Origin of the sequence: Streptomyces rapamycinicus NRRL 5491 (assembly GCF_024298965.1) — a bacterium.
Taxonomy (GTDB): Bacteria; Actinomycetota; Actinomycetes; order Streptomycetales; family Streptomycetaceae; genus Streptomyces; species Streptomyces rapamycinicus.
Window position 1 is genome coordinate 4235844 of record NZ_CP085193.1, and the last position, 57343, is coordinate 4293186.

At 69.4% G+C, this 57343-nt stretch carries 53 protein-coding genes, 1 tRNA gene and 2 pseudogenes (1 of these 56 running past the window's edge); 14 read left to right on the plus strand and 42 right to left on the minus strand.

The window, feature by feature from the left end; all coding sequences use genetic code 11:
• The first annotated feature begins 191 nt into the window (after positions 1-191).
• The 4 genes from LIV37_RS17125 to LIV37_RS17140 all read left to right on the plus strand — a co-directional run bounded on the left by LIV37_RS17125 (position 192) and on the right by LIV37_RS17140 (position 4726).
• A complete protein-coding gene (locus LIV37_RS17125) occupies positions 192-1130 on the plus strand; it encodes a coiled-coil domain-containing protein (RefSeq protein ID WP_020868384.1) in 939 nt (312 codons plus the stop codon).
• 402 nt (positions 1131-1532) lie between these two features.
• Entirely contained in the window at positions 1533-2468 is a 936-nt protein-coding gene (locus LIV37_RS17130; protein ID WP_020868385.1) for a hypothetical protein, read from the plus strand.
• Positions 2469-2549: 81 nt separating this feature from the next.
• On the plus strand, positions 2550-3785 hold the full coding sequence (locus LIV37_RS17135) for an ABC transporter ATP-binding protein (RefSeq protein WP_020868386.1): 1236 nt from the start codon (positions 2550-2552) through the stop codon (positions 3783-3785).
• Positions 3782-4726 (plus strand): ABC transporter permease, encoded by a 945-nt coding sequence (locus tag LIV37_RS17140; RefSeq protein ID WP_020868387.1) that lies wholly within the window; start codon positions 3782-3784, stop codon positions 4724-4726. The genes LIV37_RS17135 and LIV37_RS17140 overlap by 4 nt, the downstream gene beginning before the upstream one ends.
• A gap of 38 nt (positions 4727-4764) precedes the next feature.
• On the opposite strand, the gene LIV37_RS17145 is transcribed toward LIV37_RS17140, so the two are convergent.
• Positions 4765-5082, minus strand: coding sequence for an ATP/GTP-binding protein (locus tag LIV37_RS17145; protein ID WP_121824842.1), 318 nt, complete (start codon positions 5080-5082; stop codon positions 4765-4767).
• Between the two features lie 209 nt (positions 5083-5291).
• Between LIV37_RS17145 and LIV37_RS17150 the strand changes: the two genes are divergently transcribed.
• Positions 5292-6332: an LLM class flavin-dependent oxidoreductase gene (locus tag LIV37_RS17150; RefSeq protein ID WP_020868389.1), complete on the plus strand. Its 1041-nt coding sequence runs from the start codon at positions 5292-5294 to the stop codon at positions 6330-6332.
• 37 nt (positions 6333-6369) lie between these two features.
• Here LIV37_RS17150 and LIV37_RS17155 read toward each other — a convergent pair whose 3' ends face one another.
• Positions 6370-6762, minus strand: a complete 393-nt coding sequence (locus LIV37_RS17155) for an SCO5389 family protein (protein WP_020868390.1) — start codon at positions 6760-6762, stop codon at positions 6370-6372.
• Positions 6763-6973: 211 nt separating this feature from the next.
• Between LIV37_RS17155 and nucS the strand changes: the two genes are divergently transcribed.
• The gene (nucS, locus tag LIV37_RS17160; protein WP_185057973.1) at positions 6974-7636 is read left to right on the plus strand and encodes an endonuclease NucS; all 663 of its coding nucleotides are present in this window, start codon (positions 6974-6976) and stop codon (positions 7634-7636) included.
• A 511-nt stretch (positions 7637-8147) separates the two neighbouring features.
• Here the strand turns inward: nucS and LIV37_RS17165 are convergent.
• The 4 genes from LIV37_RS17165 to LIV37_RS17180 all read right to left on the minus strand — a co-directional run bounded on the left by LIV37_RS17165 (position 8148) and on the right by LIV37_RS17180 (position 13094).
• The gene (locus LIV37_RS17165; RefSeq protein ID WP_158634903.1) at positions 8148-10817 is read right to left on the minus strand and encodes an ATP-binding protein; all 2670 of its coding nucleotides are present in this window, start codon (positions 10815-10817) and stop codon (positions 8148-8150) included.
• Between the two features lie 211 nt (positions 10818-11028).
• Complete coding sequence (locus LIV37_RS17170) at positions 11029-11352, minus strand: STAS domain-containing protein (protein WP_014054940.1); 324 nt, start codon at positions 11350-11352, stop codon at positions 11029-11031.
• A 155-nt stretch (positions 11353-11507) separates the two neighbouring features.
• A complete protein-coding gene (locus LIV37_RS17175) occupies positions 11508-12356 on the minus strand; it encodes a 3-hydroxyacyl-CoA dehydrogenase family protein (protein WP_020868393.1) in 849 nt (282 codons plus the stop codon).
• 96 nt (positions 12357-12452) lie between these two features.
• A complete protein-coding gene (locus LIV37_RS17180; RefSeq protein WP_020868394.1) occupies positions 12453-13094 on the minus strand; it encodes a TetR/AcrR family transcriptional regulator in 642 nt (213 codons plus the stop codon).
• Positions 13095-13174: 80 nt separating this feature from the next.
• On the opposite strand from LIV37_RS17180, the gene LIV37_RS17185 reads away from it, so the two are divergent.
• The 3 genes from LIV37_RS17185 to LIV37_RS17195 are packed head-to-tail and all read left to right on the plus strand — an operon-like array spanning position 13175 to position 15363.
• Complete coding sequence (locus tag LIV37_RS17185; RefSeq protein WP_020868395.1) at positions 13175-13957, plus strand: ABC transporter ATP-binding protein; 783 nt, start codon at positions 13175-13177, stop codon at positions 13955-13957.
• A 54-nt stretch (positions 13958-14011) separates the two neighbouring features.
• Entirely contained in the window at positions 14012-14767 is a 756-nt protein-coding gene (locus LIV37_RS17190) for an ABC transporter permease (RefSeq protein ID WP_020868396.1), read from the plus strand.
• Positions 14768-14790: 23 nt separating this feature from the next.
• On the plus strand, positions 14791-15363 hold the full coding sequence (locus tag LIV37_RS17195; RefSeq protein ID WP_020868397.1) for a cob(I)yrinic acid a,c-diamide adenosyltransferase: 573 nt from the start codon (positions 14791-14793) through the stop codon (positions 15361-15363).
• 96 nt (positions 15364-15459) lie between these two features.
• On the opposite strand, the gene LIV37_RS17200 is transcribed toward LIV37_RS17195, so the two are convergent.
• Positions 15460-16011 (minus strand): hypothetical protein, encoded by a 552-nt coding sequence (locus tag LIV37_RS17200; RefSeq protein WP_020868398.1) that lies wholly within the window; start codon positions 16009-16011, stop codon positions 15460-15462.
• A gap of 172 nt (positions 16012-16183) precedes the next feature.
• On the opposite strand from LIV37_RS17200, the gene LIV37_RS17205 reads away from it, so the two are divergent.
• The gene (locus tag LIV37_RS17205) at positions 16184-17413 is read left to right on the plus strand and encodes a sensor histidine kinase (RefSeq protein WP_121825404.1); all 1230 of its coding nucleotides are present in this window, start codon (positions 16184-16186) and stop codon (positions 17411-17413) included.
• Between the two features lie 23 nt (positions 17414-17436).
• Positions 17437-18126: a response regulator gene (locus LIV37_RS17210; protein WP_020868400.1), complete on the plus strand. Its 690-nt coding sequence runs from the start codon at positions 17437-17439 to the stop codon at positions 18124-18126.
• A 112-nt stretch (positions 18127-18238) separates the two neighbouring features.
• On the opposite strand, the gene LIV37_RS17215 is transcribed toward LIV37_RS17210, so the two are convergent.
• The 25 genes and pseudogenes from LIV37_RS17215 to LIV37_RS17335 all read right to left on the minus strand — a co-directional run bounded on the left by LIV37_RS17215 (position 18239) and on the right by LIV37_RS17335 (position 45381).
• On the minus strand, positions 18239-18688 hold the full coding sequence (locus LIV37_RS17215) for a DUF2550 domain-containing protein (RefSeq protein WP_121825403.1): 450 nt from the start codon (positions 18686-18688) through the stop codon (positions 18239-18241).
• Positions 18689-18808: 120 nt separating this feature from the next.
• Entirely contained in the window at positions 18809-19186 is a 378-nt protein-coding gene (locus LIV37_RS17220; protein WP_020868402.1) for a F0F1 ATP synthase subunit epsilon, read from the minus strand.
• A gap of 111 nt (positions 19187-19297) precedes the next feature.
• Entirely contained in the window at positions 19298-20743 is a 1446-nt protein-coding gene (gene atpD, locus LIV37_RS17225) for a F0F1 ATP synthase subunit beta (protein WP_121824841.1), read from the minus strand.
• A 4-nt stretch (positions 20744-20747) separates the two neighbouring features.
• Positions 20748-21662, minus strand: coding sequence for a F0F1 ATP synthase subunit gamma (locus LIV37_RS17230; RefSeq protein WP_020868404.1), 915 nt, complete (start codon positions 21660-21662; stop codon positions 20748-20750).
• A gap of 2 nt (positions 21663-21664) precedes the next feature.
• Positions 21665-23236, minus strand: coding sequence for a F0F1 ATP synthase subunit alpha (atpA, locus tag LIV37_RS17235; RefSeq protein WP_020868405.1), 1572 nt, complete (start codon positions 23234-23236; stop codon positions 21665-21667).
• Between the two features lie 90 nt (positions 23237-23326).
• A complete protein-coding gene (locus tag LIV37_RS17240) occupies positions 23327-24142 on the minus strand; it encodes a F0F1 ATP synthase subunit delta (RefSeq protein ID WP_020868406.1) in 816 nt (271 codons plus the stop codon).
• A complete protein-coding gene (locus LIV37_RS17245; protein WP_020868407.1) occupies positions 24139-24702 on the minus strand; it encodes a F0F1 ATP synthase subunit B in 564 nt (187 codons plus the stop codon). Before LIV37_RS17245 ends, LIV37_RS17240 begins: the two co-directional genes overlap by 4 nt.
• A 38-nt stretch (positions 24703-24740) precedes the next feature.
• Positions 24741-24983 (minus strand): ATP synthase F0 subunit C, encoded by a 243-nt coding sequence (gene atpE, locus LIV37_RS17250; protein ID WP_020868408.1) that lies wholly within the window; start codon positions 24981-24983, stop codon positions 24741-24743.
• Positions 24984-25060: 77 nt separating this feature from the next.
• Complete coding sequence (atpB, locus tag LIV37_RS17255) at positions 25061-25870, minus strand: F0F1 ATP synthase subunit A (protein ID WP_020868409.1); 810 nt, start codon at positions 25868-25870, stop codon at positions 25061-25063.
• A 264-nt stretch (positions 25871-26134) separates the two neighbouring features.
• On the minus strand, positions 26135-26590 hold the full coding sequence (locus tag LIV37_RS17260; RefSeq protein ID WP_020868410.1) for a Cg1360 family ATP-synthase-associated protein: 456 nt from the start codon (positions 26588-26590) through the stop codon (positions 26135-26137).
• A gap of 302 nt (positions 26591-26892) precedes the next feature.
• Entirely contained in the window at positions 26893-28299 is a 1407-nt protein-coding gene (locus tag LIV37_RS17265) for an MraY family glycosyltransferase (protein ID WP_020868411.1), read from the minus strand.
• Positions 28300-28374: 75 nt separating this feature from the next.
• A complete protein-coding gene (locus tag LIV37_RS17270) occupies positions 28375-29664 on the minus strand; it encodes a serine hydroxymethyltransferase (RefSeq protein ID WP_020868412.1) in 1290 nt (429 codons plus the stop codon).
• Between the two features lie 432 nt (positions 29665-30096).
• Positions 30097-30756: an arsenate reductase/protein-tyrosine-phosphatase family protein gene (locus LIV37_RS17275; protein ID WP_020868413.1), complete on the minus strand. Its 660-nt coding sequence runs from the start codon at positions 30754-30756 to the stop codon at positions 30097-30099.
• A complete protein-coding gene (locus LIV37_RS17280; RefSeq protein ID WP_014054918.1) occupies positions 30753-31400 on the minus strand; it encodes an L-threonylcarbamoyladenylate synthase in 648 nt (215 codons plus the stop codon). The genes LIV37_RS17275 and LIV37_RS17280 overlap by 4 nt, the downstream gene beginning before the upstream one ends.
• 46 nt (positions 31401-31446) lie before the next feature.
• Positions 31447-32292, minus strand: a complete 846-nt coding sequence (gene prmC / locus LIV37_RS17285) for a peptide chain release factor N(5)-glutamine methyltransferase (protein WP_020868414.1) — start codon at positions 32290-32292, stop codon at positions 31447-31449.
• Between the two features lie 54 nt (positions 32293-32346).
• Positions 32347-33417 carry a peptide chain release factor 1 gene (prfA, locus tag LIV37_RS17290; RefSeq protein WP_020868415.1) on the minus strand — a complete coding sequence of 357 codons (1071 nt, stop codon included), beginning with the start codon at positions 33415-33417 and terminating at the stop codon, positions 32347-32349.
• A gap of 129 nt (positions 33418-33546) precedes the next feature.
• The gene (gene rpmE / locus LIV37_RS17295; protein ID WP_020868416.1) at positions 33547-33771 is read right to left on the minus strand and encodes a 50S ribosomal protein L31; all 225 of its coding nucleotides are present in this window, start codon (positions 33769-33771) and stop codon (positions 33547-33549) included.
• Between the two features lie 166 nt (positions 33772-33937).
• Positions 33938-35062, minus strand: coding sequence for an LCP family protein (locus LIV37_RS17300; protein ID WP_020868417.1), 1125 nt, complete (start codon positions 35060-35062; stop codon positions 33938-33940).
• A gap of 355 nt (positions 35063-35417) precedes the next feature.
• On the minus strand, positions 35418-37559 hold the full coding sequence (gene rho, locus LIV37_RS17305) for a transcription termination factor Rho (protein ID WP_020868418.1): 2142 nt from the start codon (positions 37557-37559) through the stop codon (positions 35418-35420).
• Between the two features lie 401 nt (positions 37560-37960).
• Positions 37961-38875 carry a homoserine kinase gene (gene thrB / locus LIV37_RS17310; protein WP_020868419.1) on the minus strand — a complete coding sequence of 305 codons (915 nt, stop codon included), beginning with the start codon at positions 38873-38875 and terminating at the stop codon, positions 37961-37963.
• A gap of 631 nt (positions 38876-39506) precedes the next feature.
• The gene (thrC, locus tag LIV37_RS17315) at positions 39507-40625 is read right to left on the minus strand and encodes a threonine synthase (protein ID WP_243146222.1); all 1119 of its coding nucleotides are present in this window, start codon (positions 40623-40625) and stop codon (positions 39507-39509) included.
• Between the two features lie 125 nt (positions 40626-40750).
• Positions 40751-42043, minus strand: coding sequence for a homoserine dehydrogenase (locus LIV37_RS17320; protein WP_020868421.1), 1293 nt, complete (start codon positions 42041-42043; stop codon positions 40751-40753).
• Positions 42044-42235: 192 nt separating this feature from the next.
• The gene (gene lysA, locus LIV37_RS17325; protein ID WP_020868422.1) at positions 42236-43636 is read right to left on the minus strand and encodes a diaminopimelate decarboxylase; all 1401 of its coding nucleotides are present in this window, start codon (positions 43634-43636) and stop codon (positions 42236-42238) included.
• A gap of 50 nt (positions 43637-43686) precedes the next feature.
• A complete protein-coding gene (nrtL, locus tag LIV37_RS52580) occupies positions 43687-44901 on the minus strand; it encodes an ArgS-related anticodon-binding protein NrtL (protein ID WP_373920624.1) in 1215 nt (404 codons plus the stop codon).
• Positions 44901-45381: pseudogene (locus LIV37_RS17335) on the minus strand (response regulator). The gene nrtL and the pseudogene LIV37_RS17335 overlap by 1 nt, the downstream one beginning before the upstream one ends.
• Positions 45382-45561: 180 nt before the next feature.
• Between LIV37_RS17335 and LIV37_RS17340 the strand changes: the two are divergent.
• Positions 45562-45633: transfer RNA gene (locus LIV37_RS17340), tRNA-Arg, on the plus strand.
• Between the two features lie 2 nt (positions 45634-45635).
• On the opposite strand, the gene LIV37_RS52585 is transcribed toward LIV37_RS17340, so the two are convergent.
• The 10 genes and pseudogenes from LIV37_RS52585 to LIV37_RS17390 form a co-directional block, all read right to left on the minus strand.
• Positions 45636-45926, minus strand: coding sequence for a hypothetical protein (locus LIV37_RS52585; RefSeq protein WP_373920786.1), 291 nt, complete (start codon positions 45924-45926; stop codon positions 45636-45638).
• A complete protein-coding gene (locus LIV37_RS17345; RefSeq protein WP_373920625.1) occupies positions 45830-46297 on the minus strand; it encodes a helix-turn-helix domain-containing protein in 468 nt (155 codons plus the stop codon). Before LIV37_RS17345 ends, LIV37_RS52585 begins: the two co-directional genes overlap by 97 nt.
• Positions 46298-46336: 39 nt before the next feature.
• The gene (locus tag LIV37_RS17350) at positions 46337-48118 is read right to left on the minus strand and encodes a serine/threonine-protein kinase (RefSeq protein WP_121824839.1); all 1782 of its coding nucleotides are present in this window, start codon (positions 48116-48118) and stop codon (positions 46337-46339) included.
• Entirely contained in the window at positions 48018-48557 is a 540-nt protein-coding gene (locus LIV37_RS17355) for a helix-turn-helix domain-containing protein (RefSeq protein WP_309471195.1), read from the minus strand. Before LIV37_RS17355 ends, LIV37_RS17350 begins: the two co-directional genes overlap by 101 nt.
• A 177-nt stretch (positions 48558-48734) precedes the next feature.
• Positions 48735-49280, minus strand: coding sequence for a Shedu anti-phage system protein SduA domain-containing protein (locus LIV37_RS17360; protein ID WP_243146326.1), 546 nt, complete (start codon positions 49278-49280; stop codon positions 48735-48737).
• A gap of 159 nt (positions 49281-49439) precedes the next feature.
• A pseudogene (locus LIV37_RS17365) lies at positions 49440-49634 on the minus strand (cold-shock protein); the annotation flags it as partial.
• A 250-nt stretch (positions 49635-49884) separates the two neighbouring features.
• Positions 49885-50154 carry a hypothetical protein gene (locus tag LIV37_RS17370; RefSeq protein WP_121824838.1) on the minus strand — a complete coding sequence of 90 codons (270 nt, stop codon included), beginning with the start codon at positions 50152-50154 and terminating at the stop codon, positions 49885-49887.
• A 538-nt stretch (positions 50155-50692) separates the two neighbouring features.
• Positions 50693-52555 carry a DNA/RNA helicase domain-containing protein gene (locus LIV37_RS17380; protein WP_214663557.1) on the minus strand — a complete coding sequence of 621 codons (1863 nt, stop codon included), beginning with the start codon at positions 52553-52555 and terminating at the stop codon, positions 50693-50695.
• Between the two features lie 102 nt (positions 52556-52657).
• Positions 52658-53671, minus strand: coding sequence for a protein NO VEIN domain-containing protein (locus LIV37_RS17385; protein ID WP_020868429.1), 1014 nt, complete (start codon positions 53669-53671; stop codon positions 52658-52660).
• A 754-nt stretch (positions 53672-54425) separates the two neighbouring features.
• Positions 54426-55175, minus strand: a complete 750-nt coding sequence (locus LIV37_RS17390) for a hypothetical protein (protein WP_148717839.1) — start codon at positions 55173-55175, stop codon at positions 54426-54428.
• A gap of 819 nt (positions 55176-55994) precedes the next feature.
• Here LIV37_RS17390 and LIV37_RS17395 point away from each other — a divergent pair.
• Both LIV37_RS17395 and LIV37_RS17400 read left to right on the plus strand, forming a co-directional pair.
• Positions 55995-56693: a hypothetical protein gene (locus LIV37_RS17395; RefSeq protein WP_020868432.1), complete on the plus strand. Its 699-nt coding sequence runs from the start codon at positions 55995-55997 to the stop codon at positions 56691-56693.
• Positions 56690-57343, plus strand: the start of a protein-coding gene (locus tag LIV37_RS17400) for a 7-cyano-7-deazaguanine synthase (RefSeq protein ID WP_121824836.1). The gene runs 666 nt beyond the window's last position; only the first 654 of its 1320 coding nucleotides appear in the window; it begins with the start codon at positions 56690-56692; its stop codon lies off the right edge, out of view. Before LIV37_RS17395 ends, LIV37_RS17400 begins: the two co-directional genes overlap by 4 nt.

Consider the following 57343-nt stretch of genomic DNA (forward strand, 5'->3'; position numbering starts at 1 on the left):
GTAAGTCTCGCGTCAGGCTGCGTCCATCACGGCATGTCCGTATCATCCCGACGAGTGACGAGGTCTCCGTCTTACTGCCACTCAAAAGGCTGGAGATTCAGCAGATCAAACAGACGTTGACTCGATGACACGCCGTTCGGCCCCCTAGGATTCCCTCTATCACCTCACCGGTCTCTTTCGACAGGAACCCCATGAGCGACACTTCCTCCCCCTTCGGCTTCGAGCTCGTGCGGCGTGGGTACGACCGCGGTCAGGTGGACGACCGCATTTCCAAGCTCGTCGCCGATCGTGACAGTGCACTGGCCCGTATCACCTCTCTGGAAAAGCGCATCGAGGAGCTGCACCTCGAGACGCAGAACGCTCAGGCCCAGATCAACGATTCGGAGCCGTCCTACGCGGGGCTCGGCGCCCGGGTCGAGAAGATCCTCCGTCTCGCCGAGGAAGAGGCGAAGGATCTGCGCGAGGAGGCTCGGCGCGCCGCCGAACAGCACCGTGAGCTGGCCGAGTCGGCCGCCCAGCAGGTCCGCAACGACGCCGAGTCGTTCGCCGCCGACCGCAAGTCCAAGGCCGAGGACGAGGGCGCGCGGATCGTCGAGAAGGCGAAGGGCGAGGCGGCCACGCTGCGCCAGGAGGCGCAGAAGGACGCCCAGTCCAAGCGCGAGGAGGCGGACTCCCTCTTCGAGGAGACCCGCGCCAAGGCCGCGCAGGCCGCAGCCGACTTCGAGACCAACCTCGCCAAGCGCCGCGAGCAGTCCGAGCGCGACCTGGCCTCGCGTCAGGCCAAGGCCGAGAAGCGGCTCGCGGAGATCGAGCACCGCGCCGAGCAGCTGCGCCTGGAGGCCGAGAAGCTGCGCACCGACGCCGAGCGCCGCGCCCGCCAGACGGTGGAGACCGCACAGCGCCAGGCCGAGGACATCGTGGCCGACGCCAACGCCAAGGCGGACCGCATCCGCAGCGAATCCGAGCGCGAGCTCGCGGCCCTCACCAACCGCCGCGACAGCATCAACGCCCAGCTGACCAACGTCCGCGAGATGCTGGCCACGCTGACCGGCGCGGCGGTGGCCGCGGCCGGTGCCCCGGGCGAGGACGAGGCGGCCACCCGCGGCGTCCCGGCCCAGCAGTCCCGGTGACCCTCGGTCACACCGGAGCGCCCGATGCCCCGCGCCGCCCAAGCGGCGCGGGGCACGCGCATGTTATGGGCAACGATCGCCTTCCCGGCCAGGCCGGCCACGGCATTGCGGCCGCGCCCCGACGCGAGCGGATCCCGGCCCCCGCCGCATGAAGCCGCGCCCGGGGCGGGCCCCAAACCCCAGCCCTCGGGCCTTGAGCCGCGTTGAGGAACAATCCAGCCCCTCCTGGAGAACAACCCAGCCCCTCCGGCGATTGAGGAGCGGGGGTCCGGGGGCGGAGCCCCCCCACGCGCCGGAGCGGGGGCACCGACAAACCCAACCCGCACCGACGATTGCGGAGCCCCCGGCGGGCCGGGCGGGGCCCGGTTTCGAGGAGGGGCGGGGTGGGGGAGGCAACCCCCCGTGACCGACCGCACCCTGAAAACCCTCGGCTTCGCCGACGTCCCCGCCCAACAACCCCTCACCTACCCCGGCCGCCCCATCACCCACCCCACCCTCCTCACCACCGGCGAACTCTGGGACCTCACCCCCACCCCGGGCCACCGCCTCGGCACCTGGACGGTCAACCCACGCCCCGACAGCAGCGAAGCGCACGAAGAGCCACTGGACGCCGTCCTCACCCAGCTGGGCCACCCCCCAACCTCCCACCGCCACCCCGTCATCGCGGTCGGCTCCAACGCCTCCCCCGCCCAGCTCCACCACAAGCTGTCCCGCCCCGGCCACCCGGCCACCGTCCCCATGGTCCCGGTCGACGTACACGGCATCGCGGTCGGCTGCTCGGCCCACATCGGCCGGTACGGCTACGTGGCCTCCGCCCCGTACACGGCACCGGCCGCCCGCACCCCGCTCGTCATCGGCTGGCTGGACACCGAGCAGCTGGCGGCCGTGGATGCCACCGAGTACCCCAACTACCGCCGTGTCCTGCTGCCCGGCAGCCAGTACCCGATGGTCATGCCGTCCGGCGAGCGGCTCGGCGGCGCGTACCTCTACGTCGGCGAGCGCGGAGTGCTGATGTCCCCGGACGGCACCGAGCGCCCCCTCCCCGGCGGCGGCGACCAGAGCGCCCTGCTCGCCCGCCTGCTCGCGGGCTCACCGCGGCTGCGCGCACTCCTCGGCCCGGACCCCCGCGCCTGGGTCACCCGCGCGGGCGGCGACCCGGCCGTACGCAGAACCGGCACCCGGATCTTCCAGGAGGAGGGCTGGGCGCTGCCGCAGCCCGATCTGCTCCGCTGCCCGGAGGACGAGCGACCCGGCGGCCCCGGAGGGCCCGGCGGCCCCAGCGACCCCGGAGGGCCCGGCGGCCCAAAGAGTTACGATGCGCTCTCATCTCCCGAGTAACGGGAACCGTCCGCGCGCCGTTAGGCTCCTAAGCCTCATCGGGGGCGAGCACGCCCGACCCATGCTCATGAGGGGCGGAGAATGATCGAGGCAGTCGGTCTGACGAAGCGCTATGGCGCCAAGACGGCCGTGTACAACCTGTCCTTCCAGGTGAGGCCCGGTGCCGTCACCGGCTTTCTCGGACCCAACGGGTCGGGCAAGTCCACCACCATGCGGATGATCCTGGGCCTCGACGAGCCCACCGCCGGCCATGTCACGGTCGGCGGCTACCCATTCCGCAAACTCCCCAACGCCCCCCGCCAGGTGGGCGCGCTGCTCGACGCCAAGGCGGTGCACGGCGGCCGCAGCGCCCGCCAGCACCTGCTCTGCCTGGCCCAGCTGTCCGGCATCCCGGCCCGCCGGGTGGACGAGGTGCTGGGCGTGGTGGGGCTCCAGAACGTGGCGCGCAAGCGCTCCAAGGGCTTCTCGCTCGGTATGGGCCAGCGGCTGGGCATCGCGGCCGCCCTCCTCGGCGACCCGCAGGTGCTGCTCTTCGACGAGCCGGTCAACGGCCTGGACCCCGAGGGCATCCTCTGGGTCCGCAACTTCATGAAGCAGCTGGCCTCCGAGGGCCGCACCGTCTTCGTCTCCAGCCATCTGATGAGTGAGATGGCGCTCACCGCCGATCAGCTGATCGTGATCGGGCGCGGGCAGCTGCTCGCCGATATGAGCGTCAGGGACTTCATCTCCTACAACTCGGCGGACTTCGCTCGCGTCCGCACCCCCGAAGGCGACCCGGGGCAGCGCGAGAAGCTGACCGCCGCGCTGAGCGAGGCGGGCGGCCAGGTGCTGCCGGAGCAGGACGGCGCGCTGCGGGTGACCGGGCTGCCGCTGCCGCGCATCAGCGATCTGGCGCATGGGGCGGACGTACGGCTGTGGGAGCTCTCCCCGCACCAGGCGTCGCTGGAAGAGGCGTACATGCGGATGACGCAGGGCGCGGTGGACTACCGCTCGACCATCGACGAGCGCGCCGCCCTGCAGCAGCAGATGCCGGGCGCGGTGCCGCAGGGCGGGCCGTACGGCCATGCGCCGGGCGCTCCGGCACAGCAGACGGGCTTTACGCCGGGGACCGTACTGCCGGGCTACGCCGAACCCCCGGCCCCGCCGCAGCAGGGCGCCCCGCACACCCCGGGCGCCCCCATGCCCACCGCACCGGCGGCCCCGTCCGCAGCTCCCGCCGCCCCCGCGATGCCGCCCACCGCTCCCCCGGCTCAGCCGCCCGCGGCGCCGTCCGCCCCCGCCGATCTGACCAAGAGCAACACCGAGGACGCCCGATGACGACCCCGTACCAGCAGCAGTACCAGGCGCCCGTCCCCCCGCAGGGTCCTCCGCAGATGCCGCCGCAAGGCCCTCCGCAGATGCCGCCGCAGGCGGCCCCGCACCAGCCGGTGCCCTCCGGGCCTCCGTCGCAGCCGTACGCCGGTGTCGGCCCGTACACCTCGCCGATCCCGGTCCGCCAGACCCACCTCGGCAATGCGCTCGCCTCCGAGTGGACCAAGATCAAGTCGGTGCGCTCCACGATCTGGACGCTGGGCGTGATGGTCGCACTGGTGGCCGGGATCGGACTGCTGGTGTCGGCGAGCACCAGCGACAGCGACTACGAGACCGTCCCCACCACTCTCCCCGGGTTCTTCGGCACCCTGCTCGGCCAGCTGTGCATCGTCACCCTCGGGGTGCTCGTGGTCACCTCCGAGTACGGCACCGGGATGATCCGGACCACCCTCACCGCCTCCCCGCAGCGCTCCCGGGTGCTCACCGCCAAGGCGCTGGTGTTCTTCACCCTCTCCTTCACCACCACGACCATCGCGCTCGTGCTGGTGGCCCTCGCCAGCACCGGGATGCACGGCGGTGCGGGCGTCCAGGAGCCGACGAGTGACCAGTTCCTCGGGGCGACGGTCGGCGCCGGGCTCTATGTGTCGCTGCTGGGGCTGCTCTCGCTGGCCGTCGGCTCCATGCTGCGGCACTCCGCGGGCGCCATCACCACGATGCTCGGTGTGGTACTGCTCCCGGCCATCCTCCCCGCGTTCCTGATGATGTCGGACAGCCTCCGCGATCTGGGGGAGAAGATGCAGGAGTACTCCTCGCCCCAGTCGCTGGCCGCCCTCTTCCGGCTCGACGAGAGCCTGAACAGCGGCTGGCCCCAGCTGTGGGCGCTGGCCGGAGTCACGGCGGGGGCGATGATCGCCGCCTATGTGCTGCTGGAGAAGCGCGACGTGTAGGGCTTACGGGACCCGAGCCGGGCAAGACCGCGCCCGGGTCAGTGTCGCGGCGCGTTACGGGACCGCTGGAGCTTCGCGCTCCGGCGGTCCCGCGCGTTCCAGCACGCCTTGTGCCAGTGGCGCCGGTCGTCCGCGCCCATGTGCTGCTGCCAGGCGACCACATGCGCCACCCCCGGCGGAATCTCCTGGTCGCAGCCCGGGCAGCGGTAGTGCTTGGCGGCCGCCCCGCCGCCGACCTGCCGGACCACCCACTCCTCCCCCTGCCAGGTCTCCATGCGGTCGAGGCCATAGCGGCTCGTACTCTCGTGGCCGACGGGCGTTTCGCCGCCTCGCGGGCGGTTTCGGCGTGGAGACACGGGGCACCTCGGCAGAGCTGGGAGCTAACGGGCTGTGACCAGCGTACGCGCTACGGTCACCCTCCGGGAAAGCCGTCATCCACACCTGTCCTCTGATCATCATGAAAACTTCATGCCTGGCCGTGCCCTTGGCACGTGTCAGGCGTTAATGCCTATGAGGGGGGATGCCCGCGCCGGCACTTCAGCCGCGACAAGGAGGCAGTTTCACAATGGATGTGGGGGCTTTCATCCTGGCCGCTCAATTCCCAGGCCAGGGACAGGAGGAGGCGCTGCACCGGGCGGTGCGGTCGGCCGAACTCTCCGAGGAGACCGGGCTGGACGCGGTCTGGGTCGCCGAGCACCACTTCGTTCCCTATGGCGTCTGCCCGTCCGCGGTCACCCTCGCCGCGCTGCTGCTCGGACGTACCCGCCGGATCGGCGTCGGTACCGCGGTGAGCGTACTGCCGACCGCGCATCCCGTCGCGCTGGGTGAGCAGGCGGCACTGCTCCATCTCCTCTCCGGTGGCCGGTTCACGCTGGGTGTCGGCCGTGGCGGTCCCTGGGTGGACCTCGAGGTCTTCGGCTCGGGCCTGCGGGCGTACGAGCGGGGCTTCCCCGAATCGCTCGATCTGCTGCTGCGCTGGCTGCGCGAGCCCCGGGTGGGGGCCGACGGCGAGCGGTTCGCCTTCCGCGAGGTGGCGGTGGTGCCGCGCCCCGACGACGCGCTCGCCGGGCCGGTGGTGGGTGCCCCGCCGGTGGTCGTCGCCTGCACCTCGCCCAGCAGTGTGCGGCTGGCCGCCGAGCGCGGGCTGCCCATGCTGCTCGGGATGCACTGCGGGGACGAGGAGAAGGCCGAGGTGGTCGGCCTGTGGCGGAAGTCCGCCCTGGCGGCGGGCCGTTCACCGGAGCACGTCGAGGCGGTGGCGGCCCGCCATGTCTCGGCCGGGGTGGTGCAGATCGCGGACACCCGCCCCGCGGCGGCCGAGATCCTGACCAAGGCGATGCCCGGCTGGCTGCGGCAGGGTCTCGAGGCGCATGTGACGGTCGACGGCCGGGAGCGCCGGATGCGCGACCCGGTGGCCTATGCGGAGCTGCTGTGCGAGCTGCATCCGGTGGGCTCGCCGCGGCTGTGCGCCGACCGGCTGGCGGCGACCGCGGAGCGCACCGGGATCCACCGGTTCGCGCTGCTGGTCGAGGGGTCGGGCGATCTGGCGGCCACGGAGGAGAACGTACGGCGGCTCGGTGGTGAGGTGCTGCCGCTCCTGCGCTGATACACCTCCCCCTGGTGGAGCGGCAGCGTACGTCCCGTCAGCAGTCGCGGAGTTCGGGTGACTGGTTGAGCAGCTGCCCCCGGACCGAGGTGAAGCGGGCGAGGCGCTCGTCGGCCGATGCGTCCATCGGGAAGACCGCCACCCGGTGACAGTTCTGGAAGGCCAGCCGCACCCCGAAGTGGCGCTGCAGCGCGCCGCGTATCGCGTCACTGGCGAGTGCGCGGAGCAGTTGACCGCGTGCCTGCTCATCGGGCGGCGGCGTCTGGTTGTCGGCGAACTCCCCGCCGTCCACCTTCAGCTGGGCCACCAGCGAGCTGATCATCTCCCATGCGTACGGTAGGGAGTTCCGGACGCAGTCGACGAAGGCCGCTTCGTCAACCTCGCCTCGCTCGGCCTGTTCGAGCAGGACCGGTGAGACGTCGAGCGACATGGGTTCTCCTCTCGCGACCCCGCGAGCGGGGTCTCAGGGATGGGAAGGGCGGACGGCGACGCAGCGTACCCGTCCGACGACCGCCCGCTTCAACGGTAATTCGGCCACTGCGCCCGCACCAGGAGAATGGGCACACAACCAGCCATCGCCGAAGGGGTCCATCGGCGGACGAATCGCGTGCGGCGGTGGTGGTCGAGTAGCGTTGCCGACCATGCGTCTCGTCATCGCCCGGTGCTCGGTGGACTACGCCGGCCGCCTCACCGCCCACCTCCCCTCGGCACCCCGTCTGATCCTGGTCAAGGCCGACGGCAGTGTGTCCATCCACGCGGACGACAGGGCCTACAAACCCCTCAACTGGATGTCTCCGCCGTGCACGCTGAAGGAAGGCGACGACGATGTGTGGACGGTCGTGAACAAGGCGGGCGAGAAGCTCATCATCACCATGGAGGAGGTCCTCCATGACTCCTCGCACGAACTCGGCGTCGACCCCGGCCTGATCAAGGACGGTGTCGAGGCCCATCTGCAGGAGCTGCTCGCCGATCGTATCGAGACACTTGGCGATGGCTGGACGCTTATTCGGCGTGAATACCCCACCGCCATCGGTCCCGTGGACATTCTCTGCCGCGACGCGGACGGGGCGACGGTCGCCGTGGAGCTCAAACGCCGTGGTGAGATCGACGGTGTCGAGCAGCTCACCCGCTATCTCGAGCTCCTCAACCGGGACCCGCACCTCGCCCCGGTGAAGGGCATCTTCGCCGCCCAGGAGATCAAGCCGCAGGCCCGCGTCCTCGCCACGGACCGGGGCATCGGCTGTGTGGTGCTGGACTACGACGCGCTCCGGGGCATCGAGGACGACAAGCTCCGGCTCTTCTGACGCCGAGCCCGCTCCGACACGGGAGGCCGGGGCCGCGGGGCCCCGGCCTCCTCCCGTCGTACGGGCTCGCGCCCGGCGGACGACGCGGCGGGTCGGACGGCGTTGCTTCCCCCTCCCCGCCCCTTCCCGCTACCAGGGGCTCCACCCCTGGACCCCGGACCCTGGCACGGAACCCCGCCGTCCAGCCCCTCCGGCGATTGAGGAGCAGGGCCCTGGGGCTGAGCCCCGCCCTCCAGCCCCTCCGGCGATTGAGGAGCAGGGCCCTGGGGCTGAGCCCCACCTTCCAGCCCCTCCGGCGATTGAGGAGCAGGGCCCTGGGGCTGAGCCCCACCCTCCAGCCCCTCCGGCGATTGAGGAGCAGGGCCCTGGGGCTGAGCCCCAGTTTCGGGAAGGGGCGGGGAGGGGAACAGCCCGCCGCAGGCGTCCGCCCCCCCCTGAGCCGATCAGATCACGCCACCGGGTCGGGGCGCCCCCTGGCGCGATCCGTCGCCCCCGCACCGCCCCCGCACCGCTACGCGACCGGCGTGGCCGTGCTCGACGGCGCGTGGGTCGTGGGAGCGCTCGCCGTGGTCGAGGTGTCCCCGGTGGGGGTCGTGGTCGGGGACGACGTCGTGGGCGTCGGCTTGGTGGGCTCGCCGGTAGGCGTCGGCGGCTTGGTCGTCGGCGGCTTGGTCGTCGGCCGCGGGCCGGAGGTCGTGGGGTGCGAGGACGGCGGCGAGGGCGGCCGCCCGGTGTCCGAGGGGGAGCCGCTGGTGGACGACGGGCCGCCGGTCGCCGTGGAGCCGCTGGGCGAGCCGCTGCCGCTGGGCGCGGTCGGGGACGTGGACGCCTTCGGCACCCCGCTGAGGCCCGGCTGGGGGGCTTGGCCGGTGCCGCTCGTGGGCTCGTCGGCGGTCAGGCCCTTGTCGTCGTCGCGCTGACTGGCCGAACGGTCCGGCTTGACCTTGTCGGCCGGGCTGTCGGAGTCGTCGCCCGAGGTGGCGCCCAGGGTCACCACGGTGCCGAGCACGGCCACCAGCAGCACACCAGCCCCCGCCGCGACCACATTGCGCCGGGCACCGCGCGCCGCCAGCCGCCGCAGACCGCCCGGCTTGGTGCCCGAGGGCCCGGCGGGGGCGGAGGCAGCGGTGGGGGCCGTGGGGGTGGCGGGGGCGGCCACCGAGGTCCGGGAGGCGGACGGAATCGCCGCGGTCACCGCCCTCGTCGCCGCCGTCGCCGCCGTCGCCGCCGTCGCCGCCGTCGCCGCCGTCGCCGCCGTCGCCGCCGTGCCGCCCATGGCGGCCGGCGGCGGCGTCGTCGCCACCTTCGGAGTGACGATCGTGGTCTCGGTGTCGTCCGGCGCTCCGTCGGCCGCCGGGGGCGCCGCGTCGTCCTTACGGTTCGCACCGCTCGTCCCGAACGCCCCGGCCATCGCCGAGCCGGGCGAGCGGTCGGCGACCAGCGCCAGCGCGCGCCGGCCCGCGACCGTGCCCCGCTTGTCCGCGAGGACGCCCCGCAGCCCGATGGACGCCTCCAGCTCGGCGCGGGCCCGGTCCAGATGGCCCGTGCACAGCGCGAGGACGCCCAGCTCGTGGTGGAAGTACGCCTCGTCCGCGACCTGTCCCGCCAGCCGCGCGGCCTCCTGGCCGTGCCGCACCGCGCGCTCCCAGGCGCCCCAGTGCAGCGCCGCGGCGAGGGCGGGCGCGGCGGCGCGGGCCAGGAGCACGGCGGCGTCGGCGTGGCCCGCCTCGCGGCTGCCGATGAGCGCGGTCATCGCCGCGAGGATCGCGTCGGCCTCGGCGGCGACGCGCTCGGGGGCCACGGAGGGGTGCGCGGCCCACCAGGCGTAGTGCTGGGCGACGGTGTGCGCGCGCCCGGCGTCCTCGTCGGCGTAGCCCGCCTCCGCGAGCTGGGCGGTGACGCGCGCCGCCAGCCGGTAGTGCGATCCGGCCGGGGTGACGAGGCCGCAGCCGAGCAGCTCGCCGAGGGCCGCGTCCGCGTGGGTGTCCGCGGACAGCGCGCGCAGATGCACCTGGTCCGGGCATTCTCCGCCGAGCGCGACCGCGAACCGCAGGGCGTCGTGGGCCGCCTCGCTCAGCCGCCCGGCGAGCAGCGCGGCGGGGGACGCCGCCTCGGCGATCGAGGGCAGCGCGCCCCCGTCCTCCGGCGCGGAGGCGTCGCCGCGCCGGGCGTCCCGCTGCCGCAGCAGCGCGCCCGCCTGGACGAAGCGCAGCGGCAGCCCCTCGGACTCGAACCACAGGTCCGCGGCCCAGCTCGCCTCGTCCTCGTCCAGGGGCCGTCGTGCGGCCCGCTCGAGCAGCTCGAGTCCGGCCGTACGGCTGAGCCCGGAGAGGAAGACCTCCTCCAGGTGGGAGTCGGGGGACGGCGCCGGGACTTCAGGGGTGGCGGAGATCAGGAACGCGCATTCGGGGGTCGCGTCGAGGAACTCGTCCAGCGCGGCGCCGCCGAACTCGATGTCGTCCAGGACGACGACCGCGCCGATCTCCTGGACCGCCGCGAGCAGCTCCGCGCGGTCCGGCCGGTGGAGCGGGGCGCTGAGGACGGCGGCGTAGAGGTCGTGGAGGAGGTCGGTGGGGGTGCGGTGGTAGCCGGAGAGGCGTACGACACCGTCGGGGGCGAGCCGATCGCAGTCGGAGGCGACGGCCTCCAGCAGGGTGCTGCGCCCGGCGCCGGAGGGCCCGGTGACCCGCACCGAGCGGCCGCGGGCGAGCAGCCGGGCGAGCCGCTCCCGCTCCTCGTCCCGCTCCAGCATCGGCAGCTCGGGCACGACGGTGCCGGCCGGACGGGGCGCGGCGGCGGCCCGGCGCAGCTCGGCCCGCTCGTCGGGGCCGTGGCGCTCGGGCCGGGCGGGGCGCTCTCCGGGCGGGCAGGGTTCTATCTCGCTGCCGTCAACGGGGTTGACCGTCAGCAGATGGTCACCGGCGATGATGCGCGCGGTGCGGGCCGGGGACGCGGAAGCGGGCGCGGAGGAGGGAGAGGACGCGGAGGAGGCGGACGCGCCGGGAACCGGGGCGCCCAGGGGCGGCGTCGACAGGTCCCCCGTCGGCCCCGGCGGGCGCGGCGACGAGCCGTCGCCCGGGCTGCCCGCCGCACGCGACGCACCGGAAGACGCACCGGAAGCGGCACCCGGCGCGGCCTCGTCGTGGCCGTGCTCCTGCGATCCGCGGTTCTTCGGGTCCAATGTCCTTGCCCCCCAGATGCGTGGCGTGCTGTAAGGCTCCCCGGCCTGCCTTCGCTTCTGGTCCGGTGCCGCCGTAGGGAATGTGTCCGGCGCTCACCGAACCCCGGGCCGTATCAGACGGCCTGGACCTGCTCACAGTATCCACCGCGCCGGAGGGGGCCCGCGCCACCCCGGGTAACCCACCGCCCCCGGGGCGGGCGGTCCCCGCCGCTCAGACACGCGGCAGGGACTCCGCCTCCAGTCCGCCTTCGATCGCGAGGATGCGGTGCAGCCGGGTGGCCACCAGCAGCCGCTGCATCTGGGGCGGCACCCCGCGCAGCACCAGCCGTCTGCCCACCCGGCCCGCGCGGCGGTGCGCGCCCATGATCACTCCGAGCCCGGTGGCGTCCCAGGAGTCCAGTTCGGTGAGGTCGAGGACGAGATCCCCGCCGCCCGCGTCGACGGCGGTGTGCAGGGCCGTACGGGCGTCCGCCGCGCTCCGGACGTCCAGTCGGCCCCCGACGACCAGCTCGGCGTGGTCGCCCCTGATGTGCATATGCGCTCCCCAATACGGTGCGTCGTGTCGTCAATGCGCCATTTCTGTCTACAGAACTGACTGCCTCTCACACGAGGAAGTTGCCGTCTGTAAGCGAACCGATACCGAATTCACCCAGGAGGGTGAATTCCGGGCCTGGCGCCGCACCAAGGCCCTCAGTAGCGGTAGAAGCCCTCGCCGCTCTTCCGGCCGACGTCCCCCGCATCGACCATCCGGCGCATGATCTCCGGCGGTGCGAACTTCTCGTCCTGCGATTCGGTGTAGATGTTGTCGGTGGCGTGCAGCAGGATGTCCACGCCGGTCAGGTCGGCCGTCGCGAGGGGTCCCATCGCATGGCCGAAGCCCAGCTTGCAGGCGGTGTCGATGTCCTCGGCCGTGGCGACCCCCGACTCGTACAGCTTCGCCGCTTCCACGACGAGGGCGGAGATCAGCCGGGTGGTGACGAAACCCGCGACATCGCGGTTGACGACGATACAGGTCTTGCCGACACCCTCCGCGAACTCCCTTGCGGCGGCGAGGGTTTCATCGCTCGTCTTGTGCCCGCGCACCAGCTCGCACAGCCCCATCATCGGCACCGGCGAGAAGAAGTGGGTGCCGACGACCCGCTCCGGGCGCCGGGTGGCCGCGGCGATCTTGGTGATCGGGATGGCCGAGGTGTTCGAGGCCAGGATCGTGTCGTCCTTGACCAGTTCATCGAGGGTGCCGAAGATCTCCCGCTTGACCTCGATCCTCTCGAAGACCGCCTCCACCACGACATCCGCGTCGGCGGCGGCGTCCAGGTCGGTCGTGGTGGTGATCCGGCCCAGCGCCCGCTCGGCCTCCTCCACCCCCAGCTTGCCCTTGGAGACGAACTTGTCGTACGAGGCCCGGATGGTGTCCGTGCCGCGCCGCAGCGCCTCGTCGGTCACATCGCGCAGCACCACGTCCCAGCCGGCCTGGGCCGAGACCTGCGCGATACCGGACCCCATGAGTCCGGCTCCGATGACCGCGAGCTTCTTGGCCACGACACACTCCTTCTGTTTCCGTCTGACTTGGTCACAGTCCGATGTGCCGGACCTTAACGTCCGTTCACCCCCCGCGGGCAGCCCTCGTAACGCGCGTCACGGTGTGTTCTTCGCCGCATAGTTGAGGACCGTGTCGCTCAGGAGCGACTCCATGACGTCGACCTTACGGAGGGCGTCCTCGGCGACGGCGTCCACACCGCCGCCCTCCGCGAGCCCGCGGATGATCGAGCGCAGCACCGCGTTCTGCAACCCGACGAGCTGGTGGGCGATGAACTCGGGCCTGGGGTCCCCGGGGTCGGCGGCGGCCTCCTCGCGCAGGGTGACGCCGAGCTGGTGGACCGCCTTGCCCTGGATGGTGAAGAGCCTGGCCATCAGCGTCGGGGACGCCACGATGACCTGCCGGAACCGGTCGTAGCCCTCGCTCAGCCCGACGTAGGCGTGGCGTTCGCGGATGTCCTGGCGCAGCTGGTCCATCAGCGCCCGCGCCGCCGACTGCCCGGCCGCGCGCTCCCGTACGAGCCGGGAGGGGCGGTCGACGACCTCCTCCTCGCGGTCGACGAAGAGGTCTTCCTTGGTCGGGAAGTAGTTGTAGACCGTGTTGACGGAGACCTCGGCCGCCTCGGCGATCTCCGCGATCGTGACCGCCTCGAAGCCGCGCGCCATGAACAGCCCGGTCGCGATGTCCGAGATGTGCTGCTTGGTCTGCCGCTTCTTCCGCTCCCTGAGTCCTTCCGCCATGGCCTCATCCTAGCTTCGCTGGGGCTTCTTGATTTTTGGGGTGATTGCAAAATTGGTGCGGCTCTGTTTTTCTGGGTCCCATGGCAGTCATCACGACGAACGGCCTCACCCACACCTTCCGGACCAAGCGCGGCCCCGTGGCAGCCGTGCGCGGTATCGACCTGACCGTCGAGCGCGGTGAGATCCTCGGCTTCCTCGGACCCAACGGAGCGGGCAAGACCACCACGCTGCGCATGCTCACCACGCTGCTCCCGCCCACCGGCGGCAGCGCCACCGTCGCCGGGCACGACCTCGCCCGCGATCCGGCCGGGGTGCGCCGGCGGATCGGCTATGTGGCCCAGTCCGGCGGGGTCGACCCCACCGTCTCCGTACGGGAGGAACTGGTCACCCAGGGGCGGCTCTACCGGATGGGCAGGGCCGAGGCGGCCGCCCGCGCCGGGGAGCTGGCCCGCGACCTTGGCCTGGCCGAGCTGCTGGACCGCCCCTGCGCAGCGCTCTCCGGCGGCCAGCGGCGGCGGCTGGACATCGCCCTCGGCCTGGTCCACCGGCCCGAGGTGCTCTTCCTGGACGAGCCGACCACCGGGCTCGACCCCGGCAGCCGCGCCGATCTGTGGCAGCTGATCCGCCGACTGCGCGCCGAGCACGGCATGACGGTCTTCCTGACCACCCACTACCTGGACGAGGCGGAGGCGCTGTCCGACCGGCTGGTCATCGTCGACCAGGGCCTGGTGGCCGCCGAGGGGACGGCGGAGCGGCTCAGGGCCGAGCACGGCGGCGCACCGGACGCCACCCTCCAGGACGCCTTCATCGCCATCACCGGACGCGGCACCACCCCGCGGAACCCCGCCCCGCTCGCCGTCTGACCCGGACACCTACCGCGAGCCCCGGATCCACCCCAAGCAGAGGACCAAGGCCCCATGCCTCATCTCGTCTCCGACACGGCCCTGATATTCGGCCGCTACGCCCGCCAGACGCTGCGCTCCAAACCCGCCCTGATCTTCGGGATGATCCAGCCGCTGCTCTTCCTCGTCTTCTTCGGCCCGCTGCTCACCGATCTGCCGCTCGGCGGCCGGGCCAGCTCCTGGCAGACCATCGTCCCCGGCATCCTCGTCCAACTCGGCCTGTTCAGCGCCTCGTTCACCGGGATCGGGCTGATCCTCGAGCGCCGTACGGGCGTCATCGAGCGGATGCGGGTGACCCCGGTCAGCCGGCTGGCGCTGCTGATGGGCCGGGTGCTCAAGGACGTCGTCCAGCTGCTGTGGCAGTCCCTGGCGCTGGTGTGCGTCGCCGTGGCGCTCGGGCTGCGCGCCCCGGTGCTGGGCGTGGCGATCGGCTTCGTCTTCGTCGGCGTGCTGACCATCTCGCTCGCCTCGCTCTCCTACGCGCTGGCGATGCGGGTGTCCTCGCCGCAGGGGTTCGCGCCGGTCATCAACTCCGTCACCATGCCCGCGATGCTGCTGTCCGGCATCCTGCTGCCGATGTCGCTCGGGCCCCGCTGGCTCGACATCGCCTCGCACTTCGTACCGTTCCGCTATCTCGTGGACGGGGTGCGGGCCGCCTTCGCCGGGGAGTACGGGGACGGGAAGATCGCGCTGGCCGCGCTGGTCGCCACCGCGCTCGCGGCCGTGGCCGTCACCCTGGGGGCACGGCTCTTCCAGCAGGCCGGGGCGTAACGCCGCCGCGTAGGCTCGGAGCCATGGTCAATCTCACCCGCATCTATACGCGCACCGGCGACACGGGCTCCACCGCCCTCGGCGACATGAGCCGCACCGCCAAGACCGATTCGCGGATCGGCGCGTACGCCGACGCCAACGAGGCGAACGCCGCGATCGGGGTGGCCATCGCACTGGGCCAACTGCCCGCCGAGGTCGTCAAGGTGCTGGTCCGCGTCCAGAACGACCTGTTCGACGTCGGCGCGGACCTGTGCACACCGGTGGTGGAGGACCCCGCCCATCCGCCGCTGCGCGTGGAACAGAGCTATGTCGACAAGCTGGAGGCGGACTGCGACCGCTTCCTGGAGGGGCTGGAGAAGCTGCGCAGCTTCATCCTCCCGGGCGGCACCCCGGGCGCGGCGCTGCTGCACCAGGCGTGCACGGTGGTACGCCGCGCCGAGCGCTCCACCTGGGCGGCGCTCACCGAGCACGGGGACTCGATGAACGCGCTCACCGCCACCTATCTCAACCGGCTCTCGGATCTGCTGTTCATCCTGGCCCGCTCGGCCAACAAGGAGGTCGGCGACGTCCTGTGGGTCCCGGGCGAGAACCGCTGAAAAACCACGGGCCCCGCCGGCCCGGCCGCGCGGATCGCGCGTCGCCGGCGCCGACGGGGCGGGGCGGGGCCCGGCGTCGTCTGCCCGTTACGGGGGTTAGCGGGCAGACGACGCGGAGCGCTCCCGCTTCGGAAAGAGCGTGTAGCTGAGCGCGATGGCCACGTTGACGCCGATCAGGAACAGCATCTTCTGCTGCCAGTCGCGCAGCGAGCCGATCTCACCGTCGTCGCCGACGTACCAGATCGCGCCCTGGAGCAGTGCGATGGCGATGACCGCGGCCAGTACCCAGCGACCCGCGGTCTTCCACTCGTGCAGCGTCTTCCCCGCGCCGTACTTCGCGGGCTTGACCGGCGGCGGCCCGCCGAAGAAGCGATGGGCCACGCGGGCGTCGACCCATTTGATCGTCGAATGGCCGAGCGCGGCCGAATAGCCGATGTAGACCGCGGCGAGGCCGTGCTTCCAGTCCGGTTCGGCCCCGTTCCTCAAGTCGATCACGGTCGTCACGAACAGCACCAGCTCCAGCAGCGGTTCGCACAGCAGCACCACGGTGCTCGCCTTCGGCATCTTCGCCACATAGCGCAGCAGCAGGCCGAGGGCCAACAGCACCCAGAAGCCGACCTCACAAGCGATGATCAGCGCGACAACCACGATGTTTCCTCTCTCGCTCTGCCCTTGGTCCCAACCCTCCCCCGGTGCCCGGGGCACGCGCGTCGTCGGCGGCGATGAAACCCGACTGCATCCTTCGATGTACGCCGCCGGGCGGCGGGCCCGGCCCCAAGGGGGAGGTCCGCCCGGCGCGCCACATGGTGTGATGGGTGCCATGCCGTCCCGCCCCCACCTCCCACGCCCGCACCAGCATGACGTCGTGATCGGTCTCGGCGGACTGTTCGGCGGGGCCCTGATGTGGGCGCTGGGGCTGCAGAACAATCCGTCGTTCTTTCATACGCCCCGGTGGCTGGGGCTGATCGCGCTGCTCGTGGTCTCGGCGACCGAACTGGTGCGGCGCTCCAGGCCCCTCATCGGCCTGGGCGTGGGGACCGTCGCACTCGCCGTCGACATCCTCAGCGGCGGGCTGGCCGCGACGATGCTGATGTACACCGATCTGGTCTACGCGGCCGTCGTGTATTCCGGCGCCACCGCCGCCCAGCGCGTCCCCCGGATCTGCTGGCTCCTCACGGGGCTGGTGACCGTGGTGCCGCTGGCCGTCTACAACGACCCCCTGGCGCTGCTGGCCGGAGCGTTCGTCGGACTCCTCGTCGTCACCCCGGCGTGGACCGGGACGGTGGTCCGCAACCACCGCGAAGAGGCCCAGGCCGCCCGTCTGGAGACCGAACGCGTCGCGCTGCTGGCCGAGTTGGACCGGCGGGAGGCGGTGGCCTCCGAGCGCTCCCGGATGGCGCGCGAGCTCCACGACATGGTGGCCAACCACCTCTCGGCCATCGCCATCCACTCCAGCGCCGCCCTGTCCCTGAAGGACCCCGCCGCGACCGACGAGGCGCTCGGCGTCATCCGGGAGAACAGCGTGCGCGGCCTGGCCGAGATGCGCCGGCTGATCGGGCTGCTGCGGGACCCCGGGGAGACCTCGGAACCCGCCGCCACCTCTACCCTCGACGCGCTCGACACCCTGCTGGAACAGGCCCGCGCCAACGCCCGCCCCGGCGGCCAGGACATCGTCCTGTGCGACGAGCGGCCGGACGGCGCCGCCCCGCTGCCCGCCCCGGTCGAGCTCGCCGCGTACCGCATCGTCCAGGAGTCGCTCACCAACGCCCTCAAGCACGCCGCGCCCGGCCGGGTGGACGTCACGCTGGCGCACCGCGCGGACGGCCCGCTCGAGGTGAGCGTCATCAGCCCGTACGGCGACCGCGACGGCCCCCGGGCGCCCGGCTCCGGCACCGGGCTGATCGGGATGCGCGAGCGCGTGTCCCTGCTCGGCGGCACCCTCGACGCCGGGCCGGTCCCCGGGCCCGGGGGCACGGTGTGGCAGGTGCGGGCCGCGCTGCCGCTGGGCGACGAGAGCGCTCAGAGCCTGAGCGCCCAGCGTGTGCCATGACCCTTCGACGACCAGGAGCCGCCGTGACCCCGTCCGCCCCGCCCGCCCGTTCCGCGTCCGAGCCGATCCGGGTACTGGTCGCCGAGGACCAGGGCTCGGTCCGCTCCGGGCTGGTGCTGATCCTGCGGTCCGCCCCCGATGTCGAGGTGGTCGGCGAGGCGGTGGACGGCCTCCAGGCGGTGGAGATGGCCCGGGCGCTGCGCCCCGATGTGGTGCTCATGGATGTCCAGATGCCCCGGCTGGACGGGGTGTCCGCCACCCGCCAGGTGGTCGCCGAGCAGCTGGCGGACGTGCTGGTGCTGACCACCTTCGACCTGGACGAGTACGTCTTCGGGGCGCTGCGCGCGGGCGCCGCCGGATTCCTGCTCAAGGACAGCGAGGCGGCCGATCTGATCGAGGCGGTCCGTACCGTGGGGCGCGGCGAGGGCATGATCGCCACCGCGGTCACCCGCCGTCTGATCGCGGAGTTCGCCCGGCCCCAGGCCGTCCCCTCCCCCACCACGCCCAGCCCCGAGGTGCTCGCCACGCTCACCCCGCGGGAGCGGGAGGTGCTGGCCTGTCTGGGGCAGGGGCTGTCGAACGCGCAGATCGCGGGGCGGCTCACCATGGCGGAGGCGACGGTGAAGACGCATGTCAGCCGGCTGCTGAACAAGCTGGAGCTGCGCAGCCGGGTCCAGGCCGCGGTACTGGCCCAGGAACTGGGCGTGCGCTGAGCGCTCCGCTGGAAGTGTCGCGACGGGTCGTCGGCCGACTGCGGCGCCGTCGTGGCTGGTCGCGCCCGCGCGGCGGAGCCGCACATCGACACAGCCCCGCGCCCCTTCTGCTTCAGGCCACGTTGACCCGCTGGCCGGGAGGAGCGGCCTCCAGCCAGGCCAGAAAGCCGGTCAGGGCGTCATCGCTCATGGCCAGTTCCAGCCGGGTGCCACCGTGCCGGCAGGCGAGCACCACCGCGTCGGAGAGCAGCGCCAGCTCCTCCTCGCCCTTGGGGGTGCGCCGCTCCAGCACCTCGATCGAGGCGCGCTCCAGGGTCCGCCGGGGCCGCGGCGCGTAGGAGAAGACCCGGAACCACTCGACGCGGTCACCGTTGTAGCGGGCGACGCCGTACACCCAGCCCTTGCCGCTGGGCTCGGATTCGCTGGGCGGTGGATCCCAGCGCAGCGAACAGTCGAAGGTTCCGCCGGACCGCTGGATCAGCCGCCGCCGGAGACCGAAGACGAAGAGTCCCACCACCACCAGCGCGACGACCACGCCGCCCACAAGCAGAGCGAGGACCATCTTCACCGACCTCCTCGCGTCATCCGGAAAAACCGCACCTGCATCGCCTCAGCCGCGGACCGCTGAAGGGGAGCTCCAGCGAGGTCCGCGGCTGAGGTTTTCCGACCGTACGTGACAGGCTCAGTGCGCTCCCGCCACCGCGCGCAGCCGGACGTCGGCGCGCCGCTCGGCGGCGGCGTCCGCCTCCGACTTGGCACGCTCCAGCGCCCGCTCCGCGCGCTTCACATCGATTTCGTCGGACAGCTCAGCGACCTCGGCCAGCAGTGAGAGCTTGTCGTCCGAGAACGAGATGAACCCACCGTGCACCGCGGCCACGACCGTCCCGCCGTCGACCGAACGGATGGTCACCGGGCCGGACTCCAGCACACCGAGCAGCGGCTGGTGGCCGGGCATGACGCCGATGTCACCCGATGTGGTGCGCGCGATGACCAAGGTGGCCGTGCCGGACCAGACACTACGGTCCGCCGCGACCATCTCGACCTGCAGCTCAGCAGCCAACGTGGCTCCTCGGGTCTCTCCCTGCCGGGTCGGGCAGGGCTTTCGTCAAAGAATAACGGGCGTACGGAGAGGGGCGGGACCGGGCCCACCCCTCTCGCGGAGCTACCGGGCTCAGGAGACGCCCAGCTCCTTGGCCTTGGCCTTGAGGTCGTCCAGGCCACCGCACATGAAGAACGCCTGCTCGGGGAAGTGGTCGAACTCACCGTCGGCGATCGCGTTGAACGCGGCGATGGACTCGTCCAGCGGCACGTCCGATCCGTCGAGACCGGTGAACTGCTTCGCCGCGTGGGTGTTCTGCGACAGGAAGCGCTCGATACGACGGGCGCGGAAGACGGTGAGCTTGTCCTCCTCGCCGAGCTCGTCGATGCCCAGGATGTTGATGATGTCCTGGAGGTCCTTGTACTTCTGCAGGATCGACTTCACGCGCGAGGCGCAGTCGTAGTGGTCCTGCGAGATGTAGCGCGGGTCCAGGATCCGGGACGTCGAGTCCAGCGGGTCCACCGCCGGGTAGATGCCCTTCTCCGAGATCGGCCGGGAGAGCGTCGTCGTCGCGTCGAGGTGCGCGAAGACGTTCGCCGGGGCCGGGTCGGTCAGGTCGTCCGCGGGGACGTAGATCGCCTGCATCGAGGTGATGGAGTGACCACGGGTCGAGGTGATGCGCTCCTGGAGAAGGCCCATCTCGTCGGCCAGGTTCGGCTGGTATCCCACCGCGGAGGGCATCCGGCCGAGCAGGGTCGAGACCTCGGAACCGGCCTGGGTGAAGCGGAAGATGTTGTCGACGAAGAACAGCACGTCCTGCTTCTGCACATCGCGGAAGTACTCCGCCATGGTCAGACCGGCCAGGGCCACCCGCAGCCGGGTGCCCGGGGGCTCGTCCATCTGGCCGAAGACCAGCGCGGTCTGCGGGAGCACGCCGGACTCGGCCATCTCCTCGATCAGGTCGTTGCCCTCACGGGTGCGCTCGCCGACACCGGCGAACACGGAAACGCCCTCGTGCAGCTTGGCCACACGCATGATCATTTCCTGGATGAGCACGGTCTTGCCGACGCCCGCGCCGCCGAACAGGCCGATCTTGCCGCCCTTGACGTACGGGGTCAGCAGGTCGACGACCTTCAGACCGGTCTCGAACATCTCGGTCTTGGACTCGAGCTGGTCGAAGGCCGGGGCCTTGCGGTGGATGGACCAGCGCTCGGTGACCTCGGACTCGGCCTCGGGCTCGTTGAGGATCTGACCGAGGGTGTTGAACACCCGGCCCTTGGTGACGTCGCCGACGGGCACGGTGATGCCGGCGCCGGTGTCGGTCACGGCGGCCTGGCGGACCAGACCGTCGGTGGGCTGCATGGAGATGGAGCGCACCAGGCCCTCGCCGAGGTGCTGCGCGACCTCGAGGGTCAGGGTCTTCTTCGCCCCGTCCTGGGCCGGGTCGGCGACCTCGACGGTCAGCGCGTTGTAGATGTCCGGCATCGCGTCGACGGGGAACTCCACGTCGACGACCGGGCCGATGACCCGCGCGACGCGGCCGGCGGCCACAGCGGTTGGCTCAACAGTGGTGGTCATAGTGTCAGTCACTCCCCGCGGAGGCGTCGGCCAGAGCGCTCGCGCCACCGACGATCTCGCTGATTTCCTGGGTGATGTCGGCCTGGCGGGCCGCGTTGGCAAGCCGCGTGAGCGACTTGATGAGTTCATCGGCATTGTCGGTCGCCGACTTCATCGCCCGCCGGGTCGCCGCGTGCTTGGAGGCGGCGGCCTGGAGCAGGGCGTTGTAGATACGGGCCTCGACATACCGGGGCAGCAGGGCGTCCAGCACGTCCTCGGAGGACGGCTCGAAGTCGAAGAGCGGGAGGATCTCGCCCTTCTTCTCCTGCTCCTCCGCCTTTTCCTCGAGGCTGAGCGGCAGCAGCCGGTCCTGGACCGGGGTCTGCGTCAGCATCGAGACGAACTCGGTGAAGACGATGTGCAGCTCGTCCACGCCGCCATCGGCCGTGTCCTTGAGGACGGCCTCGATCAGCGGGCCCGCGATCTTCTTGGCGTCCGCGTAGGTGGGGTTGTCGGTGAAGCCACCCCACGACTCCGTGACCTTGCGCTCACGGAAGGAGTAGTACGCCACGCCCTTGCGGCCGACGATGTACGCGTCGACCTCCTTGCCCTCACGGGTGAGCCGCTCGGTGAGCTCCTCGGCCGCCTTGATCACGTTGGAGGAGTAGCCGCCCGCCAGACCCCGGTCGCTCGTGATGAGCAGCACCGCGGCGCGGGTCGGGTTCTCGCTCTCCGTGGTCAGCGCGTGCTGGGTGGTGGAGCCCTTGGCGACCGCGCCCACCGCTCGGGTGAGCTCGGTGGCGTACGGAGTCGACGCGGCCACGCGGCGCTGCGCCTTGACGACGCGGGAGGCGGCGATCATCTCCATCGCCTTGGTGATCTTCTTGGTCGCGGAGACGGACTTGATCCGCCTCTTGTAGACCTTGGCCTGGGCACCCATACTCAGCCCTCGCCCAGCAGCTTGCCGTCCGAGGTCTCGAACTGCTTCTTGAAGCTGTCGACGGCCTCGCCCAGCGCCGCGATCGTGTCGTCGGACATCTTGCCGCCCTCGACGATGCTGGTCAGCAGCCCCTTGTGCTCACGGTGCAGGTAGTCCAGCAGCTCACGCTCGAAGCGGCGGACGTCCGCTACGGGCACGTCGTCCATCTTGCCGTTGGTGCCGGACCAGATGGAGACGATCTCGTCCTCGGTGGAGTACGGGGCGTACTGGCCCTGCTTCAGCAGCTCGACCATGCGCGCACCGCGCTCCAGCGACGCCTTCGAGGCCGCGTCCAGGTCCGAGCCGAAGGCGGCGAACGCCTCCAGCTCACGGTACTGGGCGAGGTCCACCCGGAGGCGGCCGGAGACCTGGCGCATCGCCCTGTGCTGCGCGGAACCACCGACTCGGGAGACCGAGATACCGACGTTGAGGGCCGGCCGCTGGTTGGCGTTGAACAGGTCCGACTCCAGGAAGCACTGGCCGTCGGTGATGGAGATGACGTTGGTCGGGATGAACGCCGACACGTCGTTCGCCTTGGTCTCGACGATCGGCAGACCGGTCATCGAACCGGAGCCCATGTCGTCGGAGAGCTTGGCGCAGCGCTCCAGCAGCCGGGAGTGCAGGTAGAAGACGTCGCCCGGGTAGGCCTCACGGCCCGGCGGGCGGCGCAGCAGCAGGGACACCGCACGGTAGGCGTCGGCCTGCTTGGACAGGTCGTCGAAGACGATCAGAACGTGCTTGCCCTGGTACATCCAGTGCTGGCCGATGGCCGAGCCGGTGTAGGGGGCCAGGTACTTGAAGCCCGCCGGGTCGGACGCCGGGGCGGCGACGATCGTCGTGTACTCCAGGGCGCCGGCCTCCTCCAGCGCGCCGCGCACGGACGCGATGGTGGAGCCCTTCTGGCCGATGGCGACGTAGATGCAGCGGACCTGCTTCTTCGGGTCGCCGGAGCGCCAGTTGTCACGCTGGTTGATGATCGTGTCGACGCACAGCGCGGTCTTGCCGGTCTGCCGGTCGCCGATGATCAGCTGACGCTGGCCACGGCCGATCGGGGTCATCGCGTCGACGGCCTTGTAGCCGGTCTCCATCGGCTCGTGCACCGACTTGCGGTCCATGACCGTGGGGGCCTGCAGTTCGAGGGCGCGGCGGCCCTCGGTCTCGATCTCGCCGAGGCCGTCGATCGGGGCACCCAGCGGGTCGACCACGCGGCCGAGGTAGCCCTCGCCGACGGCGACCGAGAGGACCTCGCCGGTGCGGTGCACCTGCTGACCCTCCTCGATGCCGCTGAACTCACCGAGGACGACCGCACCGATCTCGCGCTCCTCGAGGTTGAGGGCGAGGCCGAGGGTGCCGTCCTCGAACTTCAGCAGTTCGTTCGCCATGGCCGAGGGAAGACCCTCGACCTTCGCGATGCCGTCGCCGGCAACGCTGACCGTCCCGACCTCCTCGCGCGAGGCCGCGTCCGGCTTGTACGCCTGGACAAAGTTCTCCAGTGCGTCCCGGATCTCCTCCGGCCGGATCGTGAGCTCCGCCATCTGGGTTCCCTGCTCTCCTTGTTGGGCCCGAAGTGTTTGACTACGGCCCAACTCGGGCCGCTTACCATGCTTGTTGAGTTGGTGGCTGTGTCAGCCGGCCATCCGCCGGGTCGCCTCTTCGAGGCGGTCCGCGATGGTCCCGTTGATGACCTCGTCGCCGATGCGCACCGAGATCCCGCCGAGGACCTCGGGGTCCACATCGAGGTTCAGGTGCATCTTCCGTCCGTACAGCTTCCCCAGTGCGTCACCGAGCCGCTGCTTCTGCCGGTCGCTGAGCGGCACCGCGGAGGTGACGACCGCGACCGTACGGTCCCGGCGCGCCGCCGCCAGCTTGGACAGCTCGTCGAGACCCGCCTCCAGGCTACGACCCCGCGGATGGGTCACCATGCGGATCACCAGCCGCTCGGTCCGCTGGTCGGCGCGGCCGCCGAGCAGCTCGCCGACCAGCCCGGACTTGGCGGAGACGGTCGCTCGCCGGTCGGTGAGCGCACCGCGCAGCTCGGACGAGGAGGAGACGATCCGGCCGAACCGGAACAGCTCGTCCTCCACGTCGTCGAGGGCGCCGGCCCGCTCGGCCGCGACCAGGTCGGCGGCGCTGGCCAGCTCCTCGAGCGAGTCCACCAGGTCGCGCGAGCGCGACCAGCGGGCCCGGACCAGGCCGGAGACCAGGTCGATGGTCTCGCCGCCGACCTGCCCGCCCAGCACCCGCGCGGCCAGCTCGGCCTTGGCCTCGCCGGGCTGCGCCGGGTCGGTGAGGACCCGGCGCAGCGAGACCTCGCGGTCGAGCAGCGCGGTGACGGCGGCCAGCTCATCGGCGAGCTTCGTCGCGTCGACGGCGGTGTTGTCCGTCAGTGCGTCGAAGCGCTCGCGCGCGGCTGCCAGTGCCTCCCGGCTCGCTCCGTTCATCGGCCGGCCTCGGCCTTCGAGCCATCGGTCGTCTTCGCCTCGAGCTCGTCGAGGAACCGGTCGATGGTGCGGCTCTGCCGGGCCACGTCCTCGAGCGACTCACCGACGATCCGGCCGGCCAGGTCGGTGGCGAGCCTGCCCACGTCCTGGCGCAGGGTCTGAGCGGCCTGCTTGCGATCGGCCTCGATCTGCGAGTGACCGGCGGCGATGATCTCCTCACGCTGCCGCTGGCCCTCCGCGCGCATCTCGGCGATGAGCGCGGCGCCCTGCTCCTGCGCCTCCTGGCGCAGTCGCGCGGCCTCGTGACGGGCGTCGGCGAGCTGGGCTCGGTAGTCCTCGAGGACCTGCTGGGCTTCGGCCTGAGTGGCCTCGGCCTTCTCCATGCCGCCCTCGATCGCCTCGCGGCGCTCCTCCAGAACCCGGTTGATGTTCGGGAGGAGCTTCTTGGCGAGGAAGATGAAGACGATGGCAAAGGCGATCAGGCCGATGACCAGCTCCGGGATCGGCGGGATGAGGGGGTTCTCACTCTCCTCAGCCGCCACCTGTACCAGGGCGTTCACATCAGTGCCTTCCGTCTGTCGTGGTTAAAGCGGTCCGTTCAGGACTTGAAAAGGAAGCCCATGACGATACCGATCAGCGCGAGCGCCTCACAGAAGGCGAAGCCCATGATCTGGTTGGCGCGGATCAGGCCGGCCGCCTCGGGCTGACGGGCCAGGGCCTGGGTGCCGTTACCGAAGATGATGCCGACGCCGACGCCGGGGCCGATGGCGGCGAGACCGTAACCGATCGAGCCGAGGTTGCCGGTGACGCCGTCGGCGGCGAGGGTCTGGAGAGCGGACATGCCGGTTCTTCCTTTGCGTTTCATGGGCCGGTGGGGGTTGGCCACCGGACGTCTGATGGTCTGGGAGGCAGGTGTGCTCAGTGGTGCTCGGCGAGCGCGCCCTGAACGTAGTTGCAGGCCAAGAGCACGAAGACGTACGCCTGGACAGCCTGGATGAAGAGCTCGAAGGCGGTCAGCAGAATCGTCATCACGAAGGACGCGCCCGCGTAGGCGATCCCGATGCCGTTCAGCAGGTACCAGGAGCCGATGGTGAACATCAGCAGCAGCAGGTGGCCGGCGAACATGTTGGCGAAGAGCCGGACCGCGTGGGTGAAGGGCCGGATGATCACGTTCGAGAAGAACTCGATCACGACGATCATCGGCAGGATCGCGCCGAGCTCCTTGTCGTAGCCGGTGATGTTCTTCCAGCCGCCGACGAAGCCGTGCTTCTTGAAGGTCAGGTACATCCAGAGGACGTAGACGATGGCGGCGAGACCGGCCGGGAAGGCGATGATCGACGTCACCGGGAACTGGGCGATCGGGATGACCGACCACAGGTTCATGATCCACACGAAGAAGAACAGCGAGACCATGAGGGGGACGTACTTCTCCCCCTCCTTCTTCCCGAGGGCCTCGTAGACCAGCCCTCGGCGTACGAAGTCGTATCCGGCCTCGCCGACCATCTGCAGCTTTCCGGGGACCACCTTGGCCCGGCCGAACGCGGCCCAGAAGAACCAGACAATGGCGACGGTGCCCAGCAGCGCGAGCAGCATGGGCTTGTTGAAGTCGAATCCGCCGACCGAGAACAGCGGCTCGAACTTGAACGAATGGAGTCCGGGTGCCGGGAAGCCGCACCCGTCGAAGATGTGGCAGTTCGTCTCGAAGGCGAGCGTCTGGTCAGAACTCACCGCGAGCTCCTTCAGCGTGGCGCATGGGTACGGCAACCTCGTTGTGTCGGCGCGGCACGCGGCCACGGAACGGCACTGGACTGGTCTTACGAATGTGGGGGCGGCTGATCGGCGCGTGGCCGAGTGGTATGTCGGGCATCAGCTGCATGGGCCGCCGATTCCATCCCGTGGATTCCGGGGGTTCAGCTACCTGCGCCCGCTGTGCCTCAGATGGCACCGGACGATAGCAGGTGAGCGCACATGCTCTTATCCCGGCCCTACTTCTCACGGCGTGGACCCGGCGGGAGCGGACTTCTTCGCCCCCCCGGGCTTGCGTTCGTCCTCGGCTTCCGGCTCCACATAGAGGATCTTGGCCTTCATGTGTGCACGGGTCTGTGCGCCGACCCACACCAGGGTCGCGGCGAGCAGTGCGAGGGCGAAAGCCTTGACGTTGAACAGCGTGGTGTCCTGGAACACCGCGAGCACGACCGCCACCAGCAGGAACTCGGTCATGAAGAGGACCATGCCCATGGCCTGGAAGAGATGGGGCAGGTGCTTCGCCGTGCGCTCCAGCACGATCAGCCCGGAAGCCATCACCACCACGGCGACGAATGTGCCAAAGCCCGCGCCGATCGCTCCCTTGCCGCCTGCGAGCACAGAACCGACGGCGACGGCGACCACACCGGCGATGGCTGTGGGCACGGCGCAACTCAGGAGCGTTCTGGCGTCGTTGGACTGCATGAAGGGTTTCTCCGGCAAGTGTCGGAAGCAACGATTCGTCGTGGACGAGCGTATCCCCGGGGACAGAGAGGACCTCACGAGGAAGAGCCGTCGCCCTACGGCCCCTCGGGTCTAAGCACCGGGTTTAGTGAACGGTATCACAAACTATTTGATGAGGTCTTTACCCGCCGGGTGTGCTGCACGTCACACGGGAGAGTTATGCGGTGTGTACCGTGCTGACGCCGCCCTGTGATCTTCACCGCTCTCGCAGGACCCTTTGACCGGGGCGATGACTGGGGACATCGCGGCGATGACTGGGGAGATTACTGGGGTGTTCCGATGCGCCGGCGGTGGGTGAAGCGCGACCGGTCGCCGATCGCGGTGGCGCCGTTCACACCGTTCGCCCCGCCGCTCGCGCCATTGCTCGCGCCGCCGTGTCGCCCGGAGCCCACCGGCTCGGGCTCGGCCGGGCCCGGCTCCGAGGCGGCGGACCCGGCACCGGCCGTGGCCGCCACGGGCTCGGCGGGCGCCTCGGCGCCCCGCTCGGCCCTGGCGATCCGGTTGGCGCGGCGGTAGCGCGGCGGAACGAACGCCTCCGCCCAGCCCGGAACGCGCGGGGTGAACCGCGGCAGCAGCAACAGCACCAGACCGACCCCGCTCAGCGCCACGATCGCCAGCACGAACCACACACCGGCCGAGTTCACCGAGTACGCCACGGCGCCGAAGGCGATCAGCGCCGACCAGAAGTACATGATCAGGACGGCCCGGCTGTGCGAATGACCGATCTCCAGCAGCCGGTGGTGCAGATGGCCGCGGTCGGCGGCGAACGGCGACTGGCCCCGCCAGGTGCGCCGGACGATCGCCAGCACCAGGTCGGCGAAGGGCACCGCGATGACGGTCAGCGGGAGCAGCAGCGGGATGTAGACCGGGACGGTGGCGTGCACCGCGGCCTGCTCCGACCCCTCGAACAGCTTCATCGCGTCCGGGTCCACCTGGCCGGTGATGGAGATGGCGCCCGCCGCCAGCACCAGCCCGATCAGCATCGAGCCCGAGTCGCCCATGAAGATCCGCGCGGGGTGGGCGTTGTGCGGCAGGAAGCCCAGGCACATCCCCATGAGGACGGCGGCGAACAGGGTGGCGGGCGCGGCCGCCTCCAGGCCGTAGCCGTACCAGATGCGGTACGCGTACATGAAGAACGCCGCGGCGGCGATGCACACCATCCCGGACGCCAAACCATCAAGACCGTCAACGAAGTTGACCGCGTTGATGGTGATGACGACCAGCGCGACGGTGAGCAGCGTGCCCTGCCAGGGCGTCAGCGAGACCGGTCCCACACCGGGCACCGGAAGCCACAGGATGGTCAGACCCTGGAGCACCATCACACCGGCGGCGATCATCTGGCCGCCCAGCTTGATCAGCGCGTCCACGCCCCACTTGTCGTCCAGCACCCCGAGCAGCCAGATCAGCCCGGCGCCGGACAGCAGCGCCCGTGGCTCGTTGGAGACCTCGAACACGTCCTTGAGGTTGGTCAGGTGGGCGGCGACCAGCAGCCCCGCGCACAGCCCGCCGAACATGGCGATGCCACCGAGCCGTGGCGTGGGCTCACGGTGCACATCACGGGCGCGGATCTCGGGCATCGCACCGGCCGCGATGGCGAATTTCCGCACCGGCCCGGTCAGCAGATAGGTGACCGCGGCCGTGACGCACAGAGTCAGCAGGTATTCACGCACAGGCTGCCCCAGAGGTATCGCTGGCCATCACAGCCCCACACCCTATGCGTGTCCGGCGCCTCGCGGTGAACGTACTTACAGACGTCCTACACCTTCGGATGGTTGCATGATTCGGCCGTCGTCCGGATAGGGCGGAAATCTCCCGGCCAGATCCGCCACCTTTTCCCGTACCACGCCCTCGTCCCGCAACACGGTTCCCATGAGATTGGCTATGCGCTCCATTTCCGGAGCTCCCATTCCCTGGGTGGTCACCGCGGCGGTGCCAAGACGCAGCCCCTTGACGCACCCCCGGGGATCGGTGGCGGATGCCAGCGCGCAGGTGTCCAGGACGATCCCGGCGGCCGCGCAGCGGCCCTTCGCGGTGCGTCCGTCCAGGCCCAGCGGGGCCGGATCGGCGGTGATCATATGGGTGTCGGTGCCGCCCGTGGCGACTGCCAGACCCTCCCCCACCAGGGCGTCCGCCAGCACCCTGGCATTGGCCACCACCCGCCGCGCATAGGCGGTGAAGGCGGGCGCCGCGGCCTCGCCGAACGCCACCGCCTTGGCCGCGACGGTGTGCATCTGGGCCCCGCCCTGGGTGAACGGGAACACCGCCCGGTCCAGCCGCTCGGCGAGCTCCGCCCCGCACAGCAGCATTCCGCCGCGCGGCCCGCGCAGCACCTTGTGTGTCGTTGCGCACACCACGTCCGCGTACGGCACCGGGGACGGCGCCGCCTTCCCCGCGACCAGGCCGATCGAATGGGCGGCGTCGGCGATGAGATACGCACCCACCTCGTCCGCGACGGCGCGGAAGGCGGCGTAGTCCAGATGGCGGGGATAGGAGATCGACCCGCAGACGATCGCCTTCGGGCGATGGGCGTGGGCGAGCCCGCGCAGCTGCTCGTAGTCGATCAGCCCGGTCGCCGGATCGACGCCGTAGCCGATGAAGTCGAACCAGCGGCCGGAGAAATTGGCGGGCGAGCCATGGGTGAGATGGCCGCCGTGCGGCAGCGCCATCGCCAGCACCGTGTCCCCGGGCCGCAGCAGCGCGGCGTAGGCGGCCAGCACCGCGGAGGACCCCGAATGCGGCTGCACATTGGCGTGCTCGGCGCCGAACAGCGCCTTCGCCCGGTCCTGGGCCACCCGCTCGGCGATGTCCACGATCTCGCAGCCGCCGTGGTGGCGGGCGCCGGGATAACCCTCGGCGTACTTGTTGGCCAGGGGTGAGGCGAGCGCCGCCAGCACGGCCGGCGAGGTGTAGTTCTCGGCCGCGATCAGCTGGAGTCCGCCGGAGACACGGTCGATCTCGCTCAGGATGATTCCCGCCAGCTCCGGGTCCTGGCGGGCGAGGCTCGCGAAATCGGGGCCCCAGGGGGTGACGGCCATGGCGTGCTCACAGCCTTCGGAGGGACAGCGGATCGCCGCTTACGTGGTCACCCCCAATGTAGGCCTCGCGACGCCGCACGGCGCGCCGTGCGGCCCGTGCCGGCCCCCTGGATCTTTCCCCTCCCCGCCCCTTCCCGCTACCAGGGGCTTCGCCCCTGGACCCCGGAGTCTGGGGCGAAGCCGCACCATTCAGCCCCTCCAGGGGGCACCTCCCAGCGGTAGCTGGGGGAGATTGAGGAGCGGGGTCTGGGGCGAAGCGCCACCATTCAGCCCCTCCGGCGATTGAGGAGCGGGGTCTGGGGCGGAGCCGCACCATTCAGCCCCTCCGGCGATTGAGGAGCGGGGTCTGGGGCGGAGCCCCAGTTGAGGGAAGGGGCGGGGCGGGGAACAGCCTCGCCGCAGGCGCCACAACCCGTCGGACGCCCCTGGGGCCTACGCGGGGGCGGGAACGCCCGTCAGCGCCGTGACGACCGGGTCCAGGGCCTGGTGGATCTCGTCCCCGATGGAGCGGAAGAAGGTGATCGGCGCCCCGTACGGATCGTGCACCTCGTCCGCCTCCTCGTTGGGCGCCAGCAGCCAGCCGCGCAGCGCGGCCGCCGCCTGCACCAGGGCGCGGGCGCGCTCCACCACACCGCCCGCCTCCTCCGGGTCGGGCAGCGTCGCGGGGTCTATGGCCCGCACCAGCCGGGTGAACTCCTTGAGCGTGAAGGTGCGCAGCCCCGCCGAGTGCCCCATCGAGATCACCTGTGCCCGGTGGTCGCGGGTGGCGGTCAGCACCAGGTCGGCGCGGATGACGTGCTCGTCCAGCAGCTCACGGCCGAGGAAGCCCGCCGGGTCGGCCCCGAAGTCGGTCAGGACCGTCGCGGCGTGCGCCTCCATGGGCGCGCCCTCATGGCCCCAGGTGCCGGCGGACTCCACGATCAGACCGCGGGTGCGGACGCTTCCGAGACGGTGGGCGAGCGCATGCCGGGTCAGCCGCTCGGTGATCGGCGAGCGGCACACATTGCCGGTGCTGACGTGGAGGATGCGGAAGGTGGCCTCGGCGTTCTTCTCACGGTGTTCCGCTATGCCACGCCCCTCAGGGGCTGTCAATTGGCCACCTCGAGGTCGGGTACGACCTCCCGGAGCTGCTCGGCGGTGAGCGCGCCCGCCCGGAGCAGCACCGGCACCTTGCCGGTCACGTCGACGATCGAGGAGGGCACGGCGGCCGGGGTCGGCCCGCCGTCGAGGTACACCGAGACGGAGTCCCCCAGCATGTCCTGGGCGGCGTCGCAGTCCTGCGGGGAGGGGTGTCCGGTCAGGTTGGCGCTGGAGACCGCCATCGGGCCGAAGTCCGTCAGCAGCTCGATCGCCACCGGGTGCAGCGGCATCCGGACCGCCACCGTGCCCCGGGTCTCCCCCAGGTCCCAGGTGAGCGACGGCTGGTGGCGGGCGACGAGGGTGAGCGCGCCGGGCCAGAAGGCGTCCACCAGCTCCCAGGCCATCTCGGAGAAGTCGGTGACCAGTCCGTGCAGGGTGTTCGGCGAGCCGACCAGCACCGGTGTGGGCATGTTGCGGCCGCGACCCTTGGCCTCGAGCAGATCGCCGACCGCCTCGGCGTTGAAGGCGTCCGCGCCGATCCCGTAGACGGTGTCGGTGGGCAGCACGACCAGTTCGCCGCGGCGGACGGCGGAGGCGGCCTCGCGCAGGCCGGTCTTGCGGTCGGTGGCGTCCCCGCAGTCGTATCGCCGTGCCATTAACGGACCTCCTCGTACGTGGCCAATGTGTGGTGCGGTGCCGCCGTCACGGCATGGCCTTCCGCGCGGTGGCGAACCGGGGCCGGTTGTTCAGGTCGGGGTGGTCGGCGGCGTCCGCCCAGCCACGCTCCTCGGTGAAGATCCACGGCACCTGGCCGCCCTGGGTGTCTGCGTGCTCGATGACCACCACGCCCCCGGGGCGCAGCAGCCGGTGGGCGGTGCGCTCCAGGCCACGGATGACGTCGAGCCCGTCCTCACCGGAGAAGAGCGCGAGCTGGGGGTCGTGATCGCGGGCCTCCGGCGCCACGTACTCCCACTCGGTCAGCGGGATGTACGGCGGGTTGCTGATGACGAGGTCCACCTGACCGTCGAGCTCGGGCAGGGCCGTCAACGCGTCCGCGTGATGGAGAACGACGCGGGACCCCTCGACGTTCTTGCGGGCCCAGCGCAGGGCGCCCTCGTCCAGCTCCACGGCGTGCACCCGGGAGCGCGGCACCTCCTGGGCGAGCGCGAGCGCGATGGCCCCGGAACCGGAGCACAGATCGACGATGAGCGGTTCGACGACGTCCATGGCGCGCACCGCGTCTATCGCCCAGCCGACCACCGACTCGGTCTCCGGCCGGGGCACGAAGACCCCCGGCCCCACCTGGAGTTCCAGATAGCGGAAGAAGGCGCGGCCGGTGATGTGCTGAAGGGGCTCGCGGGCCTCGCGGCGGGCGACCGCCTCCCAGTAGCGGGCGTCGAAGTCGGCGTCGGGCACGCCGTGCAGCTCTCCCCGCTTGACGCTGTGCACAAAGGCGGCGAGCTCCTCCGCGTCGAAGCGCGGTGAGGGCACGCCCGCGTCGGCCAGCCGCTGAGTGGCCTGCGCCACCTCGGCGAGCAGCACGTTCACTGAATTCCTCCAGCCGGTCCGGACAAGGGCACGAAGCGTTGATCAGTGGGTGGCTCAGCCCGCCGCCGCCAACTTGGCGGCCGCGTCGGCGTCGACGCACGCCTGGATGACCGGATCGAGTTCACCGTCGAGCACCTGGTCCAAGTTGTACGCCTTGAAACCGACACGATGGTCCGAGATCCGGTTTTCCGGGAAGTTGTACGTACGGATGCGCTCGGACCGGTCGACGGTGCGGACCTGGCTGCGCCGCGCGTCCGACGCCTCCCGCTCGGCCTCCTCCTGGGCCGCGGCCAGCAGCCGCGAGCGCAGGATGCGCAGCGCCTGCTCCTTGTTCTGGAGCTGGCTCTTCTCGTTCTGGCAGGAGACGACGATGCCGGTGGGCAGGTGGGTGATGCGCACCGCGGAGTCGGTGGTGTTGACCGACTGGCCGCCGGGTCCGGAGGAGCGGTAGACGTCGATCCGCAGATCGTTGGGGCCGATCTCGACCTCGACCTCCTCGGCCTCGGGCGTGACCAGCACACCGGCCGCGGAGGTGTGGATACGGCCCTGGGACTCGGTGGCGGGCACCCGCTGCACCCGGTGCACCCCGCCCTCGTACTTCAGCCGGGCCCAGACGCCCTGGCCGGGCTCGATGGCGCCCCTGGCCTTGACCGCGACCTGGACGTCCTTGTAGCCGCCGAGGTCGGACTCATTGGCGTCGATGATCTCGGTCTTCCAGCCGATCCGCTCGGCGTACCGCAGATACATCCGCAGCAGGTCGCCGGCGAACAGCGCGGACTCCTCGCCGCCCTCCCCGGCCTTGACCTCCAGGATGACGTCCTTGTCGTCGCTCGGGTCGCGGGGGACGAGCAGCAGCCGCAGCCGGTCGGTGAGCTGCTCGCGGCTCTGCTCCAGCTCCTTGACCTCGTCCACGAAGTCGGGGTCGTCCCGGGCCAGCTCGCGGGCGGTCCCGATGTCGTCCCCGGCCTGCTTCCAGGCGCGATAGGCGGTGATCACCGGGGTCAGCTCGGCGTAGCGCTTGTTGAGCCGCCGCGCCTCCCGCTGGTCGGCGTGGACCGCGGGGTCGGCGAGCCGCTTCTCGAGGTCGGCGTGTTCGCCGATGAGTTCCTCGACCGCCTCGAACATCGGAGGGCTCCCTGAGTGGTCTGCGTGGTGGCGTTGGCTTGCGGAAAGTGCCGGAGGGCCGGTGACGACAAAACGCCGGTCCGGTCGCCCCAGGGAAGGGGCGACCGAAGACCGGCGCCGTGCGGGTCGCTACTTCTTGGCGGACCCGGCGTTCTTGCCGAAGCGGGCCTCGAACCGCGCCACACGGCCACCGGTGTCGAGGATCTTCTGCTTGCCCGTGTAGAACGGGTGGCACTCGGAGCAGATGTCGGCGCGGATGGCGCCGCCGCTCACGGTGCTACGGGTGGTGAAGGACGCGCCACAGGTGCAGCTGACCTGCGTCTCGACGTACTCCGGGTGGATCTCGCGCTTCAAGGGAATCTCCTAGGTTCGGGAGGGCACCGGGTCGACGGGCGGGTTGCCTGTCGTGAACCGGGACCGACGATCCAGTTTGCCAGTACTGGCCGCATCCCCCAAAACCGGGGGGCGGGCCCGGATATTCCCGGCCCGCCCATGAGGCTGTGGAACGCCCTCGGACGACCTATTTGACGACCTTGCCCGCGCTGGTGGCGTCGCCCGCGGAACCCTTGGTGGCGGAGGCGGGGACCGGCCGGTCGTGGCGGAGCGCGGTCCATATCAGCTTGGCCTTGCGCTCCATGGGCAGCACCCGGGCCGGGTTCTGCGGGTCGTACTCGACGGGCAGCGTGGTCATCTTCATGTTGCCCGAGCCGATGCCCTTCAGGGATTCGGCGAAGCCCTTCAGCTTGCTCACCGAGGCCAGCTCGGAGTCGGTGGTGAGGGCCTTGGTGGAGGTGTCCGCGAGGTCGTAGAGCTTCTTCGGGTTGCCGAACAGGTCGACGTGCTTGACCTGGTCCAGCAGCGCCTTGACGAACGCCTGCTGGAGCTTGATCCGGCCGAGGTCGCTGCCGTCGCCCACGCCGTGCCGGGTGCGCACCAGGCCGAGCGACTGCTCCCCGTCCAGGGTGTGCGGGCCGGGCTCCAGGTCGAGGTGGCTCTTGGCGTCGTGGATCGGGGCGGTGGTGGTGATGTTGACGCCGCCGAGGTCGTCTATCAGCTGCTTGAAGCCGGAGAAGTCGACTTCGAGGAAGTGGTCCATGCGTATGCCCGTCATGGACTCGATGGTCTTGATGGTGCAGGCCGGACCGCCGGCCTCGTAGGCGCTGTTGAACATGGCCGCCTGCACGGCGGGCGTCCGCTGCCCGCCCTTCGTGGTGCAGGACGGCCGCTCTATGAGGGTGTCGCGCGGGATGCTGATGACGCTGGCCTTCTTGTGGCCCTTGTAGACGTGGACGATCATCGCCGTGTCGGAGCGCGAGGTGCCCTCGTCCGTGCCGTACTTGGCGTTCTTGCCGGCCCGGGAGTCGGAGCCGAGGACGAGGATGTCCATCGAGCCGTTGTCGACGTTCTCGGGGCGGTTGGCGCCCAGGGCGGCGTTGACGTCGACGCCGGTGAGGTTGCCGTTCAGCTTGTAGTAGAGGTAGCCGAGTCCGGCACCGCCGAGCACCAGCACGGCGGCCAGCGTCCACACCGTGTAGAGCACGGCTCTACGGCGCGTACTGGGCCGCTTGCGACGGCGGCCCGCCGTCGCACCGCGTGCGCGGTGGCGGCCCGGGCTCACCGGTGCGTTGCTGCTGTCCTCGGCCATGTGCTCCTCAGTTCTCTTTCGCTGCCCGAGTACCCCCTGCCGTCACGGTCAGGCGTGGCGCCGCGTTCCGCGGTGGAGTCAGCCTGTGTTCCGGCCCCATATTCCGACCTGACAGATGGAAGGCCGTCCGCCAGGGTTGCATATCTGCGATGGCTGGTTTTCGCGCGGGCCGCCGGGCGCACCGTTCGTCCCCTTCGTCCGCCTTACCGCTCTGACCTGCACTTTCGCGGGCGATAACATGATCAGGACCGGTCCGTGGCCCGCTCTTCGGCTGTGGCTCACGTCTCATGGAACGCAACGAGGCCCCCCGCGGTGCGGGGGGCCTCGCTTACGGAGCGTTCCGGCGGGTGTCCGGTCAGTCGCCGTTGTTGCCCGGAGTGGGCGTGGTCTTGGCGATCTGCATCAGGAACTCGGCGTTCGACTTCGTCTGCTTCATCTTGTCCAGCAGCAGCTCGATCGCCTGCTGGGAGTCGAGCGCGTGCAGCACCCGGCGCAGCTTCCAGACGATGTTCAGCTCCTCCGGCGCCAGCAGGATCTCCTCCTTGCGGGTGCTGGACGGGTCGACGTCCACCGCGGGGAAGATGCGCTTGTCGGCGAGCTTCCGGTCGAGCTTGAGCTCCATGTTGCCGGTGCCCTTGAACTCCTCGAAGATCACCTCGTCCATCCGCGAGCCGGTCTCGACCAGCGCGGTGGCCAGGATGGTCAGCGAGCCGCCGTCCTCGATGTTGCGCGCGGCACCGAAGAACTTCTTCGGCGGGTAGAGCGCGGTCGAGTCGACACCACCGGACAGGATGCGGCCGGAGGCGGGCGCCGCCAGGTTGTACGCACGGCCCAGGCGGGTGATCGAGTCCAGCAGGACGACCACGTCATGGCCCAGCTCGACCAGGCGCTTGGCCCGCTCGATCGCCAGCTCCGCGACGGTGGTGTGGTCCTCGGCCGGGCGGTCGAAGGTCGAGGAGATGACCTCGCCCTTGACCGACCGCTGCATGTCGGTGACCTCTTCCGGCCGCTCGTCGACGAGGACGACCATCAGATGGCACTCGGGACTGTTGCGGGTGATCGCGTTGGCGATCGCCTGCATGATCATGGTCTTACCGGTCTTCGGCGGGGCCACGATCAGACCGCGCTGGCCCTTGCCGATCGGCGCGACCAGGTCGATGATCCGGGTCGTCAGCCCGCCCGCCTCGGTCTCCAGACGCAGCCGGTCCTGCGGGTAAAGCGGCGTCAGCTTGCCGAACTCCGGCCGCCCGCGCCCGGTTTCGGGTGCCATGCCGTTCACCGAGTCCAGCCGCACCAGCGCGTTGAACTTCTCGCGGCGCTCGCCCTCGCGCGGCTGACGGACCGCGCCGGTGACGTGGTCGCCCTTGCGCAGACCGTTCTTGCGCACCTGGGCGAGCGAGACGTACACGTCGTTCGGGCCCGGCAGGTAGCCGGAGGTCCGGATGAACGCGTAGTTGTCGAGGATGTCGAGGATGCCCGCGACGGGGATCAGCACATCGTCGTCGGACACCTGCGGCTCATTGCCGAAGTCGTCGCGGCCACGGCGGCCACGGCGGTCGCGGTAGCGGCCACGGCGCCCGCGGCGCCCGCCATCGAAGTCGTCGTCGCTCTCATCGGCGCGCTGCTGGCTCTGGCCGCGCCCGTCGCGCTGCTGACGGCCGCCGCCCTGCTGGCCGTCCTCGCCCTTGCCGCGGCGGTCGCCACGGTCGCCGCGGTCGCCACGGTCACCGCGGTCGCGCTGGCGGTCCCGGCGGTCGCCCTTCTGACCGCGCTCCTGGCGGTCACCGCCCCTGGCTCCCTTGCCCTCGGCGGTGTCGGCGGCGGCCTCGGCCTTCCCGTCGCCCTTGGGCTCGGTCCTGGCCTCGGTCTTCGCGGAGGCGTCGCTGCGCGCCTCCGTCTTGGTCTCGACAGCGGTGGCCGTGCCCCCGGAGTCGGGGGTGGTGGCGGGCGCGGTGGCCCGGCGGCGGCGGCGCTCACCGGCCGGCTGCTCATCGCCGGCGGGCTCACCGGGCTGGCCGGGGATCTCGATCTGCGCCTGCCCGGCGGCCTTCTCCTCGGCGTCGGCCTTGTCGGCCTTCTCCGCCTTCCCGGCGGACTTCGAGGACTTGGCGCCGGTCTTCTCCTCCGCGTCGTCGCCCGTACGGGCCCGGGAGGTGGTGCGGCGCTTCGGCTTGGTCACCCCCTCCGCGTCGGACGGAGTGCTCTCGGAGCCCTGGGCGGAGCCGGAGCCCGCGGCCTGCTTTTCCTTGATGACCTCGATCAGCTGGCCTTTGCGCATCCGCGCGGTGCCCTTGATGCCAAGGCTCGAGGCGAGCTGCTGAAGCTCGGCCAGGACCATGGCGTCGAGGCCGGTGCCCGAGCGGCGTCGCCGCGGGGCAGCGCCAGTGGCAGCACCGTTGGCGGGCGCGGAAGCGTCCGTGGCGGGCGCGTTGTTGCCGACACCGCTGTCGGAGGTGCCGGAGGCGTTCACGCCCATCAGATCGGTGGTGTCGCTCACGAAGGGTCCTTCCCTGGAGCGGGCGTCGGCCTGTCTGGCTCGGCGACCGGTTGTGCTGTCCGGCTGTGGTCCTTCCGTTACGGACCGGGCCGGGGCGGTGGTCCGCCGGGTACGGCGGAGAGATCAGTTCATGGTTCCGACGCGGCGGAGGATTCACGAGAATCCGCCACGCCGATTCCGGAGCGTGCTCGATACTGCTCAGGCAGGCTGCTCAGGCAGTGTGGGAGGCTCCCGGAAGAAGGGTGGTCCCTGATGGGGACACTGAGCACCTCGCCTCCGAGTACATCCAAGAGGCGTCGAGTGCAGACTTGAGGTTAACACTACCGGATCCAACAAACATTCCCCCTCTCCAAGACCGGCTATCAAGTTTTCCCGGCTCCGGGGCGCCCCGGAGCGCGGTGTCAGGTGAGCGGCAGGACGCTCGCCCCCCCGGCGTCGAGAGCCAGCCGGTTGGCCGCCCACCCCTCGCCCGCCAGTCGTGCGACCTTGTCGGCCGCACCGTCCTCGACCAGCGCGAGCACCGTGGGGCCCGCGCCGGAGATGACCGCGGGGACGCCGTCCGCCCGCAGTCGGTTCACCAGGCTCACGCTCTCGGGCATCGCCGGAGCACGGTATTCCTGGTGCAGTCGGTCCTCCGTCGCGGCCAGCAGCAGCTCGGGACGCCTGGTCAGGGCCTCGACGAGCAGTGCGGCCCGGCCAGCGTTGACCGCGGCGTCCACATGCGGGACGGTGCGCGGCAGCAGGCCGCGGGCGGTCTCGGTGAGCACCGGCCGACCAGGGACGAAGACCACCGGAACGATGGAATCCGCAGGGTCCATCCTGATCGCCCGGGCGGATCCCGCGTCCGTCCAGGCCAGGGTGAAGCCGCCGAGCAGACAGGCCGCGACATTGTCGGGATGGCCCTCGATCTCGGTGGCCAGCTCCAGCATCGCCGCGTCGTCGAGCCGCTCGGCGCCGCCTATGGTCACCGCGCGGGCGGCGACGATCCCGGCGCAGATGGCGGCGGAGGAGGAGCCCAGGCCCCGGCCGTGCGGAATGCGGTTGGCGCAGACCAGCTCCAGGCCGCGGGGCTGTCCGCCCAGCAGGTCGAAGGCGGTGCGCAGGGAGCGTACGAGCAGATGGTTCTCGTCACGCGGGAGCGACTCCGCGCCCTCACCGGCGATGTCGACGTGAAGACCGGAGTCGGCCACCCGGACCACCACGTCGTCGTAGAGGCCCAGGGCCAGGCCGAGGGCGTCGAAGCCAGGACCGAGATTGGCGCTCGAGGCGGGGACGCGCACTCGGACGGCGGCGGCGCGGAACGCTGGACCGGCCATCGCTCGATGACTCTCCTTGTGGTTACGTGCGATTGCTCGAAGAGGTACGGAACACCGCGAGGGCCGTGACAAGTACGGCGACGCCGCGCAGAGGCGAGTGCTCTGCGTCGGGGCGGATTCAGTACAGCCTATCGAAGGAAGGTTCTGTGGCGACATAGGGCGCACGGGAGGCGCACGATGCGTGTCGCGCTCCCTGCCATCGCCCGCGACCACTCTACTGGAGCCCTCCGCGCGCCCTCGCGCTGCTCTGCCACCACTTGAGTGGATCTTTAGAAAAGCCACGGAGGGGGCCCGGCGGGCGGGGGTCGACATGAGCGCGGAAGGGCCCGGCGAGCCGGGGTCCACAAGGGCCTGGAGAGGCCCGGCGAGCCGGGTCGGCGTGGGCACGGAGGGGCCTGGTGGGCCGGGGTCTGCATGGGGCCCGGAGGGGCCCGGCGAGCCGCGCCCGACGGCCCGCCGAAAACCCCATCGCACCAGGTTCCGGCCCTGGTCAGAGCCGGGTCGCCCCGTATCGGACCGGCCCGGCCCGAGGCACACCGTGCCGTACCGGGGCGCGCCGTATCGGACCGGCCCGGCCCGAGGCACACCGTGCCTTATCGGACCGGCCCGCTCCGGGTCGCGTCGCGCGGGGTCAGGCCAGCCCGAGCCGTACGGCCGCGGCGTCCGCGTCGACCGGGACCACGACCGGCTGCGGCGCACCCGCCACCGCCCAGTCCGGGTCCTTGAGCCCGTTCCCGGTCACCGTGCAGACGATGCGCTGGCCCGGGTCGACCAGCCCCTGTTCGGCGGCCTTCAGCAGACCCGCCACGCTCGCCGCGGAGGCGGGCTCGACGAAAACGCCCTCCTGTGCGGCGAGCAGCCGGTAGGCGGCGAGGATCTGACGGTCGGTCACCTCGTCGATGAGGCCGCCGGACTCGTCGCGCGCCTGCTCGGCGAAGGTCCACGAGGCGGGGTTGCCGATGCGGATGGCGGTGGCGATGGTGCTCGGCTCCTTGACCGGCTCACCACGCACGATCGGCGCCGCGCCGGACGCCTGGAAGCCCCACATCCGGGGCGTACGGGAGGCGTGCGGCCCGCTGTCGGCGAACGGCGCCGCGTACTCCGTGTAGCCCTTCCAGTAGGCCGTGATGTTGCCCGCGTTGCCGACCGGCAGCACATGGATGTCGGGCGCGTCCCCGAGCATGTCCACGATCTCGAAGGCGGCGGTCTTCTGTCCCTCGATCCGGGCCGGGTTGACCGAATTGACCAGCGCCACCGGGTACTTCTCCGACAGCCCGCGCGCCAGCGTCAGACAGTCGTCGAAGTTGCCGTCGACCTGGAGGATCTTCGCGCCGTGGACGAGGGCCTGGCCCATCTTGCCGAGCGCGATCTTCCCCTGCGGGACCAGCACCGCGCAGACCATCCCGGCCCGTACGGCGTACGCCGCCGCCGACGCCGAGGTGTTGCCGGTGGAGGCGCAGATGACGGCCTTGGCACCGGCCTCCTTGGCCACGCTGATGGCCATCGTCATCCCGCGGTCCTTGAACGACCCGGTGGGGTTGGCGCCCTCGACCTTGAGGTGGACCTCGCAGCCGGTGCGCTCGGAGAGCACCTGCGCGGGAACCAGCGGCGTACCGCCCTCGCGCAGGGTGACGACGGGGGTGGTCCCGCTGACCGGGAGGCGGTCGCGGTACTCCTCGATGATGCCCCGCCAGCCGTGCCACTGGCGGGTGCCGGACATTCGAGGCCCGGCGTCGGCGATTGCGTTCATGATTTCCCTTACTCTCCGCTCACCCTCTGTTCGGCCTGAGCGCGGCCACTACCCGGCCTCTGCTCGCCCGCCGCTCGGTCACGACTCGTCCTCCACTCGGTCTCGACCCGCCCTCTACTCGCCCTCTACTCGCCCTCGACCCGCATGATGCTCGCGACATCGCGGACGGTGTCGAGCCGGCGGAGCGCCTCCACGGTCGCCGACAGCGCGGCGTCGCTCGCCCGGTGGGTCACGGCGACGAGGGACGCCTCGCCGTCCTTCCCCTGCTGGCGGACGGTATCGATGGACACGCCGTGCTCGGCGAAGACTGTGGCGACCTGCGCCAGAACTCCCGGTTTGTCGGCGACGTCCAGGCTGATGTGGTATCGAGTGATCACATCGCCCATGGGGCTCACCGGGAGCCGGCTGTAGGCGGACTCCCCGGGTCCGGTGGCGCCCGCCAGCTTGTTGCGGCAGGCGGCGACGAGGTCACCGAGGACGGCCGAGGCGGTCGGCGAACCGCCCGCGCCCGGGCCGTAGAACATCAGCTTCCCCGCGGCGTCGGCCTCCACGAAGACCGCGTTGTACGCCTCGCGGACCGAGGCCAGGGGGTGGCTCAGCGGAATCATCGCCGGGTGCACCCGCGCGGTGACCGACCGGCCGTCGGCGGCCCGCTCACAGATCGCGAGCAGCTTGACCGTGCAGCCCATGCGCTTGGCGGAGGCGATGTCGGCGGCGGTCACCTCGGTGAGGCCCTCGCGGTGCACATCGTCGAGGGTGACCCGGGTGTGGAAGGCGATCCCGGCGAGGATCGCGGCCTTCGCGGCGGCGTCGAAGCCCTCGACGTCGGCGGTCGGGTCGGCCTCGGCGTAGCCCAGGGCCGTGGCCTCGTCCAGCGCCTCGCTGTAACCGGCGCCGCTTCCGTCCATCCGGTCGAGGATGAAGTTGGTGGTGCCGTTGACGATGCCGAGGACGCGGTTGACCTTGTCGCCCGCGAGCGACTCGCGCAGCGGCCGCACCAGCGGGATCGCCCCCGCGACCGCGGCCTCGTAGTAGAGATCCGCACCGCGCTGCTCGGCCGCGGCGTGCAGCGCCGCGCCGTCCTGGGCGACCAGCGCCTTGTTCGCGGACACCACGCTCGAGCCGTGGTCGAAGGCGGTGGTGATGAGGGTGCGGGCGGGCTCGATCCCGCCGATGACCTCGACCACCACATCGATGTCCCCGCGTTTGACCAGGGCCGTGGCGTCGGTGGTCACCAGCTCCGCCGGCACCCCCTCCCGGACCCGGCCGGGGCGGCGCACGGCGATCCCGGCCAGCTCGACCGGGGCCCCGATGCGCGCCGCGAGGTCGTCCGCCTGCGTCGTCATGATGCGCGCCACCTCTGAGCCGACCACTCCACAGCCCAGCAGCGCCACTTTCAGCGGACGCGTACGCATCATCCGACCTCGTTTCTCATCCATCGCGTTAATGCATCAGCGCGTTAGTGCACCAGTCTCATGCACTGGACGGGATTTTCTGTCCCGGGTCCAGTATCCGAGATCCATTTCTCGCTAGCCGATTCCCACCGGCGGGGCGCCGCGGACGGGCGCCGCGGACGGGCGCCAGGGGCGGGCCCCGCCAACGGATCCTCGCTAGCCGACATCGAGCCGCAGCAGATCTTCCTCCGTCTCCCGCCGGACGATCTCGCGCGCCTGCCCGTCCCGTACGGCGACGACGGGCGGCCGGAGCGCGTGGTTGTAGTTGCTCGCCATCGAGCGGCAGTACGCGCCGGTGGCGGGAACGGCGATCAGATCGCCGGGCGCCAGATCGGCGGGCAGGAAGGCGTCACGTACGACGATGTCGCCGGACTCACAGTGCTTGCCGACGACGCGGGAGAGCATCGGCTCGGCGGTGGAGGCGCGGGAGACCAGCGCCACCGAGTACTCGGCGTCGTAGAGCGCGGTACGGATGTTGTCGGACATCCCGCCGTCGACACTGACGTACGTCCGCAGCCCCGGCAGCTCCTTGACCGTGCCCACCTCGTACAGCGTGAACGCGGTCGGCCCGACGATCGCCCGCCCCGGCTCGACCGACAGCCGCGGCACCGCGAGCCCGGCCGTGTCGCACTCCCGGTGCACGATGTCGCGCAGCGCCTTGGCGATCTCCTGCGGCTCGCGCGGGTCGTCCTCCGAGGTGTACGCGATGCCGAGACCGCCGCCCAGGTCGATCTCGGGCAGCTCGACACCGTGCTCGTCCCGGATCTCCTTCAGCAGCCCCACGACCCGGTGCGCCGCGACCTCGAACCCGGACGTGTCGAAGATCTGCGACCCGATGTGCGAGTGAATGCCGATGAGCTCGAGCCCATCGAGCTTGAGCGCCCGCCGCACGGCCTCGGCGGCCTGCCCGCCCGCGAGCGGAATGCCGAACTTCTGGTCCTCGTGGGCGGTCGCGATGAACTCGTGGGTATGCGCCTCCACACCCACGGTGATCCGGATCTGCACCCGCTGCCGCCTGCCGAGCCGCTGGGCGATGTGCGCGACCCGCACGATCTCCTGGAACGAGTCGAGCACGATCCGCCCGACACCCTCCTCGACCGCCCGCTCGATCTCGGCGGTGGACTTGTTGTTCCCGTGCAACGCGATCCGCTCGGCGGGCATCCCGGCGGCGAGCGCGGTGGCCAGCTCCCCGGCGGAGCACACATCGAGGTTGAGCCCCTCCTCGTTCAGCCAGCGCACGACGGCGCGGGAGAGGAACGCCTTCCCGGCGTAGAACACGTCGGCGTCCTCCCCTTGCTCCTGGAACGCCTCGTGCCAGGCCCGGCAGCGGGCCCGGAAGTCGGCCTCGTCGAGGAAGTACGCGGGCGTCCCGAACTCCTCCGCGAGCGTCTTGACGTCGATCCCGCCGACGGTCACGACGCCATCGGCGTTCCGGCTGACCGTACGGGACCACACGCGCGGATCGAGCTGATTGAGATCGGCGGGCGGCGCGGCGTAGTGCCCCTCGGGGAGGACATCGGCGTGGCGGGGCCCGGCGGGATGGGCGGAACGGCTCATGCTGTCTCTGCTGTCTCTCTCAAGGACTTACCAAGGTCTTACACAAGGTCTTACAGATGTTCGGGTGCGCTGATGCCGAGCAGACGCAGGCCGCCGGCGAGCACCACCCCGGTGGCATCGGCAAGGGCCAGCCGGGAACGGTGGGCGGCCGAGGGTTTGAGCTGGTGGGAGGGCAGGACCGGGCAGTCGTCAGAAAACCGGTCATGGAACCGGAAGAAGGCATCGGCGACAGCGACAAGATGCCGCGCGAGCTGGTCGGGCGCACGGTGCCGGGCGGCGGCCTCGATGGTGCGGGGATGATCGGCGAGGAGGGCGAGAAGGCCGATCTCGGCGGGGTGGTCGTAAACCCCGGCCCCGGACTCGGGCGCGATGCCGAGCTGGCTGGCGTTCCGCATCAGGGCGCGGGTGCGGGCGTGAGCGTACTGAACCCGGAAGAGAGGGTTGCCCTCGCGCTGCGAGAGAAGCCGAGAGGGGGCGAGATCAGGCAGATCGTGCCCGGCGGACCGAAGCAACGCCCAACGGGCGGCGTCGGACCCGAGGGAGCGGAGCAGCTCAGCCCCGGAGGCCGGTACGGGCCGAACAACAGGCCCATGACCAGGCACAACGACTCCCCCAACGGCATGGACGAGCCCCCGCACAACATGAGCGACCAGCGCGGCCCGCACCTCACCACTGGCCCCAAGCGGAACCGAAACCCCGACAAGCGCCTCCCCGTGCCCGTAACGAGACCGCTGGGAGAGGACGTCCCGCACAAGCTGAGCATGGGAGCTGGCATCAAGGGTGATATTGAGAAACCCAGGAGCAGCGACATCAACACGGGCGATCCCGGGCGTACGGACCAGCCGCCGCCGCAAAACCTCGGCGATACCCAGCGCATCCCCACCACCTCTGGCCAGCAGCAGAGCGACATTGGTGGCGTAATCCCCACACCCGGGCCGAGGCGGCGTCCGCACCTTCACCCGCTCCGGCACGGCAACGCACAGCTCGTCGTCCTCAACGGCACGACGCACGGTGTGCAGCACAGTGCGGGAGAGCTGGGCGGGAGTCACGGGACCAGCGTATGGGAGGAGGGGGGTACGAAAGCGAACCGGTTTCGCCCTTCGGACGAGCACACGACAAGGTTCGCCCGAGCCCCCGGCCCAAAGAGACCGGGGCCCGCAGAAACCCACAAAGAAGCCCGAGCCCCAGACCGAATCGAACCGAAGCCCAAGCCCCCTCCCCCGGGCCGAACCGGAAGGAAGAGGCCCGGGCCTGGGGCCCACCACTACCCGGTGGGCCCCACAACCGGCTCGGCATCACCGGGCGCGGCCGCACCGGCCGCCCCCTGCCGCATCAGCCGCCGCACGAGCTCGACAAGATCGACGGGCTCGAACGGTTTCGCGAGGAAGGCATCGACGCCCAGCGCCTTCCCACTGTCCATCTCATACTGCGTACACGCACTGATGATCGCGACGGGCACATGACACGTTCGAGCATCAGCGCGCAGCCTCGATGCCGTATGCAGCCCATCGAGTCTGGGCATCACGACATCGAGAGTGATCACATCGGGCCGCACCTGGTGAACGATCTCCAGGCACTCGGCACCATCGGCCGCGGTCACGACCTCGAAGCCCTCCAGCTCGAGGTTGACCCTGATCAGCTGCCGGATGACCTTGTTGTCGTCGACGACAAGGACCCGGCCGGACAAGCCAGGCACATCCTGAAGAGTAGGCGCGCAGCCGCGGCTGCGTCCGGGTTTTCCCCACTTCCGCCCCGTGCGAGGGACCTTTCCCCAAGACCCCTGCGCCCCACCCTCCACATGCGGTATACGCCCCTCCGCTCCCACATCCACCCCCGCCCGCCGGCTCCCGATAAACGTTCATGACCACCCTGATCGAGCTGATAGTGTTCTACCTGTCGCCGCGAGACAGCAGCGACAGGCGCAAGCCCCCGTAGCTCAGGGGATAGAGCAACGGCCTCCGGAGCCGTGTGCGCAGGTTCGAATCCTGCCGGGGGCACTTCACCTGAAGTGCCAGAAGACTCCGCCACCAGCCAGGACGCTGGATGCGGGGTCTTGTCGTATGCGCGGCCGGATGCCGCCGAATGCAGCCCCATGACAGTGATCACGTAATGACCACGTAATGATCTTGATGGGCTTTCCGCAGGCGTTCTCCGGCGGGGCGAGGTAGATGCCCACCACATCGCGGACCTTGGTCACGAACTGCGGGTCGGTCGACAGCTTCCAGGTCTCCACGATGTGCGGCTTGAGGCCGAACGCCCGCCAGATCCGTGAGACGGCCGACTGCGACATGCCCTCGCCTGGGCCATGGAACGCGTCGACCAGTGCGAATCGCCCGTCGGTGGGGCCTGGTCCAGCGTTCTGGCGACCAGGGCCTCGACCTGCTCGTCCGTGATCTTCCGCGGAGCCCCCGAACGCGGCCGGTCCACCAGACCCTCCAGCCGATCCGCCAAGAATCGGGCCCGCCACTTGCGCACCGTCTCCCGCGAGACACCCAGATCGAGCGCGACCTGCGCGTTCGCCCGACCCTCCGCACACGCCAGCACGATCCTCGACCGCAACACCAACGCCTGAGGCGCCGTCCGCTTACGCAACCAGCCCCGCGGCACCTGGCATTCGTGATCGGACAGCTCCAGCGACAACGGCTTCGGACCAGGCACCACCCCATCCTATGACCGCCCTTGAACTTTGGACTCAGGACACTAGCGCGTGGGGGTGCCGAGGACCTTGCTGAGCGTGATGGCCACGTCGAAGTCCCGATCCCATGTGAGTGCGACGAGGTCGTCGAACTCCGCCTCAGGGCGGAGCAGATTGAGGACGTCGGCTTCGAATACTGAGCCCGGTTCTGCGAGGTCGAGCGCCTCGTCGTGGAAGCGGCGGTACGTGTTTCGTGACCGGAACATGACCGAGTACTCACCGTCTACGAGCTCTCCCACGGAGACATCCCACTTCGCTTCAAGCGCCTGCAGTGTGCCGGCGACGCGGTCGGCGTTGAGCGGCCCGGTCAACAGATCCACTCCCAGCGCTTCTCGGGCCGAATCCAACGGAAGCGTCTTGTCCCAGAGCACCGAGAGGTGGCTCTCGAAACCGATGTCCTCGCGAACTGTTTTGTCGAACTCCAGGTAGTCGGTGTCCAGATACGTACGCATCCAGCGGGTGATCCAGAGGATCGGGGCACTGATCAGATTCGCCCGCAACGATCCATGGCCTTCACCGTAGACAGATTCGCGGATGCTCGTCAGCAGCTCTTCGCAGTGGTAGTCCTTGCAGAACCGGAACAAGTGAGCCGACCGCCGTGGCAGACCGTCCCAGCGCGAAGACCGAGGGAGGGGGAAATCAGCCAGAATCGTCTCCAGCTCGCGTTGGAGTCCCGGCTTGGCGGCCGACAACACGAGAGCGTCGTCGTTCTCGTCCCACCGCCCGGCGCTCTCATAGTCGAACTTCGCCTTGCACGAGGCATATACAACGGCTTGAGCACACGTATTGAACAGCTCCGTGCTCACCCGGTACGCAACCTCGCAGTGATAGTTGAGGTTGAATCGGTCGAGCTCTCCGCCGGCGACCCGCTCGAAGACATGCTTCGCCGACAGCACGTCTCTCGCGGCACGGCCGACAATCCGCTCGACCTCGCCGGACGAGCTGTCGGCGGACGCTTCGTTGGGGCGCAGATCATCGGAGATCTCCTCGATTGTCGAGTCGAGCCGCAGAAGAATTACCCGAAGCATGCCGCGTACGGCGTCGATGCGGAGCCGCTGCGCCTCGTCTTGGAGCAGCATCTGTTCAATGATCAGGTCGAGGTCGGCCAGGAAGGGATAGCGGTCGCGCACAAGCGCGTGCCGTCGCCCTCGGGCGTTCTGCTTCGTGAACATCTCGGTTATGACGAGGCCGAGCGCAAAGATGTCCGCCGGCTTGCCGATACCGAGGGCATTGTTCCTCACCATCTGCTCGGGAGCGAGGTAGTTCCGGTTTACTAAGAGGTCCCCGCGATTCGTGAGCGAGGAGTCCTTGAAATGTGCGATGCCGAAGTCGGCCAGGACGAGCCGGCGCGCATCAGGGTCGACGAGGACATTCTCAGGTTTGATGTCGCGATGCACTATGCCGTCGCCGTGCACGTACGCGAGCGCATCGCAGAGCTGGCGCGCATAGTCGAGAAGCAAGTCAGCATCGGTTTCGTCGTTGATCACGTTTCGCAGCGTCATCGGGTAGAAGTCCATGACGTAGTAGAAGAAGTTCGCGTCCTCTGAGCGCGCGTGGATACTTACGACGTTCGGGTGGCTCGATGTCTGTCCGTACTCGATCTCCTGCTTGAAACGCTTGTTGCGAGCGGAGTCCGCGTCGCGGTCCTTCTTAATCCGTTTGACTGCGAACACCTGACCGTCGGGCTTACGGCGGGTCTTCCACACCACGGCTGATCCGCCCTCTCCCGGAGCTGAATCGCGCTCGTAAGTGACTCCGTCGATGATGAACGGTTCGTGCTTCGGCATGAACCCACCCTACTGACCTCCTCGGGGCGGCGACGTCGGCCAATTGCCGCCAGGACAGAGCGTTCTCCGGCGGGGCGAGGTAGATGCCCGCCAGGTCGCGGACCTTGGTCACGAACTGCGGGTCGGTCGACAGCTTCCAGGTCTCCACGATGTGCGGCTTGAGGCCGAACGCCCGCCAGATCCGCGAGACGGCCGACTGCGACATGCCCTCCGCCTCGGCCATCGAACGTATCGACCAGTGCGAATCACCCGTCGGTGGCGCCTGGCCGAGCATCCTGGCGACCAGGGCCTCGACCTGCTCGTCGGTGATCCTTCGCGGTGGCCCCGAACGCGGTCGGTCCGCCAGGCTCTCCAGCCGGTTCGCGGCGAACCGGGACCGCCACTTGCGTACCGTCTCTCGCGAGACGCCCAGATCGTCCGCGACCCGCGCGTTCGGCAGGCCCTACGCGCACGCCAGCACGATCCTCGACCGCAACACCAACGCCTGAGACGCCGTCCGCTTACGCAACCAGCCCCGCAGCACCCGGCCTTCGTGATCGGACAACTCCAGCGACAACGGCTTCGGACCAGGCACCACCCCACCCTATAACCGCAAGCAAACTAACGACTCAGGACACTAGCGCCGCCGGAATCGAGCTCGGGCCCGTGCAAGAACGTCATCATAGGTAACGATGTCAAGGTTCGGGACATCCGTTTCCGCATTCCTGAGGTCGGTCGCAGAATACTCACTGCGCTTCCCTATCAGGACCATCATCCTTGGCCTGAAGAATCGAAGTCCGTAGACCTTCTCGACAGCCACCCTCTTAGCAACGTCTTCGAAGTACGACTGATACTCCCTCAGCTGTGCACACGCCTCCATGATTGCAGACGTAAGACGCACACGGTTCTTACTCACTCTTAGCAGTTTCGCCTTAGGCAATTTAAGTTCAAGCAAATCGCAGAGCGCGGCAGAATTCCTCGGCTTGAGAGCAAAGTCAGGAATGAGTGGCCCATCATTCTCTCTCTGGAGCACAACGTGAGGATGCGCCTCTTCGTATGCATCGCCAGTAAGAAACTCTGGATTTTTCTCGAAAAATTTCTGAAGATCCTGCTCAGAGGTATTAGGAGAGTTAATGAGCTCTTCAAGCTCCCGCACCAGAGACTTCCACCCCGCGGCCTCCATCGAGGCGACGTAGAGCAGGTTGTGTAACTGACCAGGCGAGTCAAAAAATTTGACGCTGCCATCCGGCTGGACTGAGACGAACTTCAGCTTGCCGTCCAGAAGCTCGATACCGAGCACTTCCCTAGATTCCCCAGGGGCGTCCGGTTCAGGTCCAGTCTCGACCTTTACCTCATCAGCCTGAGGTCCCTTATCTGACTGCGATATCTCGAACTCAACCCTTTGGCCTTCTTTGAGTTCCGGGCGGCCGCCCATATCGACCGCACTGTAGTGCACAAAGACATCGGCCCCATTGTCTACCGCAATGAACCCATATCCTTTTTCGACGTTGTACCACTTCACCGTGCCACGCGCCACGATCCTCACCCCCTGTGCGGCCGCGGCCAGGTTGTCGCATCGGTCGGCGAGAAGCCGCAACGCCTCATCCCAGTCGCCCCGACGCAGAGCGTCCCGGCTCGGGCTGCCCTGCTCCTCGAAGTGTTGACGGCGCTCCAGCTTCCAGGAACTCCCGTCACAGATCGCCTCTTCACGTTCCCGGAAGTCCTGCTTGTAAGCGGGCCGCGTGAGCCGTTCACCCTGCTCGGGGGTGAGGCCAGGAGCAAGGAGATCAAGCATGGAGGATGTCCTTCTTCGCCACACTGAGGATGTTCCCTGGGACGACGACCAGCCGCTCGTCCGGAGCGAGGTTCACGCCATGAGGCAGATGGGTGCAGTAGACGGCGGTCAGATCCCTGCTGATCACAGCGACATCGCCATTGTCGAGCTGCCAGATGTCCGGGCACTCGTCATTGCCATCGGAGTTCCCCAGTTCTTCGGCCGATCTCCCCAGCCGACGCTCGAATAACGCGGACGGGTCAGCCTCCCAGGCACGGGCCATGTCTGCCTCCGGTCGAGGTGGTCGAGCGCGCTATCGCTACACAGTGTAGCCAGGGCTGTACCCGAAGGTGAGAGGTCGTTCACGGTCGCCGCTGTCGATGGTCACCACCGGCGGCCGTGGGCTTGTCGACGGCAGATGACCACCCAGCACTTCAGCAGCCAGAGCGACAGCGCTAGCAGGGGAGGATTCGCCGCCATGCCGCCGCTCTCCTGGCCGAGACCGGCACGCCATCGACGCCGTGCTCAACGCCACCGCACTCGCAGCCTCCGGGTCCCCCACTGTGCTCACCGCTGATTCCGAGAACCTCACGGCACTGTGCGTCGCACACGTCACCATCATCAAGATCTCACGACGCGCCCCTCGAGCCCCGCCGCGCGCACCCCACGCGCAAGGCGAGTGCCAACACGATGCCGGTCGCCGGCGCACCGCTGGTGTCCACACAGGGCACGGTGATCCCCACCCATGTAGTCCACAGGGACGGCGGACCCATCCGGTCGCGCTCGGAGGCCCGGCGAACCAAGTAGCAAGGGGCGCAGGGCTACTCACTCACGGGCCTTATCCCTGTCGGGACCAGGCTGGCCAGCATGGCCCGAGTCTCAGGATCGGTTGAGTAGAGTACGGTACCGACCAGTCCCCGTGTGAGCAGCACTTTGTACGTGTTTCTTATAAGGCGGTCGAAGGCGTCTGGCGCTGCCTTTTTCACGGTGTGGTCCTTGCTCTCTGCGCGAACAGCACGCCACCCATTGCGGCGCCACACAAGGTCGGGACCGAAGATCACTCCGTTCCAGGCGTACTCGAATCCTTGGGCCGTATAAATGCAGCCGATCTGTCCGAACCCTGACGGATCAGTAGCCCACAGCGAGGATACGGGCGCCCCACCCAAAGGTTGCTCACCTCTGAGATTCCAGGGCCTGCGCCATGTCCCAATGACCACGTCGTCGACCAGGTCGCCGTCACTCCGCGGATCGCTCCACGGCCAGCAGAATCCCGCAGTCATACGAGAGGTGTAGCCGGATTCTTGTCGGGCGCGGAGGTAGCTCTCCATCTCTTGAGGCGATTCGGCGACGAGCAACTCGAAGTTTTCCTCAGTCTGCCATTGAATCGGACCACCGGACTCAAGGCCAAGGAGGCGGAGGACCCAGTTTTCGTAGGCACGACTCCCGCCGCACCGGAACTGGCTGTTGAGATCGACATGGCGCACAATGCACCCGCGCGCGTGAGCGGCCTCGTCGATGGTCTTTCTACTTCCCATCTCGCCCGGCCTGACCACCTGATGCTCGTCGAGCAGGAAGACCGGGACCCTGGCTGCGTCGATGAGTTCCTCAACTTGCCTTCGATCGCTCCGATGCCCGGCGTACGTGTCCTGTCTTGCCGACCGCTGTCGAATGCGATGGGCTTCGTCACAGATCAAGACGTCAAGCCCGTTTTGTTCAGCATCCGTGAAGTCGAAGAAGTACCGGAAGAGCTTTGGGATGCGGTCATTCTTCGTGCCGACGACGTGCCGGAGAGTGGTGGTAAAAGACTTAGATCCGGTGGCGTGGAACGCGCTCCGCCCGTTCCTGAAGAGGTGTCCCATGAGGTGCAGCGCAATGATGCTCTTACCCGAACCAGGACCCCCGGTTATCACTATCACTTGCTTCTGATTTGACTGTCGCGACAGGTTCGCTGCCCGCTTGACCAAACGAGCCGCTACCTCTTGCTCATCCATCAAGAGGAACTGGCCGCCGTCGATGATCTCGGCAGCAGCGGCACGCATTAACTGACGACCGGGAGCCTGGGGGCTGGTCAGGAGAGAATCACCCTCTGGGCAGCCATCCAAGGCGGAAAGACAGGTCTGCAGATACTGTATAAGTTGACCGCGGGATGTGTCTGTGAAAAGTTGCGCCCTCGCGTCGGACAATCTGAATAGCTCACTGACACCCTGATCGGCGGCATTGTGCAGATAGGCCACGCCCGTGACGGCATCCTCCTGATCGCTCAGCAAATTGGTGAAGTCCTGAAGGTAGTCGCAGTAACGGCGTACCTGGGTCACGGGGTGCAGGGCGGGTCGGTTGCCCATTCCCTTGACCAAGCAGAGGTTGTCAGCGCCAGGAACAAGGCGCGCTTCACTCCACTGTTTGAGCTCGACGATGACATAGGACGGTCTGCCCGTCGTGGGGTGTGAGCCAGCAAGGACAACGTCTGCGCGCAGGCTGGTAAGGGGCAATTGATGCTCGATCAGCACCTCGACGTCATCCAACCCTGCGTCGCACAGAACCTCAGCCAGGGCCGGGAGGCTGTTCTCCCACGAGCGGCGCTCGCCGTCTGACGGATCCTGGAAGAGCACGGAACAATACCTCTGGGCGAGCCGCTTGAAGAGGGCTCCGTCATTGCACCGCTCGAACAGTGCACGTGCAGACATGCGGAGAAGAGGCACGGACGATCTCCATACGGGCGGTGGACGTGAAGGCAAGATGGACTGGCAGAGGCTCCTGGAACGCCCCTGATGGTGCATCCGGGCAGGTCAGCTGAGTGGCAGTCGGTACTCGAAGCTCCGCGGCCTCAGGTCCTCGTCAGCCGGCGCCCAGTCGTGGAGGTGCAACACCCTGCCGCCATTCGTCGTGTAGTTGCCGGTCCGCATGTCCACCTTGATGTCGCTGACCACAAACAAGTCCACGGTGTTCTGCGGGTTCCGGGCGTGCTCGACCTCGTTGATCGTCAGGTCGACGCTCGTGGCCGCACCCGTTGTCCCCTTCACTTCAACGCGGCGCTCTTCTCCATCACGAGTGCAGTGGAGGTCGTACGGCTTGCCGAGGCGTTCGACTGTCCAGCCTTCCCCCTCGTAGTGAGCGACTGCCATGTCCTCCGCGTGCAGTTCGATGGCCTTGCGCTTCTTGGGGTCGGAGACAAAGCCCGCTCCGCTGGAGCGTCGCTTCGATGGCTTGGGCGGCTTCACCTGCTCCGTAGTGAAGCCGGGGGTTTGGTTCAGGGCCACCGTCTGCTGTTCGGACCAGTTCGTCGGGATCCCGGCCAGATCGAGCAATGGCTGCGGATCCATGTCGACGAGCATGCCTATGCCTTGCTGAGTCCCTGAAATACGTATGGCGTCGCTGGCGGCCGGTCCAAGCGGCCCGTCCTCGTCGAGTGGGACTTCGTGGAGTACGGCCAATGGCTCGATACCGAAGCGCACCGGGTACTTGATGGCGTTCTCGGCTTCCTCGTCCGGCCAGTGAGGAGCTTCTGCCTCGTAGAAGTTCTCACGCACCTCGAAGAGGTACAGAGTGATTTTCTTGGTGCTCCACTCGTCGAGCTGTACCCGCGGCCCCACTCCCGTGGCCAGCACGGCGAAGCGTGGCCGCGCGGACCGGTACTCGGGCTTCCACCGAGGAAACCCCCAGGACCGGGTTTCGATCCCGTGCTGCAGGTTGCGCCTAGTTTCGGGCTTTTGGCCGACGTGGACCATCACGAAGGAGGCCGTCTGCGACGGACGGTGGAGGGGGGCAGGAACGTCGTTGCTGCTGTCCTGATGCCTCGACAAGTGCCTATCTCCGTGATCGCCTGCCGCTACGCCGATCCCCACGATCGACTGAGCTCCATGACCATTCCGCATGGCAATCAGATTTTCATATAAGTGAGGCCATCGGTTGGCGACTTGCCGATACAAACCAGATGCGCCCCTGGGGGCGGCGAGCACGGTGGCGCCGCCTCGACCCCCAGCACCTCACAGCGCTGTGCGGCGGACACGTCACCCTCATCAAAGCCGGACGGCGTGCCCCTCGCGCTCTGCCGGACGCACCACACGGGCACGGCGAGAGCCGACACGGTGCGGGTCGTCCAGTCCGCCGCTGGTGTCCGCGCGCTGAAGGTCTGCGCGTAATCCATGGGGGCGGCGGACGCGGCGGACCACGCTCGGAGGCCTCGGTGAACCAAGTCGGTGGCGAGGCAGCCTCGCTCCTTCACCACCCAGCGGCCCACCACAGCAGAGCCGCCGGGCCGCGACAGGGGCCGCGAAGGGCGGCCCCGTGCGCAACGGTCGAAGCGCCGGTCGTCTACTTGCCCCTTCGATTCACCGGGAAGGTCGTCTGGATCACCAGCTCACCGCCCATCAATGGCTCGGTTCGTCCCCATGTGCTGTGTCCCCCGCCGGGGGCACTTCGCCATAGCCAACACAGTCACGTGGCGAGCACAGGTGCATAACACGAAGATCGGGATCCAGTTCTACCGGATCCCGATCTTCGTTGTTGTCCCGCACTGGTCGCGATAGATCTGCGATAGAAGCGAACGGGGCCCCATCATGTCCACGAAGGCGAGTCGTCCAGGCGCTCCAGCGCGAGCTGATAGGCGTTCCTCAACCGCGCGAAGTCGTAGAAGGAGCCCTGCGGCTCACGCTTAACGGTCAACAGTCCCTGCGTTTCCAGTTCCTTGCGGCCCTTAGTCCACGTGTCGGAGGACAAGCTGTAGCGCTGACGCCTCGTCGTGGGGATGTATTGCGGCTCCGTGTGTCCTCCCAGAGCTTCTCGGAGCGCGAACAGTAGAGCCGTTGCCGTCGGGGACAGTTGGAGGAGCCAGCCCCGAGTCCAGAACTCGACCGGCATGCCGACGTACCGGCCCTCTTCCCGCGGCTGCGTGTACTCCCCGCCGTCACCGGTGGCGCTCAACAGGGTAATCGCGGAGGGCTGACCCCACTGGGGTTGAAGATCGATGAACTTGTTGTCCGCGAGCCACTTCAAGTTGTTGGCAACTCGTCGCGGTCCCGTCTTCGGGTCGAGCGCGAGCATCCGAGTCCAGCCGTTCGGGCCCGGCGGTCTCCGCAGGTCATAGGGCTTGCCCGTGGCCAGCATCGTGATGCACATGTAAAGCCGAAGTCGCGCCATCCCGCCACGCCCGCCCTGGATGAGCCGAGCGAGGGGCGGAGGTCCATCGACGCCCTCCGGTGCTATGACGAATGCAGGAGGGAAGGGGACGTACCCCCGTCTCTTCGCCTTCTCCGCCGCCCCCTGCAGGTAGCCGAGCGCTTCAGACCGACGTTCACCAATCGGCACAGCTTTTCCCTTCCTGCAGGAGTAACCGGGGTATGGGGGATATCAGGGGTACGCGGGGGTTCACGGAGGTTCTATGGATTCCGCCACAGCGGTCGGGAGACTACAGCAAAAGCGAGATACCTCTACAGCACAAAGGAAGATGAACCCCGCACTGAGGGTGCTTGTGTCCTTCACAAACGACATCTACCCCTTTTGACCTGGCTTTTTCTGCCTGCCAGCATCGTCATCGGTCAAGCGCGACATCGTCGAGCGGTTCGCTTGGACGCTGTCGCGATTCCACTGATGAAGGGGTTGATACAGATTGTCCAGCCACGTTCCTTCGCTTCGGGGTCTCTGGGCCGCGGTCATCATGCTCGGTGCGCTCGTCGCCGCGATGCTGAGCGTCGCCGTTCTCTGGATCGTGGGGGCACCTGCGTACGCCTCCCTGGGGGGAGCGGGTGCCACCTTCATCGGTGTAGCCACCCTGGGGTTCTCCCTCAGAAAATTTCTTGACTGAGTAAGCCCTCATGGCCCTGAGGCTCCGAGCGGCCGACGGCGGGCCAATGGTCGTGGACACCACGGCCCGCCATCAGGCTCACGTCCTTCCGCACAGGCTTCGGAGCGCGTCAGCGAGCCTCGACGCCTTCCCGGCCTGGCTGGCAGGCGCTCTGTCCCTGACGTCGGATTCTTGCTCTCCTGGAAAAGCGACCGTGTCGCTGGTCGGAGGGGGATGGTGAGGGCATGGGTACTTCATCGCGGTGGCCCGGTCCTGGCGGCCGTTCGGGCGCGGCGGGTGAGTGGAGTCGTGCGAGCAAGCGGGTCTCGACCTGGCGATCGGACGTGCCCGACGCTCTGGAGAGGCTGGATGGCATCGCCGCGGAGCATCTGGCGGTACTCCACCGGACCCTCCAGGAGGAGCCAACGGCCTTCGGCCTGTACGAGGCGGCCTGCGCGGCGGGGGAACGGCTGACTGCTGCCGTGCATGTCTGGACCGTGGCCCGGGACGGGGATGAATTTGCCGCCCACTTCACCGCGACCGTTGGGGGCGAGGGCGGCACCGTGGCGGACGCGGCTGTGCGACGGGCCGCCGCGAGATCCGCCCGTCGCCTCCTGGAGGAGGAACACAGCGCGGGTGCCCCAGGTGGGAGCGGCATGTCCGGCGAGGTGTTCTGTCTGCTCTACCGGGGGTTCTTCGCGGATGTCGTGGCCGAGTTCCTGCGCACGGCGGTCGCCGAGAAGGTCAAACTCGTTGTCCCGTTGCTGCCCGCGCTCGATCCCGAGGACCACATCGCCGACTGGATAGCCGAGCACGTCCTGCATCTGCTGCCGAACCCGTGCGAAGAGGCCACACGGCGCACGGAGTCGGTGGAGAAGGCGGAGCAGGTCGTGTCAGCGGTCGAGGATCCGAGCATCGGGTCCTTGCGTCTCGTCGCGCATGGACTCGTTCCGCGAGCGGCCGGCCGAGCGCTGGGCCTGCTCTCCGATAGGCCGAGCGGGAGTACGGACGGAACGCCGTATGAGGGGGAGCCTGCCGCATGACCGAAGCGCACGCGCGTATCTACTGGCTCTCCCGTCCGGGCGCCGAAGCGCCGCCACCGCGCTGGCAGCCCCTCGACGATGCTGTGTACTGGGAACGCCCGTCGCGCGGGCCGGACCGACGACCATTGTTGGCTCCCGCCCCGGACTGGGCGGTTGATCTCCAGCGGGTGGCGCGCGCCGTCTTCGCAGCGGACCGGTACGTCAGGCGCGCCCAAGTCTTCGACCGCTGGACCCGTCGCATCACCGTCTCCGTGCCGGTCACCGAGCCTGAGCGGTGGAGCCGTGCACTGCCTGCTCTAACCGCCGTTCTGGGGACCATGACGGGCGACCTGTGGGAGGTCGTCTTCCGGGCCTTGGACGGGAAGACGGTCCGGGAAGGGCCCTTCACCTTCGGCTCCGATGAGTACGCGCACGACGTCGCTCTGTTCTCCGGCGGTCTCGACTCCCTCGGTTGGGCAGCCCAGCGCGCCGGCCTGCCCTCTTCCCACCCCCTGCTCCTCGTCACCTTCGGGGAACGGAACTTCGAGGCTGTCCAGGACCATGTATACGAGGCTGTGCGCGGTCTGCGACGACGCCCATTACGCCGCATCGCCCAGAGCCAGACTGTGCGCAAACCACACGGCAGCGGCATCAAGTTGGAACTGACCACC

Coding starts and splice junctions, on each gene's coding strand:
- LIV37_RS17240 (WP_020868406.1), bottom strand. CDS start 24,142: ATGAACGGAGCGAGCCGGGAGGCACTGGCAGCCGCGCGCGAGCGCTTC.
- LIV37_RS17125 (WP_020868384.1), top strand. CDS start 192: ATGAGCGACACTTCCTCCCCCTTCGGCTTCGAGCTCGTGCGGCGTGGG.
- LIV37_RS17150 (WP_020868389.1), top strand. CDS start 5,292: ATGGATGTGGGGGCTTTCATCCTGGCCGCTCAATTCCCAGGCCAGGGA.
- LIV37_RS17170 (WP_014054940.1), bottom strand. CDS start 11,352: ATGCACATCAGGGGCGACCACGCCGAGCTGGTCGTCGGGGGCCGACTG.
- nucS (WP_185057973.1), top strand. CDS start 6,974: ATGCGTCTCGTCATCGCCCGGTGCTCGGTGGACTACGCCGGCCGCCTC.
- LIV37_RS17280 (WP_014054918.1), bottom strand. CDS start 31,400: ATGGCACGGCGATACGACTGCGGGGACGCCACCGACCGCAAGACCGGC.
- atpD (WP_121824841.1), bottom strand. CDS start 20,743: ATGACCACCACTGTTGAGCCAACCGCTGTGGCCGCCGGCCGCGTCGCG.
- LIV37_RS17185 (WP_020868395.1), top strand. CDS start 13,175: ATGGCAGTCATCACGACGAACGGCCTCACCCACACCTTCCGGACCAAG.
- LIV37_RS17135 (WP_020868386.1), top strand. CDS start 2,550: ATGATCGAGGCAGTCGGTCTGACGAAGCGCTATGGCGCCAAGACGGCC.
- LIV37_RS17195 (WP_020868397.1), top strand. CDS start 14,791: ATGGTCAATCTCACCCGCATCTATACGCGCACCGGCGACACGGGCTCC.
- thrB (WP_020868419.1), bottom strand. CDS start 38,875: ATGGCCGGTCCAGCGTTCCGCGCCGCCGCCGTCCGAGTGCGCGTCCCC.
- LIV37_RS17230 (WP_020868404.1), bottom strand. CDS start 21,662: ATGGGTGCCCAGGCCAAGGTCTACAAGAGGCGGATCAAGTCCGTCTCC.
- LIV37_RS17350 (WP_121824839.1), bottom strand. CDS start 48,118: ATGCCGAAGCACGAACCGTTCATCATCGACGGAGTCACTTACGAGCGC.
- LIV37_RS17300 (WP_020868417.1), bottom strand. CDS start 35,062: ATGGCCGAGGACAGCAGCAACGCACCGGTGAGCCCGGGCCGCCACCGC.
- LIV37_RS17215 (WP_121825403.1), bottom strand. CDS start 18,688: ATGGTCCTCGCTCTGCTTGTGGGCGGCGTGGTCGTCGCGCTGGTGGTG.
- prfA (WP_020868415.1), bottom strand. CDS start 33,417: ATGTTCGAGGCGGTCGAGGAACTCATCGGCGAACACGCCGACCTCGAG.
- LIV37_RS52585 (WP_373920786.1), bottom strand. CDS start 45,926: ATGTCGCAGTCGGCCGTCTCACGGATCTGGCGGGCGTTCGGCCTCAAG.
- LIV37_RS17370 (WP_121824838.1), bottom strand. CDS start 50,154: ATGGCCCGTGCCTGGGAGGCTGACCCGTCCGCGTTATTCGAGCGTCGG.
- LIV37_RS17260 (WP_020868410.1), bottom strand. CDS start 26,590: ATGCAGTCCAACGACGCCAGAACGCTCCTGAGTTGCGCCGTGCCCACA.
- LIV37_RS17155 (WP_020868390.1), bottom strand. CDS start 6,762: ATGTCGCTCGACGTCTCACCGGTCCTGCTCGAACAGGCCGAGCGAGGC.
- thrC (WP_243146222.1), bottom strand. CDS start 40,625: ATGAACGCAATCGCCGACGCCGGGCCTCGAATGTCCGGCACCCGCCAG.
- LIV37_RS17180 (WP_020868394.1), bottom strand. CDS start 13,094: ATGGCGGAAGGACTCAGGGAGCGGAAGAAGCGGCAGACCAAGCAGCAC.
- LIV37_RS17140 (WP_020868387.1), top strand. CDS start 3,782: ATGACGACCCCGTACCAGCAGCAGTACCAGGCGCCCGTCCCCCCGCAG.
- LIV37_RS17270 (WP_020868412.1), bottom strand. CDS start 29,664: ATGGCCGTCACCCCCTGGGGCCCCGATTTCGCGAGCCTCGCCCGCCAG.
- LIV37_RS17360 (WP_243146326.1), bottom strand. CDS start 49,280: ATGGAGGCCGCGGGGTGGAAGTCTCTGGTGCGGGAGCTTGAAGAGCTC.
- LIV37_RS17380 (WP_214663557.1), bottom strand. CDS start 52,555: ATGTCTGCACGTGCACTGTTCGAGCGGTGCAATGACGGAGCCCTCTTC.
- lysA (WP_020868422.1), bottom strand. CDS start 43,636: ATGAGCCGTTCCGCCCATCCCGCCGGGCCCCGCCACGCCGATGTCCTC.
- LIV37_RS17190 (WP_020868396.1), top strand. CDS start 14,012: ATGCCTCATCTCGTCTCCGACACGGCCCTGATATTCGGCCGCTACGCC.
- LIV37_RS17205 (WP_121825404.1), top strand. CDS start 16,184: ATGCCGTCCCGCCCCCACCTCCCACGCCCGCACCAGCATGACGTCGTG.
- LIV37_RS17320 (WP_020868421.1), bottom strand. CDS start 42,043: ATGATGCGTACGCGTCCGCTGAAAGTGGCGCTGCTGGGCTGTGGAGTG.
- atpA (WP_020868405.1), bottom strand. CDS start 23,236: ATGGCGGAGCTCACGATCCGGCCGGAGGAGATCCGGGACGCACTGGAG.
- atpE (WP_020868408.1), bottom strand. CDS start 24,983: ATGTCCGCTCTCCAGACCCTCGCCGCCGACGGCGTCACCGGCAACCTC.